This is a genomic window from Iodidimonas nitroreducens, from assembly GCA_000710935.1.
In the GTDB taxonomy this organism is placed as follows: Bacteria; Pseudomonadota; Alphaproteobacteria; order Sphingomonadales; family Rhodothalassiaceae; genus Iodidimonas; species Iodidimonas nitroreducens.
This window is the reverse complement of record BAYV01000019.1, coordinates 1-49,229: the sequence shown is the minus strand read 5'-3', so window position 1 is coordinate 49,229 and position 49,229 is coordinate 1. Positions and strand designations below refer to the sequence as shown.

The window sequence follows — 49,229 nt, the reverse complement described above, 5'->3', positions numbered from 1 at the left end:
CGGGCGGGGGGGAACATCCATAAAGCGATCAGGCCTTTAGTGCTGATGAAAAAAGGATCAGGAGGCGGATGCGCTGCCAGACTGCGCTTTAGCCATTAAATGCCAGCCATCATGGCCCAAGCGCTCCAGCGGGCTGAATTCGGTTTTATAGGCCATTTTCGGGCTGTTGGCGATCCAGTAACCCAGATAAACATTGCGCAATCCGCGATCATGGGCGCGGGCGATATGATCTAAAATCACATAGGTGCCCAAGGATCGCCGGGTCATTTCAGGATCGAAAAAGCTATAGACCATCGATAGACCATCCGACAACACATCGGTCAGCGCCACAGCGATCAAGCGGCCGCGTTTTTCATCAAGGCTCTGGGCATCATCAATCGGGGGCAGGCGATATTCCACCAGCATGGTGTTGACCGGGCTGTTTTCCACCATATCGGCATATTCCTGCATCGACATGCCTGCCATGCCGCCATCTGCATGACGGGTTTCGAGATAGGCGCGCAAAAGGCCATATTGCTCGGCTCTTATCACCGGCGGGCGTTCTTCGCTGCGGATATCACCATTGCGGCTGCTGATTTTACGCATCCGCCGCGATGGCCGAAAGGCGCTGGCCACCACCCGCACGGAAACACAGGCGCTGCAGCGATCACAGGCCGGGCGATAAGCCACGGATTGGCTGCGCCGAAACCCCACGCGCGACAGCGCTTCATTGAGGGCCGAGGCATCATCGCCCCGCAATTCGGTAAAAACCTTTCGTTCCTCGCGACCGTCCAGATAGGGGCAGGGCGAGGGCGCAGTGACATAAAATCGCGGGAACTGCAAAGATTGATCTGTCACGTCAGGCTTTCCATCAGGAGTGGCTCCGTCTTTCAAAGACCATAATACCAAGCGGCTATGCCTGTGAAGACAATCCATAAGATGAAGACGAGCGGCGTGCCTGCCTTGACGAAATCAATGAACCGATAATGTCCCGGTGCCATCACCAGCAGATTGGTTTGATAGCCAAAAGGCGTGGCAAAAGAGCATTTCGCAGCAAAAATCAGAGCAATGACGAAAATTTCGGGTTCAATTCCGATACGGTGGGCAATGGAGATGGCAATGGGTGTGAACAGAACCGCCGTGGCATTATTGGATAGAACATTGGTAAGCAGAGCCACCAGCAGGAAAAAGCTGGAGAGGAACACCAGCGGCGATGCATCGCCCAGCATATTGAGAACCGAATCGGCAATATAGCTGGCACCGCCGGTGATCGACATGGCATGGCCCATGGCAATGGCGGCAGCAATGATCATGACGACTTTCTGATCAATGGCCCGGAAGGCCTGGCGGATATTAAGGCAATTGGTGACGATCATGGCCAAAGCCCCGCCCAGAGCCGCCACGGTGATGGGAAGAATGCCAAAAGCCGACAAGGCGATGGTCATCGCAAAAATAAAGATGGCATAGGCGCTTTTTTGTTCGGCAGGAAAATCGGATGCCGACCATTCCAAAAGCAAAAGATCACGATTGCCGCGCAGGGCATGAATATCATCGCGCCGCCCCAGCAAAAGCAGCACATCGCCCGGCTCCAGAACCAATTGCGCTGTGTGGGTTCGGATCATCCGGGAACGTCTTTGCAGGCCCAGAACAATGCAATTGGTAAGGGAGCGAAAGCCAACCTGTTCAAGGCTTCTACCCTGAAGCCGGGAGGCCGGGGCGATCATGACTTCGGCCATCATGCTTTCGCCCGATGGCAGGGGGCTTGTGTCTTGCTCATCATGGCCACCACCCACCCCGCCTTTCATCCAGGCGCCGCTCAAAAGCTCGGGCGAGCGCAGCATCATATCGGTGAGATGGGCACGAGTGGCAGCGGCCACCAGCATATCGCCGGGCTGAAGCGACAGATCATCAAAAGGTGGCAGCAGCATTTCATCGCCCCGCCTGATGCACCTGATGGTCATATCCGTCAGTTCGGGAAACAGGCCCGATGTGGCGGTTAGGCCATTGAGGGCGCTGGTGGCGGTGATTTCAAGCTGGATCAGGAATTGTTTTGCCCCCCCGGTGAATTGCGAGGCCATGGTCGCCCTGTCGCTCAAAAGGCGGGGCGCCAGAAAAACCAGATATAAAAATCCGGCGATCCCTAAAATGAGACCGGGCACGAAGATCGAAAAAAATCCCAGCGATTCTCCCGTGATCCGGCTATAGCTGCCCGCCACCAGCAGATTGGCGCTCGAACCAATCAAGGTGAGATTCCCCCCCAAAATGGCGGCATAAGACAGCGGGATCATGACCCGGCTTGGGTTCATGCTCATTTTGCCGGCCAAAGAATTGAGGATGGGAATGAAAATGGCCACGATTGGCGTATTGTTCAAAAAGCCGGAAAACAGCAACACAATGCCCAAAACGCTGAACAGGATAAGCTTTGGGGAATTGGTGGCCGGGCCAACCAGCCGCCGCATGGGTTCATCCAAAGCCCCGGATACCACCAAAGCCTGCCCCATCACCAGAAGGCTGAGGATCGCGATCAGCGCAGGATCGGCAAAGCCGGCAACCAGCGACCGCACTGTGGAGAGGCTTTCCCCCGTTTGGGGATCAAGAACGGGGAAAATCTGAAAGGTTAAAAGCAGCGCCACGATAATCGCCAAAGAGGTGATCTCCATAGCGATGCGATCCAGCGCATAAAGCACCATGCCAAAGGCAATGATGCCAAAGGTGATCCACATTTCAATGCTTGGACTGGCTGCAATCATAAAGAAAGCTGGCTCCCCACCAGAATGTCGGATGCGTTGCAAAGGGGGCGAACTATAACCCGCCCAACATCTTGTGACAGCCTGTTATTTTTAGTGCATCAGATAAGCTGTGCTCGTTCAGCCCTTATCGGCGGGCATTGGGGAGAACCACCGGCGCTTCGCGCAGCACCAGAATCGAGATTCTGCGGTTTTCCGCCCGCATGATCTGATTGGGATAAAGGGGTTCGGATGAGGATTTGCCGATCACTTCGGAAAAGCGATCAGAGCTCACCCCGGTTTCGGCCAGCACACGGCGCGCGGAATTGGCGCGATCCGCGGATAATTCCCAATTGGTATAATCGCTGCCCGCCCCAAAGGATCCCCCATCGGTATGACCTAAAATGGCAATGCGATTGGGCAAAGTGGCGGTAATCCCGCCAATTTCGCGAATCAGCCTTTTGGCATAGTTGTAAAGATTGGCGGTTGCAGGCTCGAACATCGAGCGGCCATCCTTGTCGGTGATCTGGATGCGCACGCCTTCGGGGGTTTGCTCGATCAGGATCTGATCCTTGTGCTGGGCGAGCTCCGGCGAGTCCTGAATGGCCTGACGCAGGGTTTCTTCCAGCGCATTCATGGCCTCGTTGGTTTCGTCCTTCAATTTGTCTTCAAAATCGGCCTGCGGATTTTCGGCATTATCGGCGGCTTTGCTATCGCGATTCTGATCGGGTTTGGAGGTGGGCGGCGGGCCGCTGATCGGGGTGATCGATCCGCTGGCATTGGCAAGACCGGATGCGGCAATCGAGGCCCCGGCCAGCGGCTTTCCAGCCCCCGATTTGCCGCTGACACTGGCCGATGAAGGGGTGAAATAATCGGCCAGGCCTTCAAGGGTTTCCTTGTCAGACACATTGAGCAACCACAAAAGCATGAAAAAGGCCATCATCGCGGTGACGAAATCGGCATAGGCGACTTTCCAGGCACCCCCATGATGGCCGCCGCCGCCGCCTTTTTTCACCTTTTTGATGATGATGGGTCGTGCCTCGTCGTTCTTTGCCACCGCCTGCTCCGCTGCTTGGGTTTGGTGGCCATCAGAATGGCGGTTTGGCCTTAATTTTTCCTTATGATTTTGGGGGTTTTGGGGATCGTGGCACCAGGATCAACGTGGCTGCGATGGCATCCGCCCTGGGATTGCTGGCGATGGAGATCGATTGGCCTTTGAGCCATAAAGGCATCATATCATGATAATGCTTTGAGAAAACAATCCCCGACTGCCCGGTGGGAATGATATAGCGCGACCGCTCAAGATCCGACAGATCATAAACCACCCGGTAGCTCGCCCCATGGCCATAAGTGAAGGGATCATCGGCGGCAAAGCGCGGGCCCGCCACATTCACCGTATCGGTGCCGCCACCGGCAGGGGCGCGCTTTTCAAAAAAGGGCGCAAGAAAGGGCACCTGTGAAAAGGGGCGATGGTCCTGCACCACCTGATGAAGATCACCCCAGCGCCAATCGCGCCAGCTTTTTATAGGGCGATCCAAACGCTGGGCCAGATCCTTCAGGGCTTCATCAAGGGCCATGGTCACGGTTTCAGCGCAGCTTTCAAGTGCGGTGGTGCCCACATCATCGCACCAGCGTGCTCCATTGGCTGCATCATCGGGGGCATCCCCCAGAACGGCGCGGAGAAAACCTGCCTTGGGCGACCAATATCGGGGAAATCTGCTGCCCAGTTCATCGGCAATGATCTGTTTGACCAGGGCCCGGTGCCAAGCGGTAAAGATCAACGGTTCCGGGCGATCCGCCGCCATTTCCAAATTCCATTGGCCAAGGGCATCCAGAAGATCGCGATGGGTAGCACCCGTGGCGTGATCAAGCATCAGGGGCAGCAGATCGGCGGCCAAACTGCTGCGGATATCCATCTGAATGCGGCTCATGCTATCCAGATCATGGGGGCCGGTTTCGGCAATCAGGGCGCGGATGCGATCCCCGCGATAGGGCATGGCCCATTCGGATGTCAGATAATGCGGATAATCGGGCGGGGTGATCTTTTCATTGGCGGTGGCGATCACGCCGTCTTCGGGATCATATTTTTTCGGCAATTCGCTATAGGGCAGGGTGCCCTGCCAATCATAATCCGCCAGCCAGCCCGGTGCGGGCAGCAGCCCCTGCGTGCGGTTTTCGGGCAGGCGCACCGGCACTCGGCCCGGGGCGAAATAACCGATATGGCCATCCACATCGGCATAAACAATATTCTGCATCGGGGCGATATAATATTGCAGGGCATTCAGAAAATCGGGGAAATCCTGCGCTTGGGTCAGGTCCAGCCCCATGCTGGCGGTGGTATCGTTTTCATCCAGCGCCGTCCAGGCCAGGGCGATCACGGCATCTTTGGGCAGCCGCTCGGCAAGATCGCTGCGGGCATCGGAAATCACCGGGCCATGGCGGGTTTCGCGCACGATGATGGAGACCGGATCGGCATCTTTCACAAGGATCACTTCGTCTCTGGTGATGAAAGACTGCGGCCCCGATGGGGTGAGATAGCGGCTGCCATCCCCCACAAGCTTTTCGATATAAAGATCCTGCACATCGGGATTGACATTGGTGAAGCCCCAGGCCATGCGGTTATTGCGGCCCAGCACGATGAAGGGCAGTCCGGGCATGGTGGCACCGATGATATCTTCATCGCCGATCTTGAGATGCGCCAGATACCACAAGGATGGGGTGGTCAAGGCCAGATGCGGATCATTGGCCAAAAGGGGCTTGCCGCTTTTGCTCAATGCACCCGAAATCACCCAGTTATTCGAGCCTAAACCGCGGGGTTTGCCGATGTCTTGTGGTGCGCTCATGGCGGCGCTGATTTCCAGCCCCTCATAAAGCTGGCTTATATCGGGTAATTCATGAGCCGCTTCACCGGGATAAGGCGGGAAAAATTCGGTCAGTTGCTCGGAATCGAGCAAAGCGGCCAGATCCAGCCGCGCCAGTTCCATCCAGAAATTGCCGCCCAGATCCAAAGCCATCACTTTGAGCCAGCCCAAGCTGTCGATCGGCGTCCAGCTTTCGGGGCGGGTGCCGGTGAGCATGAATTCGGGCGGCAGCGCCCCTCGATGCTGCGCGATAAAGCTGTTGATGCCATTGGCATAGGCTTTCAGCCCTGATCGGGTTTCCGGGCTTTGATGGCGCCAGGCTTTGCGGGCGCGATCTTTTAATGAAAGTGTGCGCAGGAATTGATCGGTGGGAAGGGCCGATGAGCCGCCGATTTCCGCCAGCCGCCCGGCATAAATCCGCTGATGCATGGCCAATTGCCACAGGCGATCCTGGGCATGAAGAAAGCCAATGGCAAAAAAGGCATCCTCCATGCTATCGGCGGTGATATGGGGCACGCCATGCTGATCGCGGGCAATGCTGACCTTGCCCTCCAACCCATCGAGATAAAGGGTGCCGGAAGTTTGCGGCAGGGCGCTGCGCAGATAACTCCAGCCAAATAAGGCGATCAAAAGAATCACAAGCCCCAAAAGCCCGCTCGTTCTGGCGATCAGCTTGCGCATACCCGGTCTCCTTTTGAGGGGCTTTACAAAAAGCATGAAAGCCCGCTAGCGTTTGATGTCTGTCGATCCTGATCACCAACAGAGTAACGGCGATTTCATGACCCACAAGCTCACATTTCTGGGGTTGGGTGTGATGGGCTATCCCATGGCATCTCATCTGGCACGGAAGGGCTATCCGCTCACCGTTTATAACCGCACAGCATCGCGGGCCGAACATTGGCTGGCCGAGCAGAAGCGGGCGCACCCTGATGCCCTTTTATCCACGGCGGCCACCCCGGCTGAAGCCGTGCGGGATGCCGATATCGTTTTTGCCTGTGTGGGCAATGATGATGATGTGCGCGCCATTTGCACAGGCGATCAGGGCAGCTTTGCCGCCATGCGGGCAGGGGCTGTTTTCGTCGATCACACCACCGCCTCGGCTGCGGTGGCCAAAGAAATGCACCACGCGGCCAAAGGCTTTGGGCTGGGCTTTATCGATGCGCCGGTTTCAGGCGGTGAAGCGGGGGCTAAGGATGGCCGGCTGACGGTGATGTGCGGGGGTGATGCAGGCGATTTCGATAAAGCCATGCCCGTGATGGAGAGCTATGCCAAAATGGTGCGGCTTTTAGGGCCTGTGGGGGCCGGGCAAACCGCAAAAATGGTCAATCAGATCTGCATCGCCGGCACATTGCAGGGCTTGTCGGAAGCGCTTAATTTCTGCATGGAAGCCGGGCTTGATGCGGGGCAGGTGGTGGAGGTGATTTCCCAAGGGGCGGCCCAAAGCTGGCAGATGGAGCATCGGGCCGAAACCATGGTTGAGGGGCGATTTGATTTTGGCTTTGCGGTGGATTGGATGCGGAAGGATCTCGCCATCGTTCTGGCCGAAGCCCGGCGGATGGGGGTCTCTTTACCGCTCACGGCCCTCGTGGATCAGTTTTATGCCGATGTGCAGGCCCAGGGCGGGGGGCGCAATGATACATCAAGCCTGATCCGGCGCTTGCGTCGCTTTGAACAGTGAGATGCAGATCGAGCGCAAGCCGGATGCACGAAAATCGCAATTCTACTGATCAAGACTTGATCTTTTCAGCCGCATGGCTATAGTCCCCGCACTTCGAACGGGCGGCAGATTTTTGTCCGTCGCCCGCGTGGGCGCTTTTGCGCTTTGGCTTCATGTTGTTTTGATGCAAAAAAACAGCCTGTGTCAAAATGTAAAAGGGGCGATTGGCGCCCGGCCCATGGCGCATAGAAAGGACGCGGTTCGACATGAGCAAGCGTATTACTGCCAAGCATAAAATCGATCGCCGGATGGGCGAAAATATCTGGGGCCGTGCCAAAAGCCCGGTCAACAGCCGTCAATATGGCCCGGGTGAACATGGCCAGCGCCGCAAAGGCAAATTGTCGGATTTCGGGATTCAGCTGCGCGCCAAACAAAAGCTGAAAGGCTATTATGGCTCGATCACCGAAAAGCAGTTCAACCGTTATTATCAGGAAGCCTCGCGCAAAAAAGGCGATACCGGTGAACATCTGATCGGGATTTTGGAGCGTCGTTTGGATGCTGTGGTCTATCGCGCGAAATTCGTGCCCACGGTTTTTGCCGCTCGTCAGTTTGTCAGCCATGGCCATGTTCTGGTCAATGGCAAGCGCGCCAATGTGCCCAGCTATCTGGTCAAAGAAGGCGATGTGATCGAAGTGCGTGAAAAATCGCGCCAGATGCCCATGGTGCTCGAAACCGCCCAAAGCCCCGAGCGCGATGTGCCGGAATACATCACCGTGGAAGGCACCAAAGCCACCTTCACCCGCACCCCATCCCTTGATGAAGTGCCTTATCCTGTGAAGATGGAACCCAATCTGGTGGTCGAATTCTATTCACGCTGAGCCTTGGGTCTTTTGATCTTTGTAAAATGTCGCGGGGTCTTTTCCGCGGCGTTTTTTTGTGCTTTTAACAAGGCTCATAAAGGCGACAAGGGGGCGAGACGATGCGTGATCAGCCGGAAAGACAAGGGGATCGACCGGACCATCAGCGGCCTGATGCCGCAATGGACAGCGCCAGCGCCACATCCTCACCCGCTTTCAATATCCGCTCTGGCCGGCCAGAAGATACGCCGCAGGTGATTGGGCTGATTGGCCGCTGTTTCAGCGCCTATCCCGGTTGCGTGCTCGATCTGCCCGGCCTTGATGCCGATCTTCATCATATTTCCAGCCTTTATGAACAGCAGGGCGGTCATTTCTGGGTGGCTGAAACCTTGGTTGCCGCAAAACAAAGCCCGCATCCCCGCCAACAGATCATTGGCTGTGTGGGCTACACCCCGAAAGCGGATCAAGCGATCGAATTGAAGCGGCTTTATGTGGATACCTCCATGCGCCGCTTGGGGTTGGCCAGCGCTTTATTGGAATTGGTGATGGAAAAAGCGCGAGACTGCGGGGCATCGCGCATGGATTTATGGTCGGATACCCGCTTTATCGAGGCCCATGCCTTTTACCAACGCCATGGCTTTATCGGGCCGGGGGAAACGCGCGATCTTAATGATCCATCCAACACCACGGAATATCATTTTTACAAAAATTTAGCGCCTCACGCGAACACGCCTGAAAGGGCGGGATGATCGTCAAATTGCCATTGGCAAGTCATTAATAATTCATTAAAATTGGATCGATTTTGAAAGAAAAGGTTGGTCCATGATTGTTTTAATGATGCTTTCCGCTTTATTTTCTCTCGGAAATTCTGCCTTTAGTGATAAGTCCGGTCAGGACCTCACCCATCAGCAGATGATCGATCAATGTGCTTTTACCATGATTGCCGATACCTTGGGGGATGCTGATTTTTGGCATGATCTGCGACCCGTGATCAGCGGCGATCCGCAATTTGCCGATCATCTGCATCAAATCATGCCCGATTATAAGCTGGCTTATGTCCATGAACAGAGCAACGGCCTGTTGCTGATTGGTGGCGACCGCTTGAAGATGGATGGCCAAAGCGGCGATCAAGGCGCTGGATATTGGTCTGATACCGCCGCCGATACGCGCAAGGCCTGTGCCGAGGCTGGACTTGAATGTTCAGTTTCGCTCTTTTCCGAAGCGCCTTATGGCCTGGCCGCCAGCACCTTTATCGCCGAAGGGGCAGATGCCGTGCGCCGTGAAACTTTGGCCTTCATCGGGGCGGATCGCTGTGCCTATGCCATCCAGTTTTCCGGCCCCTTAGCGGCGATCACCGATCAGGATTGGAGCCAATTGCGGCTGTCCCTGCTCGATCTACGGGGGTTGGTTCAGGCCACCGAAACCACCGCTTCCCTGCCTTGAATATCGGCTGATCTGCTGTTTTTCAAATGGCTCATCACCCGTTCACTGAATTTTTGATCTCGGTGCATAAACGCGCTAGGCTCATTGTCTGGACCTGATCGGGATTGATGCCATGACAAGGATCTGTGCACTCTTCGGCCTGTGGTTTATTTGCTTTTCGGGCGCGGTTTTCGCGCAAACCGAAGCCGATACTCTGGGAAAATCCGGGATAGAAACGGGGTCGGCATCAGGACCTGAGAAAGCTGAAGAGTTTTTGGCAATGGGCACCGCCCTTTTGGCGCGCGGTGAGGATGGTGATTGGGCGAAAGCCCTGCCATGGTTGGAAAAAGCCGCCCAGAAAGGGGCCCCTGTCACTTTGCTCATCGCCGATCTTTATCATCAGGGTGTGGGGGTGGAGCAGAATCTGGAAAAGGCGGCCTTTTGGTTTCATATCAGTGCTGAAACCGGCAATGCTTTGGCGCAATATGAATTGGGGCGTCTTTATCTGGATGGCCGGGGGGTTGAAAAAGATGCGGTTCAGGCCGTTTTATATCTGCAATTGGCCCATGATGGATTGCGCGATCCCCAAAGATTGAAAGAAGCCGAGGCCGCCCTGACCCGGGCTAAATTGGGGGCCGGATGGGATGAATGGCAAAGGGTGAAGCGCCTTTTGAGCACATGGCAACCGAAATCGCTTTCTGAACTTTTGAACTGATCAATGCCTGTTTAATCAAGGATTGCACAGGCAAAAAAAGCGGCGCCGCTCAATTGAGCAGACGCCGCCACGAGAGAGCGATGATATCTCAGGCAAAATACCACCGCCAAAGCCGATCATCACATCAGGCATATGAAGACCAGCATTGTTCCTTCTTCAGATCAGAAGTTAAGCATAGATCATGCCAATTTTATCTTGATAATGATTCCAGAGACTTAGCAGTAATGATCATGGGGGCTGTTTCAAAATAAAACATAAACGAGGCGATGGGCTGCCCCGAATTGAGCCATTTTTGGGAAAGCGGCTGTTTTATTTTGGGATGAGTAATTTTAAAGGAGCATCGAGCGGTCAAGGGGAGCCTGATCAGGCGAGTTCGCACTCGGCCAAAGATTGAAGCTTCGGCAGATCCAATATATGAAGATGCTGCGCCGTTTCGAGGCGAATAATCTGGAGCGTTTTCAGTTTCGAGAAAATGCGGCTGACGGTTTCAATCGTCAGCCCCAGATAATCGGCGATATCCGCCCGGCTCATGGCCAGATGAATTTCCAAGGATGGATCATGGCAATGCCCCTGGCGATGGGCAAGACCGATGAGAAAGGACGCCACCCGTTCCTGTGCGGTTTTGCGGCCCAAAGAAAAAACCAGATCAAGCATCTGATCCATAGCCGATGCCCCCATGCGGCGCACCTGCCGATCCATGCCGGGAAAACGTTCGATCAGTTCCTCGATGGAGCGCCGATCAAAACGGCACAGGCGGGCGTCGTTCAAAGCATCGGCGGAAAAATGATACTGATCGGATAAAGTGAGGCCGATAAAATCGCCTTTGGTCAGAAACCCCAAAATCTGCCGCCGTCCATCGCTGGAAAGCCGCGATAAGGCGATATCGCCCTCAATCACATTATAAACGTCTTTCGTCTGATCGCCTTCCAAAATCAGGGAATGGCCGCGTTTGACCTGAAAACGGGTGGCCCGGGCGGCCAGATGTTTCAATTCATGATCATCAAGACCCGAGCATAAAAAGCTGTCGCGAGCCGGGCAGGCAAGGCACATGATCTTGTTTTCATGAATATCAGGCGTCATCTGCCGATCTGTCATTTGCTCATCCCTTTATGGCCTTCCGGTTGAGCTGAAAGGCAACAGGGTTCAGAAACACTTTGGGAGTATGATAGAAGGCAAAAAACCAAAAGAACAAGAACTGATTGGAAAAAAGGGGCAATGGGTTGGATCTGCCCATTCAGCTTTCATCTGCTGCTGTTCACAAGTGAACTCTCAGGCGGCTTGTTTGTCTTTTGCCTTCTGGAAGCGATAGGTGAGGGTTTCCCCATCCTTGGTATAAAGAGTGCCAACGATCAGATAGCCCGCATCATCGATCCAGAATTCATGGCTGAGGGTATTTTCATCCAGATTGGTTATTGTGTAATAGCGCGCGTCAACGGTCTGATCATCATTATCAAGCTGGATACGCCCTTTGGCTTCAAGCCGGGATGGCCGCATCAGCCCCGAGAGGGTATCAAGGAGCATGAAATCCTTAGTGCCCTCATCGATCCAGAAATCGGTTTTGGTAAAGCTGCTGGGCACAAGATCGCGCGGCGCTAAAACCGTTTCGCCATCTGTTTCAACCACATAATGATCATCCGCCGCCCTTAGATCCACCTCTTCATAAGAGCTGTTGCGCTGGGTTTCGCTGGTCATTTTGACCAGTTCGCCGGATTTCCATAATTCCTGCGAGCTATGATCGAGCTTGTAAACGGTGATGAACGCCATCTTGATCCGCACCCTCGCTTCAATATCAACAGCGATCTGATTTTCGCCGGTGAAATCATAGGAAACGCTGTGGGTGCCGATTTTCGAGCCTTTACGCTCGATGCTATAGGTGAGAGACGTTTGATCCGGAATTTTATCAACAGCATTGGCCGGGAGCAAAGGCACAAGAAAGGTTGCAGCCACCATGGCCGTTAAAAATTTACGAAACATTTTGGTCTTGTTCCGATACTGTTTGAGGCTGTTCATTGTGAGCGGATTCAAATACATCACAATCGATCTGTTTTCAGGCTTACCTTAACTGGTTTAAGAGCAAAAGGCCAGCCGGGAATCGCTGCTTCTTATAGGATAACCGCTCATAATCGGCCCAAAGCCTCATCCAGGTGGGCTTCATCTTGATCATCGATCCACAGATGCGGGGCGATTCTGATCCAGTCTCCCCGGTTGCTGACGAATATCTTCTCATCCTTCAGTCGCGCTGCGATGTCACTGGCTTTATGGGCGGATGAGCGGGCGGCCATCAGATGCGGGCTGCGCCATTGGTGCGGGGTGGTTTCAAAGCCATGGCGGTGGAGAATATCGGCCAGCCTGCTATTGATAGCCGCCAGCGATTGGGCGATCTCATCGATCTGCCAATCCAAAATCATCTCCAAAGCCCTTTCCGCCAAAGGCATCAATTGGAAATTGGATCGCTCCCCCATGTCAAAGCGCCGGGCACCGGGCTGATAATCGCTTTGATAGGCAACAAGCTGGCTGAAATCATCTGCTCCGGCGCGCACGATCCAGTTTTCTTCCAGGGGAATGCCTCTCTGCCAGCGTGGGCTGACATAAAGATAACCCAAAGAATAAGGGCCAAACAGCCATTTATAGCCCGCTGCCACAGCAAAATCGGGATCGATTTCGCTCAGTGAAATGGGCAGCGCCCCCAAGGATTGCGTAAGATCGAGAAACAGGGCCGCGCCATGGTGGCGTGCCGCATCGCGGATCCGGGGCAGATCGAGCATCGCACCCGTGGACCAATGCACATGGGGAATGGCCAGCAGAGCCGTGCGCGGGCCATGCTCATGCAAAAATTCGAGAATGGCTTCGGTCCAATCCTGCTCGGGCGGGCCGGGAACCATCAGCAATTCAGCCCCGCGATCTTTGGCCAAACGATCCCAGCCATAATAATTGGATGGAAATTCCTGCGCCAAAGTGATGATCATCTGCCCTTTCTGGATGGGCAGATTGCGGGCCGCCGTGGCCACCCCATAGCTGACCGAGGGCACGATGGCCACCGCAGTTGGTGCGCATTCCATCACCTGTGCCGCAAGGCTGCGCACCCGCTCGGATCGTTTAAAAAAATCGGCAGGGGATACGGACCAGGGCTTTGTGCGCTCGATCAGGCTTTGTTCCCCGATGGCGATGAAATCCGTTGGGGCCGGGGTCATATAGGCGGCATTCAGATAGCAATGATCCCGGGGGATTTGGAAGCGATGTCTTTGGCAGGGCAGCATGATTTCAGGATACTTTCGCTGATGGCATGGGCATAGATTGGGCTGTGCGCGGATTTTGCCGCCGATTTTCCAGCCGCGCCTGATCGAAATCCAGCAGATCATTGCCCATGATGATCAGGCGCAGATCGCGCACATAAGCTTCGCGGCGTTCGGAATAACGGATGAGGGTGGGGGCAAGGGCCAGACCATCGACCGCGCGGCCCTCTTGCCGCAGGCGGAAACGCGCGGCCCGCAAATCGCTATAGGCCGGATTGCGGTTGATATTAGCCGCATAGCCCCGCACGGAATCGATCAGAAACCCAAAGGCCTTGATGCGATGCTTTTTGCCATCCTCACGGCTTTGGGGAACAATGCCTTCATCCTCATCATTCCATGTCCATTGGCCATAAAGGGCATTACCTTCCCGGGCAAAGCGTGATGTGCCCCAGCCGCTTTCGATGGCCGCCTGCGCCAGTGCCAGTGATGGCGGCACGATATCCACCCTTTGATAAAGCGCGGCCAGATTTGGCACTGTTGGCTTGAAATCCTTGCCCATGCCATAGCGGCGGGCCAATTGCCGCAGCCAGCGCCGGCTGAGCGGGGTGATGGCGGTCTGGGCCGCGCTTTCGGCTTCCAAGCGTTGCAGAATGCGTTCCAAACGCTGGCGATCTTGCATGATCAGTTCATTAACGCGCAAAATCAGCGGTAAAAGCGTGGCCATGAAGGCGCGTTTTCGCTCTGTGCTGTCATTGATGTTTTGAAGGCCCTGGGGCAGGGCCGAAAAAAAGATGCGGGGCACCGGTTGGCCATCATGGCGCACCGCGCTCAGCCGAAAGCCAAGCCGTGTATAGAGCTGATCAAGGCTTTGGGGCGGCGGCTGATGACGCAGATAGCGCACCCGCTCCGCAAACAGCGCGCTTTCACGCGCCTTATAGGTTTGATAGATCGCTCCACCGAAAACCAGGACCAAAAGGGCTGCAAGGGACGTGATGGCAATGATCTTTTTCATGGGGCACTCTTTTGATTTTAGTGTCTGGTGATTTAAGTGTCTGGCTGGAACGGAAACGATCTAAAGATCCTGTGCTGATCGGATAGAATGGCGGATTTTCGCAGGAACAGAAGAAAAATCTGAACATAGAGTGACATGGCTGTGGACAGCGCATCAAGATCTGGTCACAAAAGAGCCGAAAATATGTTTTTCCAAAGATGGGGCTGTGCAAAATCACATGATGGATGAAAGCAAGCGGTCCGTTGATCGGGCGCATATTCTGGTTTTGGGCAATGAAAAGGGCGGATCGGGGAAATCCACCACCGCCATGCATATCCTGATGGCTTTGGCGGATCGCGGTTTGCGGGTTGCGGCCATTGATCTTGATAGCCGCCAGCGCAGCCTGTCGCGTTATCTGGAAAATCGCAGCCAGTTCATCGCCCAAAAGGGCATTGATCTGCCCTTGCCCACGGTTTTGACCCTGCAACCATCAGATAAAGATTTAAAACAGGCTGCCCAGGAAGAAGACAAGGAAACCCTCAGCCGCGCTCTGGCCCAATTAAGTGTGGATTGCGATGTGGTGATCATCGATTGCCCGGGCAGCGATAGCCCCTTATCGCGGATGGCCCATGCCCTGGCCGATACCATCCTGACGCCGCTGAATGACAGCTTTGTTGATCTTGATCTGCTGGCCCGTGTTGATCGCGATCGCTATGAGGTGGAGGCCCCCAGCCTTTATGCCGAAATGGTGTGGGAGGCGCGCAAAAGGCGGGCGATGGCGGATCGCGGGCAGATCGATTGGATCGTTATGCGCAATCGTGTCGCAACCCTGCATGCCCGCAATAAACAAAGGGTCGAGACCGTTCTGGCGAAATTATCCCGGCGGGTGGGCTTTCGCTATATCCCCGGATTGAGCGAACGGGTGATCTATCGGGAATTGTTCCTCAAAGGGCTCACCCTTGTGGATATGAAGAAAACCGCAGGATTGGAAGTGGGCGCGTCCCTCACCATGAGTCAGGTTTCAGCGCGCAATGAATTGCGCCGGGTGGTTGAAGCCCTGAATATCCCTGCCTTGCGCAAAAAGACCGAGGCTGCGGAATAAACGCCGCAGCCCCCGAAATCTCAATAGCGGCGAAATCCTGATGATCGGCGCGGCTCTTATTTCAGGGCCGGTTTTTGACGGCTGAGCCGCCAGATCATGAACAGGGCTGGCAACAGAAAAAGCAGGGTGGCAGGCTGCGGAATTTGGGGGATTTGAGTTTGCGCGGTTGAGACGACATCCAGTTCGATGCGGAAATCCCAAAAGCCGCCTAAGCCGCTCATGCTCATCAACAGGAACTGGCGATAGGTGCCGCTTTGAAGGGCAAGATTGCCCAGATCATGAAGGGCAGGGCCGCCAAGCCAATTCACCATAGACCCTTGGGTTTTATCGCTCCCATCGAAATTTTGCAGATAAAGGCTGGCCGACCAATTAAAGACAAAGGCCGTGTTCAATTGTTCGATGATATAGCGAAAGCCGGTGAGCTGTGTTTCCGGGGCGATTTCAAAGGAAAAATCATTCACCTTTTTGCAATAAGGAAAAAGTCTGAAGCAGCCCACACCCTCAATGCTATTGGTGCCCACCCCCATCAGCAGGGGATTGGCGGGGTTTAAAAACCCGTCTCGTTCCTCATGATAGCTGATCGGTGCAGCCATGGCTTTGGTTGCCAAAAAAACAGTTAACCCTAAAATCAGCAAAGCTTTTAAAAATGTCATCGTCTGTCTCAATGATCCTAAAGGATGATGGCTCAGGCTTTTATAGCTGCCAATCCTAAAGCTAGCAAGATCAATGCCAAATGGAAAACATCAAGGATGATGCGGGGTTGTTCCGACGTTTGGGAGGCTTTGTAAAAGATCTGTCAGAAAAACTGACAGGCGCATCTCATTTTGAAACAGGTCCGCTACGCCAGAGCGATTTCGAGCGGAGTGGGACACGACGCGGCAAGGAAATCGCGGTCAAACAGATATTGAGAGCATTTTCCGATCAAAGTGGATCGGAAAATGCTCTAGGCTTTAGGCTTTCCGCCTTTTTTGGCCGCTTTGCTGAAGCCCGGCTTTTTGCCCCCTTTTTTGGGGCTGGCCTTAAAGCCGGGCCTGCCAGTCTGGCCCCTAGATCCTTTACCCCTAGATCCTTTATCCATGGATCGTTTAAAGCCGGGCGCATCATCGCGATTGGGCTCGCCAATCAATTCCAGCTTCAGGCCGCCGGTGATGGGCTGGGCTTCGATCAGGCGCACTTCAACAATATCGCCCAGCCGATACACCTGCCCATGGCGCTTTCCCACAAGCGCATGGTTTTGTTCTTCAAATTCATAATAATCGCTGCCCATGCTGGAAACCGGCACCAGCCCATCGCCGCCCGAAGGCATCAGGGTGACAAAAAGCCCAAAGCGCGCCACCCCGGAAATCCGCCCCTTAAAGCTGTGGCCGGTGCGACCAGCCAGAAAGGCAGCCAGATAGCGATCGGTGGAATCCCGTTCCGCTGCCATGGCCCGCCTTTCGGTGAGCGAAATGGCCTCGCCCAATGCGCCCATCTCTTCGAAATCCGCGTCGCTCAAGCCATCCGTGCCAAGCCCCAAAGCCTTAATCAGCCCACGATGCACCAAAAGATCGGCATAGCGGCGGATGGGCGAGGTAAAATGCGCATAGCGTGCCAAAGCCAGCCCGAAATGGCCTTTATTATCAGGGCTGTAATAGGCCTGGGTTTGGGATCGCAAGACCACCTGATTGATCAGCATGGCATGGGGGGTCTCGCGAAAGCGATCCAGCACCTTGTTGAACAGCGCCGGGCTCAGGGTTTGGGCGCGGGCAAGGTTGAAATCAAGGCTTTGGAGAAATTCCCGCAGGGCCTCGACCTTATCAAGGGCCGGTTCCTCATGCACCCGATACATGCAGGGCACATGCTTTGCTTCCAAAGTTTCCGCCGCACAGACATTGGCGCTGATCATCAGATCCTCGATCACCCGATGGGCGCGCAAAGGGGTTTTGGGGATGATCTCCACAATCTCGCCCGCATCATCGAGCAGGATTTTCTTTTCATCGGATTGAATATCAAGGGGCGCGCGGGCCATCCGCGCCTGATCAAGGGCATCATGGGCGGCATAAAGCGGCTTTAACACATCATCGAGCAAAGGGGACGCAACCGAGGTGGGGGCGCCATCGATGGCTGATTGCACATCTTCATAAGCGATATTGGCGACCGAGCGCATCAGCCCCCGCACAAAGCGATGGCGGCGCTTCACGCCATGGCGATCGATCCAGATATGAACCGCAAAACAGGCGCGATCCACCCCGGGCTTGAGGGAGCACAGATCGGTGGAGAGGCTTTCGGGCAGCATCGGCACCACCCGATCCGGGAAATAGGCTGAATTGCCGCGCAGGCGGGCATCATGATCAAGGGCACTGCCCGGGCGCACATAATGGGCGACATCGGCAATGGCGATGATGATATGCCAGCCGCCGGGATTTTCGGGATCGTCATCGGCCTCGGCAAAAACTGCATCATCATGATCGCGGGCATCGGATGGATCGATGGTGATGAGGGGGATGGCGCGCAAATCCTCGCGCGGATAGCCATCCCCTTCAAGGCTGACCGGCCGGGCCGCTTCGGCTTCGGCAAGGGCGGCATCGCTGAAAGCGGTGGGCAGCCCATATTGATGGATGGCGATCAGCGAAATATGCCGGGTTTCCGAGACATCGCCATGCTGTTCGATGATCCGTGCGGGCTTCAGCCCCAATGTTCGCCCACCCCTTTTGAGATCATGATGACGGGGCAAAAGCTCGGCCAGCACCAATTGGCCATCTTTTGCATTTTGGGCATCATCGGCGTCGATCAGCAGCTCTTCACGGTTTTTCTTGTCAACGGGGATCACCCGCCCGCCCTTGTCGCTGCCATGATACACCCCCAGAATCTGACGGGCCGCGCCCTCCAGAACCTTGATCACGGTGGCATGATAGCTCACCTCGTCATGGCCGGGTGAAAGCCTTGCCAAAGCCCGGTCGCCGCGCCCAAGGGCTGTTTGCGTGCCGCGATGGCCCTTGGTGGCCAGAATGATTTTGGGGGGTGGGGCCTCCTGGCGCCAATTGAGCGGACGCATCAACACATCGCCATAGGCATCGGTGCCGGATACTTCGAGGACCATGACCGAAGGCAGATGGCCCGCCGGACGCAGGGCTTTGCTGCTATCGCGGGCGATCACGCCATCCTCTTCCATTTCACGCAGGCGTTTTTTGAGGGCGATGCGATCTGATCCCTTAACGGAAAAGGCTCTGGCCAGTTCGCGCTTGGTGATCTTTTCGCCAGCCTCCTCAAGATATTTGAGGATCTCCGCCTTGGTCGGGATCGGATCGGGCGAGTCTATGGGGGTCTTGTTCACGCCTTATCCTTCGCATTAAGGCGCCCCCTTGATGAAAAGGGGGCGCTGAGATCAAGAAGAGGCACCGGACGCTTTTTTTGCCGCAGGTTTCTTCACAGCAGGCTTTTTCGCAGCAGGCTTCTTTGCGGGCGCCTTTTTGGCAGCCGGTTTTTTAGCCGCCGTCTTTGCCGGGGCTTTTTTCGCGGGCGCCTTCTTTGCTGGGGCCTTTTTGGCCGGAGATTGGCCGCTTTTGGCTATTTTCGCCGCCAGAATGTCGAGCGCCTGATCCATCTCAAGGGCCAGGGGATCGGTATCTTTGGGCAAGGTGGCATTGATTTTGTCATGGCTGACATAAGGGCCATAGCGGCCATCCATCACCCGCACCGGCTTGCCGGTTTCCGGGTGATCGCCCAAGGCCTTCATTTCAGCTTTGGCGGGGGCGCGGCCCTTCGCGCGTTCCGCCAAAGCGGCCACCGCCCGGTTCATGCCCACCGAAAACACTTCTTCGGTGGAACTGAGCTTTCCATAGGTTTTTTCATGCTGCACATAAGGGCCATAGCGCCCGATATTGGCAAAAACCGGCTTCCCGCTTTCCGGGTGCATCCCCACTTCGCGGGGCAAAGACAGCAATTTCAAGGCCATCGGCAGGTCGATATCATCGATGGCAATATCTTGCGGGATCGAGGCCCTTGGCGGTTTTTCGCCTTTTTCCAAAGCCTCGCCCTTTTGCAGATAAGGGCCAAAGCGCCCGGCCCTCAAGCTGATATCCGCACCGCTTTCGGGGTCTTGCCCCAGAATTTTCGGGCCATCGCTGGTGGCAAGGGCGGCGGCATCGCTGCCATTGTCGGAAAATTGCCTAGTATAGCGGCAATCGGGATAGTTCGAGCAGCCGATAAACGCCCCATAGCGCCCGGTTTTCAACGAAAGCCGCCCATTTTCACAGGCCGGGCATTGGCGCGGGTCGGCATTTTCTTCTTCGGATTTGAACAGAAAAGTGCCGAGGGTTTCGTTCAGTTTTTCAAGGATATTGGTATTGCGTTCGGCCAGCACCTCATCGGTGCGGGGTTTGAAGGCGCTCCAGAAATCGCGCAGAACCGCTTTCCATTGTGCTGTGCCGGCAGACACATCATCAAGCTGGCTTTCAAGCTTGGCGGTGAAATCATATTCCACATAGCGGGCGAAAAAACTTTCCAGAAAGGCGGTGACCAATCGGCCCTTGTCTTCGGGAATGAAGCGTTTCTTTTCGAGCCGCACATAATTGCGGGCGGATAAAACATCCAAAATCGAGGCATAGGTAGAGGGCCTGCCGATACCCAGTTCCTCGAGCTTTTTCACAAGGCTCGCTTCGGTGAAACGGGGGGGCGGCTCGGTGAAATGCTGGGCCGGATTGACAGCCAGAGTTTTCACATCCTCGCCGATCTGGACCGCAGGCAGATGCGCCTGGGCTTCATCTTCCTCGTCATCGCGGCCTTCCTGATAAAGGGCGAGATAGCCATCAAAGCGGATCACCGTGCCGGTGGCACGCAGCCCCACATCGCCCGAGCGCGAAGCCAGATCGATGGTTGATCGCTCCACATCGGCACTTTGCATCTGGCTGGCCACGGTGCGCTTCCAGATCAGATCATAGAGCCTGTATTCATCATCATTCAAAGCCGCGCGCAGCTTTTGCGGCAGCAAAGATGGATCGGTGGGGCGGATCGCCTCATGGGCTTCCTGAGCATTTTTCGCCTTGGATTTATAAAGGCGCGGGGTTCCCGGCAGATAGGCCTCGCCATAGCGGCTGGCGATGGTTTTGCGGGCGCTGGCGATGGCTTCTGCGGCGATGGATACGCCATCGGTCCGCATATAGGTGATGAGGCCGGTGGTTTCGCCATCCACCGTTTTGCCTTCATATAGGGTTTGCGCCAGCCGCATGGTCTGGCTGGCCCCAAAGCCCAGCTTGCGCGCCGCTTCCTGTTGCAGGGTAGATGTGGTGAAGGGCGGTTGCGGATGGCGCTTGCCGGGCTTTTTCTCGACATTGGCAATGTGGAAAGCGCGCTTTTCAATCTCGCCCACCGCCTGCTTGGCAGCGGCTTCATCCGCCAGATCAAAGCGATCGAGCTTTTTGCCATCAAGAGTAACAAGGCGGGTGCTGAAGCTGTTGCCCTCGGCTGATTGCATCTGGGCTTCGATGGTCCAATATTCGCGGCGGTTGAATTGTTCGATCTCAAGCTCGCGATTGCACACCAGCCGCAGCGCCACTGATTGGACACGCCCTGCGGATCGGGCACCGGGCAGCTTGCGCCACAAAACCGGAGACAGGGTAAAGCCCACCAGATAATCCAGCGCCCGCCGCGCCAGATAGGCATCCACCAGTTCCTGATCGATATCGCGAGGATTGCTGATCCCGGCTTCAACGGCGCGTTTGGTGATTTCATTGAACACCACGCGCTTGACGATCACATCCTTCAGCGCCCGTTTTTGCTTCAAAACTTCCAGAAGATGCCACGAAATCGCTTCACCCTCGCGGTCGGGGTCAGTCGCCAGATAAAGATGATCGGCGCCCTTAACGGCATCGGCAATCTCTTTCAGCCGCTTTTGCGATGCCCGCTCCACATCCCAGGACATCGCGAAATCCTCATCAGGACGCACCGAGCCATCTTTCGACGGCAAATCGCGGATATGCCCATAGGAGGCAAGCACCTTGAATGAGTTTCCAAGATACTTGTTGATCGTTTTTGCCTTGGCAGGCGACTCGACGATGACAACGTCCATACTGTGCTTTCTGTCGCTTTCAGCCTGATACTTCCTGTCAGGAGCTAAAGGCGAGCGGGTCCGCTGTCAATAAGGAGTGTCAAAACCGCTCCCCGTGAGGGCGACTTTCGATCCCGGCAGGCGTTCGATCAAACCGGCCAGTTCCAGTTCCAGCAAAATGGTCAAAACCATCGCCGCATCATAGCCTGTCATGCGGATCAGATCATCGATCCGCACCGGGGTCACCGATAAAAGCCCGCGCAATTCATGGCGCGCGGATTGCGGAATATCATCGCTTTGCGGCATTGGCTTTGAACCATAATCCATTCCTTCCGGCTCGCCTAAGGGGGGGCGTAATTGGGCCATGGCATCCAGAATATCGTCTGTGCACTCGATCAGGGCGGCCCCCGATTTGATCAGGGCATTGGTGCCCTTGCAGCGTGGATCGAGGGGGGAGCCGGGAATGGCGAAAACCTCGCGCCCTTGTTCCAAAGCCAGCCTTGCGGTGATCAGCGATCCCGATTTTTGCGTGGCTTCCACTACCAGAACCCCCAAGGAAAGCCCCGATATGATGCGATTGCGTTTGGGGAAATGGCGCGCCTGCGGCTGCACGCCCAAGGGTTCATCGCTCACCAGCAGCCCCTGTTCGGCAATGGCGCGCTGCAAAGCTTCATTTTCCCGGGGATAATAAATATCGATGCCCCCCGCCACTACGGCGATGGTGCCCCCCTTCAGCGCCCCCTGATGGGCGGCGGTATCGATCCCCCGGGCCAGGCCGGAAATAACGCAAATTCCCTGTTCTGCCAGTTCCCGGCCCAGCTTTTCCGCTTGTTGCCGGGCCACCATGCTGGCATTTCGCGCCCCCACAATGCCGATGGTTTGCCGCTCGAAAAGATGGGGGGCACCTTTGGTGATCAGAACCGGCGGGGCATCCTCGATGGCGGCGAGCAAAGGCGGATAGGCGCGATCCCCTAAAAAAAGCGGCTTTGCGCCATAATCGGCGATCCGCTTTAGTTCATCAAGACACTGGCGGGGCTGGGGAATTTTCAGCGGAGCCTTGCGCCCGCCCGCCCGCGCCAGATCGGGGATCGCCTCAATCGCCGCGATGGCCGAACCAAAGCGGGCGATCAGCCGACGAAAAGTGGTGGGGCCCACGGTATCGGTGCGAATCAGCCGCATCCGCGCCAGCTTTTCTTCGCGCGAAAGCAAGGGGGCCTGTGGCCCTTGGCCCTGCAGAAAATCATTCTGTGTCTTCATCGCGCCATCGTCACCAAAGCATGCGATCAGGTCAATCAAAAGGCGATGAAGGGGGAATAAAATCGTGCGAGAGGGGCGCTATTTTTCGTTTTTGGGGCGGCCGATGCGCGGTTCCGTGCCGTTTAATATGCGCCCGATATTGGCGGAATGTTTGAAAAAGATGGCAATGGCCAAAGCGCCGCAGAAAATGGTGATCTGGGGTGTGGCAAAGGCCCAGGCAAAAAGCGGCGTTAAAGCCGCCGATAAAAGCCCGGCCAAAGACGACATCCGAAACACTGCCAATAAGATCAGCCAGCTTGCCGCCCACAAAAGCCCCACCGGCCAGGCCATGGCCAACAGCAGGCCGCCAAAGCTTGCCACCCCCTTGCCGCCCTTGAAGCCCAGAAAAACCGGATAAAGATGTCCCAGAAAAGCCGCCGCTCCGGCCAATGGCGCCGCTTCGGGGCTGATCGCCTGAGCGATTAAAAACGCCGCTGCGGCCTTCCCGCCATCAAGCAAAAGCGTGGCAAGGGCGATGGGCTTGTTCCCGGTGCGCAAAACATTGGTGGCCCCGATATTGCCCGAACCGATCTTGCGGATATCGCCCAGGCCCGCTGCTTTTGAAAGCAACAGCCCGAAAGGCACCGATCCCAGCAGATAGCCCAAAAGCACCACGCCGATGGCCGCGATTGAAAGCTCTGTCATGGGGTTCCTTCCACAAAAACATCATGGCCGCCAACGATGGTGCGTAAAACCTTACCCTCGACCGGCTGGCCTTCAAAAGGGGTGTTTTGGGTATCGGATAAAAAATCGCCGGGATCGATGCGCCAGGGCTTATCAAGATCAAACAGCACCAGATCGGCTGGTGCGCCGGGGGCCAAGCGCCCGCCCGGCAGGCCTAAAAGCTTAGCCGGATGATAGCTCAGCATCGCCAGAACATGGATCAGCGGCAGATCATAGGCATGATAAAGCATCAGGCTTAAAGGCAGCAGGGTTTGATAGCCCACCATGCCGAAAGCGGCTTCAGCAAAGGGCAGGCGCTTGCTTTCCTGATCATGGGGATCATGGCCCGAACAGATGACATCGATCAGCCCGGCTTTAAGGCCCGCGACCATCGCCGCCCGATCATTTTCGGATCGCAAGGGGGGCGACATCTTGGCAAAGGTCCGATAATCGGTGACGGCCAGTTCATTGAGCAGGAAATATTGCGGAGACGTGCCGCAGCTCATCCGCCGCCCTTGCGCCCGATTGCGCTGGATGGCCTCAAGGCTTTCCGCCGTTGAAATCTGGAGATGATGAAGGCGGCCGCCGCTGATATCCACCAGCCGCGCGTCACGCTCGATCATCATCACTTCAGCCTCTACAGGAATGCCCTGCAAGCCGAGCCTCGTGGCGGTTTCGCCTTCATTCATCATGCCATTGGCCGCCAGCCCCGGATCTTCGGCATGATGCAGGATCATCCGGTCAAACAGGGCGCTATATTCCAAAAGCCGGCGCATGATCGCGCTATCCCCCAAAGCCCGGCGGCCATTGGAAAAGCCCACGGCCCCGGCATCAGCCATCAGCCCGATTTCCGCCATCGCCTCACCGCGCAAGCCTTGTGTGGCCGCGCCGATGGGCAAAATCCGCACGCCCTCGCCCTTTTTTGGATAGGGGCGGGCATTGGTGGCGATCATCGCCGCATCATCATGGGGGGGGGATTGATCGGGCATCAGAACCACCGTGGTGATGCCGCCCGCTGCCGCAGCAGCACTATCGGCGCGAAAACTGCACAGATCGATCAGCCCGGGGGCGAGCACATGGCCCTTGCAATCAATCGTTTCATAGCCATCGGGGGCTGTGGTGATCTCGGCGCCCAGGCTTTGGATCAGGCCATCATCCACCAAAAGCCCGCCTTGCACATCAAGGCCGCTTGCCGGATCGATCAGCCGGGCATTGAGATAGGCCGTTTGCATCAGGCCTTTCCTTCCTCTTGTCGCATATGGCGGGTCAGCACATCCATGCACCCCATCCGCACCGCCACCCCCATTTCCACCTGTTCTTCGATGGCGGAATGTTGCAGATCATCGGCGACCGAGGTGGCAATCTCCACCCCTCGGTTCATCGGTCCGGGATGCATCACCAGAACATCGGGAGAGGCTACGGCCAGCTTTTCGGGCGTCAGGCCATAAAAGCGGAAAAACTCCCGCTCGCTGGGAACGAAGGCGCCCTGCATCCGCTCTTTTTGCAGGCGCAGCATCATCACCACATCGCAATTTTTCAGGCCCTCATTCATATGGGTGTGAACCTCAACCCCCAATCGATCGCAGGCCCGGGGTAAAAGGGTGGGGGGGGCCACAACCCGCACCCGCGCCCCCATGGCATTGAGCAGATGGATATTGGATCGGGCAACACGGGAATGGGCCACGTCTCCGCAGATGGCGATAGTCAGATCATGCAGGCGGCCCTTGCGACGGCGGATGGTCAGGGCATCGAGCAGGGCCTGGGTGGGATGTTCATGGCGGCCATCGCCCGCATTGATCACCGCGCAATTCACCTTTTGCGACAGCAGCGAAACCGCGCCGGATTGGGCATGGCGCACCACCAGCACATCGGGCCGCATGGCATTCAGCGTTTGGGCGGTATCGAGAAGGGTTTCCCCTTTGGTGATGGATGAGGCCCCCACCGAAAAAGAGACCGTATCCATCCCCAGCCTTTTCCCCGCGATTTCAAAGGACATCAAAGTGCGGGTCGAGGATTCGAAAAACAGGTTGATCTGGGTCAGCCCCTTGAGCAGGGCCCCCTGCGCCTGACGCTGGCGCTGTGACACCGCATAGCTTTCCGCCACATCGAGCAGATGCTGGATCTGTTCGGGCTGAAGCCCTTCGATTCCCAATAAATGGCGATAGGGGAAAGGATCACCGCCGGGCGGATCAATCATCGCCCGAAGATAAGGCGGATGCGGAGGCTTGGATGCTTGGGTCATTAAAAACGAGGTTATAAAAGCGCCCTTTGCCCAGCGCAAGATAAAGAAGCGCCGCACGGGTGTTATCTTCACCCACATGAACGCCAGATAACCGCCGCCTTCAGAACCGGTTCAGTGCGGCCATGGCATTCTGGCCCTGCGATTGGATCAGTGAGACGAAACCCTGAAAGGAGACCGGATATGTTGAACCCATCCATTCTTGGTGTTGCTTTGGCGGCGGCTTTATCCTTGCCGATATTGGGGCCAATGTTGGGCATGGCCCAAACGGCGGCTGCGGAACCGGCTCAGCAAAATAAGGGCCATTATAATCATGCGGCTTCTGTTTCAACTGGTGTGCAGCTTGCAGGCCATCATCGCGATCAAGTGGGGCACAAGCGGGCCTATGGTCATCAGAAAAAAGCTTATAGCCACCAAAAGAAGGCTTATCGTCATCAAAAGAAAGCCTATCGCCACAAGAAAAAAGCCTATGGTCGCCATGATGATCGCCGCTTTCATGGGGTGAGCCCTTATCAGCGTGATCGCGCTCATGATCGCTATGATAATCGCCGCCATGATAATCGCCGTCATGAACGCCGCACGCTTTATCATGCACCGCGCATTGTTATTCCGGGCTTTTTCTATCGCTAAAGGCCTGGTCACCGGGGGCACGCCCCCGGTGACGGGCGAGGGCGGGCGTTCCATGAAATCGGGCGGTTTTGAATTTTGCTCATTCTTGGCGGTGTAAAAGTCTTGACGAAGACAGCGGAACTTTCCTATATGAGCGCGCCTTGGCTGGCCATGGATCAATCGGCTGCCATGGGGCCATGTAGGGTCAGCTCTATCGGCCAGGCATTTCCGGGGCGGAGTAGCTCAGTTGGTTAGAGCAGCGGAATCATAATCCGCGTGTCGGGGGTTCAAATCCCTCCTCCGCTACCAATTTTTCCCATTACAGATTTTTTGTGTCATCACGGGCTTTTTTGCCAGCTTGGCGGCCCAAAAATCAGGCTTGAGGCCAAAAAATCAGATCTGTGGCCTGAAGCCTATCAAAGAGGCTTTGATTCATCAAAAAAGTAGAGTATGTTTAAGCACATTCAAAGTTGCTGATGCGGCTTTGGATTTATCTGCGATATGCTGGCTGGCGTGTTTTGGCATATCAACAAGCAGGAAACAGGCGGTCGGGATGTCCCGGCTGGACACGTCGAACAACCTGCGACTGATCTGATTTTGGTTTCGCGCGATTACGACGCTACCGACTTCTGAGACATCGCGTGAAAAGGACACGACAATGGCTAAAGGTACGGTTAAGTGGTTCAATTCCACCAAAGGTTTCGGTTTCATTCAGCCTGAAACAGGCGGCAAGGACGTTTTCGTCCATATTTCTGCCGTTGAGCGCGCAGGTCTTTCCGGCCTGGATGATAATCAGCAGGTCACCTATGACCTTGAAGAAGATCGCCGCGGCCGCACATCTGCCGTGAATCTTCAGCTCGCCTGATTGAGCCGAATTTTTCATCTGAACCACTTAAGGGAGGCTGCGGCCTCCCTTATGCGTTTTGGGGCCTTGCCATATTTTCCCTTATGCTTTTGAAACGCACATAGTCTTCAAATTTTGACATCCCTGTGATGGAGCGGCTGATGCCCGATAAAATGGCGCGCTCCCCCGATCCCGCATCCCCCAATCCCCCCGATCTCTCCGATCCCCTGTCTTTAACAAGTGCGATTCTTTGATCATGAATGGCGACATTTCCGCTTTGGAAGAGGCAAACTCCAGAGATGAGGAATGCGCGTTTTGATAGAATAAATAACTATCGCTGCAATTTAATAAAAGCGTAAGAGTTTGTGCGCATTGTTTGTTTCTCTAGTGGGTTGTTTCCACGAGGGGGGCAGATAGCCCTGTTTCTAAGTAAATTATTTATTGGGAAGGAAAGACATGTCGAAACTTCTGGAATTCATGACGAAATTGGGGGAAGATTCCGCTTTTAGGGATAGCTATGTGGCTGATCCTGATGGGGTGATGAAAAATTTTGGTCTTACGGATGCAGAGTGTAAGATGATCCGCACAGCCGATGTGGAGGGGATCAAGAAAACATTGGGCGTGGAGCATGTCTATTTGAATGTTCATGTGCCTCCGCATGGAAATGATGAGATCAAATAAAAGCTGTCATCAGCAGGGGGGCGGTGCAGATTGAGATTTTTGATGTCTGGCTGTGTTGCGGCAATTTTATTGTCGTGCATATCCATGGCGTTGGCTGAGACGACTGACATCGATCAGATGTTGCGCGAAGCCAATGAACTGGTCAGCACCGATCCCAATCGGGGAGAGGCGATCCTGCAAAGGATTGCCTCTCTTTCCGATCGTCTTTCCAATCAACAGCGCTATCGGCTGCAAATCCTTCAGGCAAAATTATTGGTGATTCACGGGCAATATGGCAAAGCCCTGACATTGCTTGAGGATGTATCGGCGGAAGACCTGTCGGTCAATTCGCTGGCTCTGTCCAATTCCATTCAATCCACAATCTTCAATGCCTTGGGCGAATATGACCGCATGTTTGCCAAAATTCAGCAGAATTTGGCGCTTGTGCAGGGGATTACAGATATCAGCCTGAAAGCCGGCTTCATGCATCCGGCGATCGTCGCCTTTCGGGATGCTGGGGCCTATGAACAATCCTTAACGCAAGGCCTGCAGATGTTGAAATTGGCTCGGGAAAATGCGTTTTCACGATCAGAATGCTTTGCCCTTGTGGAACTGGGGATCACCGAACGCAGTGCAGGGAACAGGGATGCGGCGCTGGATTGGTTGAGGGATGCCGAAGCCTTTTGTTCGGACATTGGCAATAAGCTGATCGTTAATTCCGCCCGCGCCAATCTGGCAGCACTGGCCCTTGATGCAGGCGATGCGGATGAAGCCATCGCCATTGCCCTAGCGGCTTTGCCCGATGCCAAAGAGGTGGGTTATGCTTATCATATTACCGAACTGAAATCGGTTTTGGCGGAAGCTTATCTGCGCGCAGGTGATCTTGATAAGGGGCTGGAGGCGGGCGAAGAGGCTTTCAGCCTTGCCACAGAAAGCGCCATCAACCCGCTTGTGCGGCAAGCGAGCAAAACCCTTGCGGATATCCATGAACGTCGCGGCGATTTGCCCGCATCGCTTGCCATGCTCAAAATCCATCTGGAGACCAGCCAGCTTCTGGCCGATGATCGCGCGGCTATGGCCATGGCCTATTACCAGAATCTTTATGAGGTACAAGATAAGGAGCGGCGGCTTCAGATTCTGAATCAGGAAAATGATCTGTTCAAGCTTTCCCAGCAGCTACAGGAACAAAATGCTGACAATATGCGGCTTTTATTGCTGATGGGTTTTGTCGTTCTGATCGGGCTTTCGGGCTGGCTTTTTTATGTTATGCGGCAGCGTCAGCGTTTTCTTCTTTTATCGCAAACAGATGGGATGACCGGGATCGCCAATCGCGAGCATTTTTCCCGCTCGGCCGAGGGGCTGATGCGGGAGGCCGCCACATCACAGGCGGATTTGGGGCTGATTTTATTCGATCTCGATCATTTCAAAACGATCAATGACAGCTATGGCCATGCCGCGGGCGATTGGGTTTTGAAAAAGGTGGTTGCGGCCTGCCGCACGGTGATCCGCAGGCAGGATCTTTTTGGCCGTCTGGGCGGTGAAGAATTTGGCATTTGCCTGCTTTCGGCCGATCTGGGCGATAGCCTTGCTGTGGCCGAAGCCTGCCGCCTTGCCATTCGTGCTATCGATACCAGCGAATTGGGCCATCATTTTACCATCACCGCAAGCTTTGGCATTGCGATCAGGCAGGATCGGGATGAAAGCTTCGATACAGTGCTCATCCGCGCTGATCAATGCCTTTATAGCGCCAAATCGGCGGGCCGCGATCAAACCCGCTATGAAGCCGATGCGGCCTGAGATTTTGCCTCACATACAGGCTGGCCCATCAATGCCATCATATCCAGGCGCGGAGATTTTATGACCAGAAAAACGGGCAGCCTTGTGGCTGTGGGAACCGGGATGATGCTGGGGGCGCAGATCAGCCCCATTGCCAAAACCGAAATCATGCGGGCGGAAAAGGTTTTCAGCCTGGTTGATGGCATTGCCGAAAAATGGCTGGAACAGCTCAGCCCGCATCTGGAAAGTCTGCAATCGAGCTATGCCGTGGGCCGCTTTCGCCCCGATAGCTATCGCGAAATGGTGGAGCGGGTGATGGCCGCAGTGCGGGCGGGGCAGCGGGTGTGCATTGCCGCCTATGGCCATCCCGGCATTTTTGCCTGCGTGCCCCATTGGGCGATCGAAGCCGCCCGGGCCGAAGGCTATGAAGCGCGGATGGAGCCGGGCATATCAGCCGATGCCTGCCTTTATGCCGATCTGGGCCTTGATCCCGGCAGCCTGGGCAGCCAGTGTTATGAGGCAACGCATTATCTGCTGTATCGCCAGCATCTCAATCCCTATGCCCTGCTGATTTTATGGCAGGTGGGGCTGACCGGCGAAACCAGCCTCACCCGCTTTGAAAGCGATCCTGTGCGACTGAACCTGCTGGTTGAAAAGCTGATAGCCGATGGCTATGGGCCTGATCATGAGGTGATCATTTATGAAGCCGCAACCCTTGCCCTGATGCCGGTGCGGGCGGATCGGCTGGCTTTATCCGCCTTGCCCGATGCGGCCCTCTCGCCCGTTTCCACATTGGTGATCCCCCCCTTGCCCAATGCCCCCAAAGATGCGGCCATGCGGGAAAAGCTCGATGCCCTGATGGCTTAAGGGGCGGTTTCAGGCCGAGGGCGGACGCAGAATATCGCGCCGGATTCGGATCGCCTTGGTGGCCAATGAAATTTCGACCAAAAGCAGGATCAGCCCGATGGTCAGGGTGCTCATCGCCAGAATGAACAAAACCGCCACCGGTTGGGCGAAATCCTTGTTCATCAGATCGGCAATGAACAGCACCATCACCACCAGACACACAAACAAAGCCGATATGGTGCACAGGCTGATGGCGCCTTGCACCACCTGCATGCGTTTATCCAATGTGCGTAATTCAAGATGGGTGCGCTGCTTTTGATCGGCCAGCATGGTTTCATAGCCGGCTTCAAGGGCCCGGGCGCGATCAACCACCCGCGCCAGCCTTTGGGTCATCACATTGAGGATGGCCCCGATCCCGGCCAGCAAAAAAACAGGGGCAACCGCCAGTTGGATGATATGGGCAATGCCGATGATATCCTGTGCCACGTTCATGATCGAGATACTTTCCTAAAGCTGTGAAGGCCAAAAGCTGTGAAGGGAAGGTGGGCGATCCCTGCGCAGGATCGCCCGGCCCTTGTCGTATAAAGCTTATTGGCACTATGCTGCACAGACCGCATTTGCAAAAGGGGGCAAAGCCCGTGAAAAAAATTCTGATCATCGCCATCTGGCTTTTCCACACAAGCCACGCCATCGCCAGCGACGAGGCAAAATCGCCCGCCATCATTCCACCGCCGGTGCAGTTTGTTACCGAACATAGCGGCCGGTTCAATGGTCAGCGGATCGATTATCGGGTGATCGCCGGGGACACCTATATCCGCGATGATGAGGGGAAGCCAACAGCGGCTTTTTTCAATGTGGCCTATGTGAAGAAAGCCGAGGCCAATCAAAAACCCCGCCCGATCACCTTTTTATTCAATGGCGGGCCGGGTTCGGCCTCCCTTTGGCTGCATATGGGGGCTTTCGGGCCAAAGCGTGTGGTGGTGCCCAGCGATGCGAAGGATGATGGCGCGCCGCCTTATCCCATGGTCGATAATCCCGATACGATTTTGGATGTTTCGGATATGGTGTTCATCGATCCCGTGGGCACCGGCTATAGCCGTGCTTTGGGCGAGAAGAAAAACGCCGATTTCTATGGAGTGACCCAGGATGCGGAGTCCATCGCCGCCTTCATCCATCAATGGGTGACTGAGAACGGGCGCTGGAATTCGCCCATTTATATTGCCGGTGAAAGCTATGGCACCCTGCGCATGGGGCCGTTGCTCGATGCCCTTGGCGGGCGGCGCTATCAGATGGGCGTGAATGGGGTGATGCTGATTTCGGCGGTGCTGCATTATCAGAACAGCCGCTTCAATCAGGGCAATATCATGTCTTATGTCAGCTTTTTGCCCAGCTATGCGGCCACCGCATGGTATCATGAACAATTGCCGGAAAAGCCAGCAAATCTGGAAGCCTTTTTGGATGAGGTGCGCGATTTCGCGCGCACGGATTATGCCACCGCCCTGATTGCCGGCACGCGGCTGCCCGATGCCGAACGCCAGCGGATCATCGAACGCCTGCATCGCTATACCGGGCTTTCAAAAACATGGCTGGATCAGGCCAATATGCGCATTCATGTGCGGCGCTTTTTCAAGGAATTAAAGCGCGATGATCGCGATGTGGTGGGCAGGCTCGATAGCCGCTATCTGGCCACCGAACCCGATGCGGTGGGTGAATTTTATGAAACCGATCCAGCGGCCGCGGGGATCAGCCATGCCTATGTGGCGGCGATCAATAGCTACTTTCATGATGATCTCAATATCCTTATGGATCGGCCTTATTTTGCCTCCAGCCCCGATGCCTTTCGCAAATGGGATTGGTCACCGGATGGCGATGCCCCCAATGGCGGGCGCTTTATCAATGTGGTGCCCCAGCTTGGCAGTGCCATGCGTTATAACAAGGATCTGCGGATATTGGTGACATCGGGCTATTTCGATTTCGCCACACCCTTTTTCGGGGCGGAAAATGCCCTGTCGGAAATGGGCCTTGTGCCAGATCGCATCCACTACACCTATTATGAAGCCGGGCACATGATGTATCTGCATGAACCCTCGCGGCAAAAATTCATGCGCGATATTCATGGCTTTATCACCGGATCGGATGCCAAAACCCCATCCGGGGGCGGGAACTGAAATATGGGCCGTAATGTTTCAGCACACTGGAATAGTTCAGGACATGGGCCTTATGCCCATTGAATTCTGGCGCTTTTTGCGGCGATTGGTGGTGATTTTGATCGGGCTGAACATCCTGTTTGGCTCGCTTTATCCCATCAGCAATGGCCTGGATTTGAATATTTCTGATAAGCTTCAGCATTTTGCGGCCTATTTTTTGCTGGCTTTGGCTTTGGGGATGTCATCGCGGCCTCTCAGCAGGCGGCTGCTTTATTTCATTCTGGCTGCCCTTTTTGGTGCCGGGATCGAAATCATCCAGCCCTTGGTGGGCCGCGATATGGCCTTTGCGGATTTTCAGGTCAATCTGTTGGGGGTCGGATTCGGGGGCATTTTAGGCATCATAATTCGGCCATATTTCCTGTTTTATCTGAAGACGCGCAAAGCGTGATGAAGGTTTTTTGCCTAAGCTTGAAAGGATTGGCGCTATGAAAAAAAGAACATTTGGATTTTCTGCCCTTGCGGGGCTTCTTGTGATGGGCGGCATGGCAGGCATGGCGCAAGCAAAAGATCATGGCCGCCATCATTCCGGTGGTCATGTTTTGGGCTTGTTTGAAAAGCTTGATAGCGATCAAAGCGGCACGGTTGATCGTTTCGAGCTTGAAGCCTATCAGGCCAGCCGCTTTGATGCCGCTGATCTTGATGATGATGGGGCGGTCAGCCTTGAAGAATTTCAAGCGCATCTGGCGGCTTTGCGGGCAGAGCGCCGGGCCCGACGCGAAGCGAAAATTTTCGACCGTCAAGATGGCGATGATGATGGGCTGTTGATCGCATCCGAACTTTCAGCCCGCAGCTCGGGGATGTTTGATCGTCTTGATGCCGATGGCGATGGCATCATCACCCTTGATGAAGTGAAGGCCTTTGATGACGATGACGACGAGCGCAGTGATCGCGGGGAAGAGCGCGGCCGGGATGATGATCGCGGGCGCCGGAATGATCGTGATGACAAAAATGACGATGATGATCGTAACGACGACGATAGAAACTAAAGCGACCTATTCAGTCATCAATACAAAAAGGACGGCTCCTGATGGGGCCGTCTTTTTATGCCCTCAGTCGCCGCCGGGGGATTGCCGGGCACCAAAGCCCAAGGGGGCTGCTTGCGGCGTGCTTTCAATCTCTGGCTTGGGTGTTGGCAGCAAAGATGTGATATCGAGTTCACGCCCTTTGTGGATGAATTGGCTCAATGAGGCATCTTTGAAAGCGCCGAGCCGAATGGAATAAATCGGTGCGGCTTCTAAAACCCGCTGCACATAATTGCGGGTTTCGCCATAGGGGATCATTTCAATCCAATCGATGGGATCGGCAGTGATTCTGCGCGGGTCGCCATAATCTTTGATCCAGCGATCCACCGGCCCTGAACCTGCATTATAGGCGGCCAGCGCCAGCATGGGGGCCCCATCATAACGCCTGAGCAACTGATTGAAATATCTGTGGCCCAATTCCAGATTGAAGGCAGGATCATTCAACAAACGCTCCCGCGAATAGGGGCGCTGTAATTGTCGGGCCAAACGATTGGCCGTGGCGGGCATCAACTGCATCAGGCCCAGGGCCCCCACATGGCTGACCGCTTTGGGGTCGAATTGGCTTTCCTGACGGGCGATGGATAAAATCAGGCTTTGGCTTTGGCCTAATCCCTTGGTCATATCGATCAGGGGATAGCCATGTTCGATGATCAGATCGCCATCACGAACAGATGTTTTCGCGGCAATCACCCCGATTTGCGGACGGTCGAAATCAATGGCTAGGCTGGCCGCCATCCGCGCCTGATCGGGGGTGGGGGCATTTTCCACCAATTGGCGCACGAAATGAGCCAGGGATCGTTCTTCCCCCATTCTGGCCAGAAAGCGGGCGGCCTTCACCAGATCCTGGGCTTCAAAAGCCTGCCTTGTGGCCTCATCGATGATCTTGGTCTGGCGATCGAGCATCAGCATATCGCCGCCTAAATGATCAAGGGCAAGCTGGCCATAAAAAACCGTGGGATAGCGGGCGGCTTCCTCATACCAGCGGCGGGCAAGGGCGGGATCATTCAAATCTTCAGCCGCGCGCGCCGTCCAATAGGCGCCACGGGCAAGGCTCACCGGAAAATTCACCACGCTGAGCATGGCTTGGAAATGCGCCAGAGCCTGCGCCGGGCGGGATTGAAAGCGCAGGGCAATCCATCCCGCCAGCCATTCGGCTTCGGCAATCTGGGCACGGGTATTGCGCGGCAATTCGGTGGTCAGATCGGAGGCCGGATCGGTATTTATTTCCTCCGGCTCCGCCTCGTGTTCATCAGGGCGCAAACCATCGAGCATGGCATGGTCGGCGGCCAGGCGATAAGCCGCATCGATTCGGCCTTCGCGCAGGGCTTTGCGGGCCTGATAATGCCGTTCCCGCCACCAGCGTTCGGGGCGAAGAATATCCCGGCCATTGACGGCGGTTTCCAAAAGCAGGCTTTCAGCGCTGTCATTCTTACCCTTGATGCGCCGCCAATAGGCCCGATCATAAACCAGCCCGGCATTGGATTGCAGATCATCGGGAACAGCCGCCACCGCGCGATCCACATTATGGGCAAAAGCCATCAGCGCATTGCGGGCTTTGGCCAGTGCCTGATAATCCTTGGGCAGGGACTGCACCATCCGCATGGCCTGCTGCCGGGCCCTTTGCCACAGCAGATAATCAACCCGGGCCATATGGTCTTCGGTCGTCAGAAAATCCCCATAGCGATCCATGATCCGCCGTTCCTGCGGACTGGAAAGCCCGGCGCTGCGCCAGCCCGCGCGCAGATGATCAATGGCTTTATCCTGCTGGCCATCGCGCATCAGGGCTTGCGCATAATGCAGATGTCCATCCCCCGTTTGGGGCGGATTTTTGGCAAACCATTGAAGGATGGCAGCATCTTTGGTTTCAGATGTGATCGCGGCCTCGATGGATCGGGTTATCGTCGCCGACAGGGGCCAATGGGGGTGTTGTGCATGAAAAGCGCGTAATTGCTCGAAATGTCCGCTGCCCCCTTTGGTGAAAGCGATCCATTTGATCACATCGCGTTCCACCGCGCTTGTCCGATCCGGCAGGGCCTGCAAAGCGGCCTGCAATTGCCCCCGGGCGGCTTCATCAAGGGCGGTGCGATAGGCTTTCCCCTCGTCGCTGCGCAGAAAATCGCTGGGCAGCTCGGGTTTCAGGCGCGGAATGGGGGTGCTGGTTTTGGCATAAGATGGGGCGACCAGCCTTAGAGTGCCGCCCCCTAAGCCGCTCATAAAGACGATTGACGCCAAAAGGGCGATCATGAGAAAGACGGGCAATGGCGACCTTGTCATTTGAGGCATGGCAGATGATTTTACAGTCCGAATGATTGACGGGCTTTTAAAAAAAGGTCATGTGGCTGCGTTTACCATTCCACTAAAGCTTACGCGCGGCGCATCATAAGGTCCAGTCTGATCTGATTTCGATCAGATGAACGATCACGTCCGATCAGGGCTTTGCTAGCCTGTTCCTTTGCGTTGATCCAAAAGGACGGGGAATGATTAAAGAGTGCGGGCGCGCCAGAAATTTTGGGGCTGCCTTGTTTCAGGGAGACGAATTGAATGTTCACCGGGTCGATGACAGCGCTGATAACGCCCTTTAAAAATGAGGCGGTTGATCTTGATGCCTTCAAATCCCTGTGTGAATGGCAGATCGGGCAGGGCACTTTGGGGCTTGTGCCCTGTGGCACCACCGGCGAAGCACCCACGCTTAGCCCTGATGAGCAGCGCGCCGTGATCACGGCGGCAGTCGAGATCGCCAATGGCCGGGTGCCGGTGGTGGCCGGTGTGGGGGCAAATTCAACCGCGCTCACCATCGAACGCGCGCAGATGGCGCAAAAAGCCGGAGCCGATGCCCTGCTCGTGGTCGTTCCCTATTATAATAAACCCAGCCAGCAAGGGATGATCCTGCACTATAGGGCGGTGCATGATGCCTGTGATCTGCCGATCATCATTTATAATATTCCGGGCCGGTCGGCGGCGGATATGTCGGTTGAAACCATGGCTGAACTGGCGCATTTGCCGCGCATAGCCGGGGTGAAGGATGCGACCAGCGATCTGGCCCGGGTGGCCCGTTTGCGCCTGCTTGTGGAACCAGGTTTTGCCCAGCTTTCGGGTGAGGATGCAACGGCTGTGGGCTTTAATGCCATGGGCGGGGTCGGCTGTATTTCGGTCACATCCAATATCGCCCCCGCTCTGTGCGCCCGGCTGCAGGCGGCCACCTTCAATAAGGATTATGAGCAAGCCCTGGAAGTGCAGGATCAGTTGATCGATCTGCATCGGGCGATGTTTTGCGAAACCAGCCCGGCTCCGGTGAAATATGCGGCGCATCTTTTGGGGCTGTGTGCTCCCGATCTGCGCCTGCCTTTGGCGCCTTTGTCGGATCAGGGGAAAAAGACCGTGCAATCAGCCATGGAAAAGGCCGGTTTGCGCTGATCAATCAGGATAGGGGCTTTTGTAACGGGGCTTTTCAGCCTACAGCATGGTAATGGTAAAACAAGATCTCAATGGCCGCATGGTCTCGGAAAATCGCAAGGCCCGCTATAATTATGCGGTCGAAGATACCTATGAAGCCGGTATTGCCTTGAAGGGGACCGAAGTGAAGGCCCTGCGCAAGGGCACGGCCAATATCGCTGAATCCTATGCCGAGGAAAAAAATGGCGAGATATGGCTGATCAATGCCCATATCGATGAATTTTCCCACGGGAATATCCATAATCACGAGCCGCGCAGGCCGCGAAAATTGCTGTTGCACCGAAAAGAAATCAACAAGATCGCCGGGGCCATCCAAAGAGCGGGGATGACCCTTGTTCCCCTGAAGATTTATTTCAATGATCGGGGGCGGGCGAAAATTCTGCTGGGTTTGGCGCGGGGTAAAAAAGCCCATGACAAGCGCGAGGATATCAAGCAGCGTGATTGGGATCGCCAGAAACAAAGGCTTTTAAAGGATTATGGCTGATTTTTCAGCCCCCACCGCCATGATCGCTCAAATTTAGCGATCCCGATCCAAAAGCTGCTGGGCCAGTTCATCGGCGGTTTCCAAAAGCTTCAGGCTGGCCTTATAGCCGATTTCGGCCGATTTCAATTCCACGATCTCATTGATCAGCGACACATTGGGCATTTGGGTGAAGCCATTGGCATCGGCGCTGGAAAGATCAGGCTGAAAGGCGCTGAAGGATGCCGGATCAATGGGCTGGGTCTGGGTGATCACCCCGCCGCCATTGGGGGCGCTTGTGGTCAGAACGCGCTGGGGCCGAAAGACCGTTTCCGCTGTTCCTGCTGATTGAACATTGACGATATTCTGCGCGGCATTATTGATCCGCTGCTGATTGGCGAGAAGCCCGCTGAGGGCGGTGGTGGCAATCTTCATCCGCTTCATCCTTGCAATCTTATTTCAGTCTAATCACCTATCCATCAAAAATCTGTAAAGATTGGGTCCAATGATAATGTGTCTGACCTACCAAAAGATAGGATGGGATGGTCAGATGCTTGTGCCGCAGCAAGATGCAGTTTAGTTTTAACAAAATGGCAATGCGCATATGCGGGAGACGGTTACGTCTAAAAGGATCACACAAAAATTGGTCTGTGCTCTGATTACCCATGATGATGGTGATCAGTGGCAAGGTTTATTGCAATCTGCTGGTATTAAAAGCTTTGTCATCGATCCTTTGACATTTGAGCCTTCCCGTCTTGCGGAAATCCTGTCGGATAAACGGTCGCATGCCCTTGGTGGGCCAGTGGTTTTTATCGATCTCGAAATTTTTGATCAATCCGATGTTTCGATGCCAGAGATTTTGGCAGGCTGTGCCGATCACTGCCGGGCTTTGGGGGGGGTGATCATTGGCCTTGCCCAAAGCCATGATGGGAAGATATCTGATGCCTTGATGCAGGCGGCATGTGATGCGCCCATAGATGATATTCTGGCTAGCGAAATTCGGCCATCCATGATTGAATCCCGCATAAGATTCGCCCTTATGCGGCGCAATTCTCGACATATTCCCACGCGGTTGGCACTTCATGATGAAACGCCTTCGATTGACGCGGGATCGTCTTTTGATCTGCGCCTCATAGAGGATGCCGCCGATACAAATGATCTGGGGATCAAGGCTTTGGGGGGGGGGCATGCCTTTCGCCAGGCCATTGCCAAAGCCGTGAGCCAGGCCACGGATGAACGCAGCCTGTGCCTTGTGATCTTTGATCTTGATCGGTTCAAGCGGGTGATCAGCCAATATGGCAGCGATCAAAGCCATGCTTTGTTACAAGCCTGTTTGCTGCGTGTGCGGCAATCTCTGGCCAATATCATGGTTCATGATGATTCTCATAGCTCGGCCAAGGGCAAGGCCATCCCGGCGGCTATCCCGGTACCTATCCTTGGGCAATTGAGCGATAAGGAATTCGCCGTTCTCCTGCCCGGCGATGTGGATAAATCGATCAATTTACAAAAGGTGGAAGCCATTTTGCGGCAGATTTCCGTGCCAATCAAAATTGCTGAACGCTCGGTTTATCTATCGGCCAGTGCCGGTGTGGCGATGGCGCCAAAGGATGCTGATCAGGCGGGGGATCTGCTGAGCGCGGCCCATTCAGCGGTGCGCATGGCCAAGCGCATCGCTGGCAATTCGGTTGTTTTCTGCACGCCGCAACTGGCCGCGAATGAAGCCCGCACGATGGAAACTGAAAACCGCCTGCGTGAAGCCATCGCCGGGAATGAACTGGAAATGTATTTTCAGCCACAGGCGAGCGTGCGCACCGGCGATGTTGTGGGGGTGGAAGCGCTGGTGCGCTGGCATCATCCCGATCTGGGGCTGATGAGCCCGGAAAGCTTCATCGCCATTGCCGAAGAGGCAGGGATTACCGCTGAACTGGGCTGCTGGGCCATTCAATCGGCCATTGCTGAAATCTGCAGGATGGAGCGCCATGGCCTGCCGCCTTTGCAGCTTTCGGTGAATGTTTCGGCGGATATGTTCACGGGTCTATCGGGGCGTGATCTGGTGGCGCATGTGCGTCAGGCTTTGGTGAGGGAAGGCATGGCCCCACAGCGCCTGACCCTTGAAATCACCGAGCGATCCATCATCGACGAAAATGGCAATGGCCCGCAGGTGATCGATGCGCTCAAGGCTTTGGGGGTAAAGCTGGCGCTGGATGATTTCGGGACCGGCTATTCCTCTCTCAGCTATTTGAAGGCGCTGCCCATCGATGAACTGAAAATCGATAAAACCTTTATCATGGGAAATGCAAAAGAAGATCGCGCCTTTTTACGGGCGATCATCATGATGGCCAAAACCCTGAATATGAGCGTTCTGGCCGAAGGGGTGGAAACCCGCGATCAACTGGTGCGGCTTTATGAAGAAGGCTGCGATCTGTATCAGGGCTATTTATGCTCCCCCCCTGTGCCGGCCCACGCTTTGGCGGATGTGATCAAAACCCGCTTTCCCGGCACATCCAATCCGCAGGGCTGATTGTAATCGTATCATGATTAAGAAAGGCCATTCGCGATGAAAATCGATATTATCTCTGATGTTGTTTGCCCTTGGTGCCTGATCGGCAAGCGCAGGCTGGAAAAGGCCCTGTCGATGCGGCCCGATTATGCGGTTGAAATCACATGGCGGGCCTATCAGCTTCATCCTGATCTGCCCCCTGAAGGTATGGATAAAGCAACGCTGCTGGCTCAGAAATTCGGCTCGAAAGACCGGGCGCATGAGATTTTCGGGCATATCGCCAAAGAAGGCCGAAGCGAAGGGCTGGATTTTGCCTTTGATAAGATCACCCGCGCCCCCAATACGCTGGATGCCCATTGTCTGATCAGATGGGCGGGATCGGCGGGCTGTCAGGATGGGGTGGTCGAGGATTTGTTCGCCGCTTATTTCTTTTTGGGCAAGGATGTTTCAAATCATGATGAATTGATTGCCATCGCCCGGAAAAATGGGATGGATGCCGATCTGGTGGCCGGGCTTTTGGAAAGCGGACGCGATCAAAGCGCGGTGGCACGCGAATGCAATCAGGCGCGTGAGATGGGAATTACCGGCGTGCCCAGCTTTATTTTTGATGGCAAAATAGCGGTGAATGGCGCACATCAGCCCGAGCAACTTTGCGCCATGATGGATCAGATTACAGGCAACATCATGGCAGGGGCGCACTGATCAGTGCCAAATCAATCGATGAAGGATGCTCACATTATGGGCCAGCCGCGCGTGGATCAGTCCCAAGGGGGCCAGCCTCAAATAGGCCAACCAAGGGTCTATCGCTATTATGATTTTGCGATGGCGGCCTTTGTGGCGATTCTCATATGCTCCAATCTGATCGGGGCGGCGAAAATTGCCGATATTGGCGGCTTTGAATTTGGCGCGGGGGTGCTGTTTTTCCCCCTGTCTTATGTATTGGGCGATGTGCTCACCGAAGTTTATGGCTATGCCCGCACCCGCCGGGTGGTGTGGGCAGGCTTTGCCGCGATTATTTTCATGGCGGGCATGAGCTGGGTGGTGGTGGCGCTGCCGCCCGCCCAGGGCTGGCTGGGGCAGGGGTCTTATGAACAGATTTTCGGGCAAACGCCGCGCATTGTTTTTGCCTCGATCACAGCTTTCTGGCTGGGTGAATTTGCCAATGCCTTTGTGATGGCGCGGATGAAAATCATCACCAAAGGCAAGCATCTCTGGTCGCGCACCATTGGCTCTACGGTGGTGGGCCAAGGGATCGACAGCCTGATTTTCTATCCCATCGCTTTTTTGGGGATATGGCCGACCGATCTGGTTTTGACCATCATGCTTTCCAATTTCGCTTTGAAGCTGGGTTGGGAAATCCTGCTCACCCCCGTAACCTATAAAATCGTGGGCTGGTTGAAGCGTGCCGAGCATGAAGATTTCTATGATGACGACACGAATTTTACGCCCTTTTCCCTTGATCGCTGAACGGGGCCCGAACTCTTTTCGTCATCCCGGGCTTTTTTTCTTTCGTCATTTCGGCCTCTGAGCCGGATCCATCTTCAGGACAGTACGATCCATACCGGCACATGATCGCTGGCTTTTTCCCTGCCCCGTTCCATGCGGTCGATGCCTGCATCGGAAAGCCTATCGGCGGCGGCGGGGGAAAGCAGGCAATGATCGATCCGGATGCCATGATCTTTTTCCCATGATCCGCGCTGATAATCCCAAAAGGTGAAGCAATCCGTGCCGGGATGATGAAGGCGGATGGCATCTGTCCAGCCCTGATGCACGATGCGGTTATAAGCGGCGCGTGTTTGCGGCAGAAAAAGCGCATCCCCCTCCCAGGCGCGGGGATCGTAGCAATCGGAATTTTCAGGGATGACATTATAATCCCCGGCCAGCACCACGGGCTGTTCGCTTGCTATAAGCCCGGCCGCATGGCAGCGCAGATGCTCCATGAAATCCAGCTTGTAATCATATTTAGGGCCGGGGGCCGGATTGCCATTGGGCAGATAGATCGAGGCAACCAGCACCCCATCATGGCGGCCTTCGATATAGCGGGCCTGGGGGTCGTCTTCCATGCCGGGTAGGCCACGCCGAACATCATGCAGGGGCGCGCGCGACAATAAAGCCACCCCATTGAACCCTTTTTGCCCATGGAGTTCCAGATGCCAGCCCCGATCCTCAAACTCCAGTCTCGGGAAATTTTCGTCGAGGGATTTCAGTTCCTGCAGGCACACCACATCGGCCTTGCACCCCTCCAGCCATTCCAGAAGCCGGGGCAGGCGCGCCTTTACCCCATTAATATTGAAGCTTGCAATTTTCATGCTGATTGAGTCCTATTCGATGGGATCGGCATTGTAGCTGGCTTCATCCAGCTCATTTTCCGATTTCGCCACCAGAACCGCAATCGTGGCATCACCGGTGACATTGGTGAGGGTGCGCATCATATCCATCAGCCGATCAATGGGGAAAAAAAGGATGATGGCCCCCAAAGGCAGCCCCACCGATCCCAAAACCACGGGCATTAAAATCAATCCGGCGCTGGGGATGCTGGCCGCCCCGATCGAGGCCAAAGTGCCAGTGATGATGATTGTGGCATATTGCGCCCCGGTGAGATCGATACCGATGGCCTGGGCCGTGAACATCGCCGCAATGCCCATATAAATGGCGGTTCCATCCATGTTCATGGTGGCCCCCAAAGGCAGCACGAAGCTGGTGATTTTTTTGGAAACGCCCAGATTGTCTTCAACATTGCTCATGGTGACGGGCAGGGTGCCTGCGCTGGTGGCCGTGGAAAAAGCCACCGCCTGTGCATCGATGATGCCGCGAAAAAATTTCAGCGGGGCCAATCGCGCCACCAATGTGAGCAGGCCACCATAAACCAGAATGATCTGGGTGAGACAGGCGAGATAGAGCGCCACCACGATCCAGATCAGGGAAAATAGCTCATTCACCGGCAAAGCCCCGATCACCCAGATAATCAGGGCAAAAATGCCGAATGGCGCCAGGGCCATGATGATATGCACCAGCTTAAACACCACTTCGGTTGCTGAATCGAAGAACTGACGCACAATGGCGCCTTTTTTTCCCGCCAGATTGATGGATAGCCCGATCAAAAGGGCAAAAACGATGATCTGCAATACATTGCCCTCGGCCATCGAGGCGATGGGATTGGCAGGCACCAGACCCACCAGCAGATCACGGATGCTCATGGCGGCATCGGGATCGGGGGCACCTGCCCCACCGGATGCGGCATCGGGCAGTGAGATTCCCACACCCGGTGAGATCAGCCCCCCTATCAAAAGCCCGATAAACACCGCAAAGGCGGTGGTGAGCATATAAAATCCGAAGGTCTTGATCCCCATCCGGCCCAGCTTTTGGCTATCGGCCAAAGAGGTGACGCCGGAAATAATGGTGGTGAAAATGATCGGGACCATCAACATTTTGATAGCATTGACGAAAACAAGGCCCAAGGGCTGCATGGCGATGGCAATGTCTTTGAGGCCCGCAGCTTTTAAAAGGCTGCCGATCAGAATCGCAAGGCTGAAAGCGATCATGATCTGCTTCCATAATTTCATCTGTTTCCAGCTTTGCCACATGATCTTGTTTTCGCCTTTCTTTTGTCTGCCAGGCCGAGATCGAAAAAAGAGCCATCATCCGCACAACGCAGGATTTAGCTTTCCTTTAACTGAAATTATGAGTGTAATGCACCCTTCATCCCGCGCATCACAAACGATAACGCCATGAAACGCAAGATTTACTCTTTGAAAATGAAGGCATCTGCGCTGGCTTTGGGCGGATTGATCCTGATGGGGGCGTTTGGTGAAACGCTTCATGCCCAAACATTGGGCGATGGGATTGCCGCCTTTTCTTTGCAGGATTATGAGCAGGCCCATGCGATTTTCCTGCCATTGGCGGAAAATGGCGACGCCGAAGCGGCCTTTCGTTTGGGCCGGATGCTGGAAAGCGGCTATGGCACGGCCCCCGATCAGGAGGCAGCGAAAGGCTGGTATGAAAAGGCGGCGAACGCTGGCCATGAACTGGCCCGCCAAAAGCTGAGTGATCTTGAAGGGCTTCAGGGGCAAGAGGCTAATCTGAAGATTTTGGAAATGGAGGCGGCGAAAGGATCGCCGCGTGCCATGATCGCGCTGGCACGGCTTTATGCGGCCGGAAACGCTGTGCCTTTGGATAAGAAAAAAGCACATGAATTACTTGTGGAAATGTGCAGTATCACCACATCAAAGGCTATGATTGATTATGGTCGAGAGTCTTTGACCCGGATGGACTATGAGGGCGATGCGTGTAGATAAACGCTTGGAATGCGGTTGGTGTATGATGCTATCCTAAAGGATAGGTTGTATTATCTGTATGGGGGCATGATATGCAAGTCATTAGAAAAGTTAATCTTTTTATAAAAACAGAAAGAAGCCGCTAAAAGACTTTTCTTTCCCGTTAAAGCCAAATAGTTTATGAAACCAGATCATCACGGGCCGCTGATGGGGATCGGCTCTCGGCGAAGAATTTCAAATTATGACGGAGAGAAATGTGGTTCGTGGACCAAACCCCATTGATGTGCATGTCGGCTCAAGGGTGCGATTGCGCAGAACGCTTTTGGGTATGAGCCAGGAAAAACTGGCTCAGGCACTGGATCTGACATTTCAGCAGGTGCAGAAATACGAGCGTGGCTTGAACCGGATCGGCTCAAGCAATTTATACAAGATCAGTCAGGTTCTTGGTGTTTCTATTTCCTTCTTCTTTGAAGATATGAGCGAAGATCTGTCGGAAAGACTGATTCCCCCCAGCCCGAATGATAGCTTTGATATGCGCCAGATCGGTAAGCGGGAAACCATTCAATTGGTGCAAGGATTTTATGCGATCAAAGATGAAGATATGCGCAATCAGATCTTTCAACTGATGAAACGCTTGGGCGGTGATACATGAATTCATCGTTTTTTGAAGGCTGATCCTAAGGGTCGACATCCTGAAGCCAATCACCTTAATTCATTGTAGTTCTTGCAATTATAAGGCTTGGGATTGGAGCTTGCCATTGCCCGTTTGGGGAATGGAGTTGGACATTTTTGCATGTTCTTTTGCAGCTGTTGATAGTGTTGCAAAGAAGATTTCATGCCTGATCCTAAATCCAACTCCAAACTCAATCTTCAGCCTGATACATTGTCTTTATATTTGCTGAGATTGCGTGCTGCCTTTGAAAAGCTCGATGAGGCTCAGCTTGAACGGCTTGTGAACCTGGCCGAGCAGGCGGGGCTTTTGCTTGAAATGCGCGATCATGGGTCTTTTGCCGGGGAAACCGCCAAAAGCCTTTTGGCACGGATGCAGTATGATCATCATGACAGGGCCAGAGTGTAATCCCCCCGAAGCGCCCCGGGGTGCGAAAAATGCGCTGCGAGGGGATGAGGGGCCTGATCTTCAAGATGATCATGGAGGCGATTGAAGACGGTTTGCAATCAAGGCTTCAAGGGCATCGAGATGCTTGGCAAGGCGGTTATGTCCGACTTCAGTCAGGCGATAGAGGCTGAGGGGCTTGCGATTGCTGAATGATTTATCCACATCAATCAGCTTCTCCTGCTCAAGCCGCCGTAAATGGGCGCCAAGATTGCCATCGCTTTCCTCTAGAAGCGCTTTGAAACGTGCAAAAGAAAGTGTGGGTTCGCGAGACAGCAGCACGCAGATCGCCAGTCTGCTGCGATGTTCCAGCAGCCGGTCAAGATTTGCGAATTGGCGACTAAGGTCATCTTCGGCCAAGGGCTCATTTGGCATGGCTTATATCCTGCGGGTGAGGGCGCGCCGATCAAGCGCAGTGCCGATCAAGATGCCAAGAGCACTTGAACTGGCAAGCACGGTTTTCGACCATTCGATGTCGAAATAAAAGGTGCCGAGCCCGCCAAGCGCCAGCCCAACTCCGAACCAGAGCATGATATTGAGCCCATTGAGCCCGATCAGGACCAGACAGGCCGCCATGAGAATGATCTGATAATGAGCGGCGATTTCAGGGTCGAGACCAGAATGATCGGCCATCAGAGAGAAGATCAGTGTGGCAATGAGAAAGGTTGCTGCCTGATAAAAGAACTTGCGGCGTTGCGCCCGATCCAGTGGCGAGGATGTCGCCCCCGTCGCCTGCCGCTGAGCACGAACCTTTCTTTCCTGAAACAGCAACATGATCACGATGGCAGTCCCACCCGCCAGAGCGAAAATGTCCGTGATCTGCTCGCTAAGAATGCCGGCCCGATCCAGATCAGAGAGGACGGCCAGAAGAACAAGAAATATCGCGATAGAGACCGCTGCCCAAAAAGGCAGGGCATCGCACAGCATCTTGCGCTGCCGATTGATGGCGGTGCGGACATAGGCAAGATCATCGCTCAGTTTTTCGGATGTGGTCATGAGAGGTCTCCTCGCTGTCGTGATTATATTTTAGTACTTTATTTTTTAGAGTACTAAAATATAAAAGTCAAACCCTGAATCCTGCTATCATCCGTGCGATGAAGAAACATCTATTGATTGTGTTTTGTAGATTATCATTGCGAAAAAACGTGTGTTGTTTGCATTGGTGTGGTGAAGTTTATATTTATGAAATTTTGTATTTTAATATTCAAATTCAGTATTTTAATAAAAATATGATGGCCATTAAAATCTCTTAATAGCTGTATTTATTTCAAAAAAATCTATTATAACGATAATGTGATTATCCTAAAGCGAGAAAAAGTGGATCAAATATTCTCCCACGAAAAACAATATATGGGAGTGTTTGATGATCAGAACGAAAACGATCGCTACTCTGTTGGCTGCTGCCTTGACGACAGGTGCAGCCATGGCTCAACAAGAGCAGAAAGCGCCGCAATTCGGTATTCCTGTGGCCTTGCAGGAAAAGGTAAAAGACAACTATATCTTTGTTTTCAAGGATGAAGTTCCCGCCAATCGGGTGGAGGGTTTGGCCCGATCCATGGCGGCGCGTGCCGGTGTGAAGGTTGGTTATATCTATAAGCATTCCATCAAGGGCTTTTCGGCCCAGATGCCGGCTTCTATGGCGGAACGCATGTCGGCGGATCCATCGGTGGATTATTATGATCATGATGGCGTTGCCTTTGTGTCTGCGCAGATCGAGGGTGTTTCGTCTGATGAAGTGGAAAGCCGCATGCAATCCACGCCTTGGGGGATCACCCGTGTCGGGGGGCCAGCCGATGGCACCAATCTGGGAAAATATGCCTTTGTCATCGATACCGGGATCGATCTTGATCACCCTGATCTGAATGTTGCCACATCGCTCAATCGCAGCTTTGTGCCCGGCAGCAGTTCAGCCAATGATCAAAATGGCCATGGTACCCATGTGGCCGGAACCATCGCCGCCATCAATAATGGTTTTGGTGTGGTTGGCGTGGCGGCGGGGGCCACTGTGGTTTCCGTTCGGGTGCTGAATGCGCAGGGGTCCGGGTCTTTTTCTGATATCATCGCCGGCGTTGATTATGTGGCGCAGGTGGGCTTGGCAGGCGAAGTGGCCAATCTCAGCCTGGGTGGTCCCACGAGTGCCCCTCTTGATAATGCGATTCGCAATGCGGCGGCCCGGGGCATTTTCTTTGTTTTGGCTGCGGGGAATGAATCGCAAAATGCCAATAATGTCTCACCGGCGCGCACCAATGGGACCAATATCTACACCATTTCCGCCCATGATAGTCAGGATCGCTTCGCCAGCTTCTCAAATTTTGGCAATCCACCGGTGGATTGTGCCGATCCGGGTGTCAGTATCCGCTCCACATGGCTGAATGGCGGCTTCAATACCATTTCGGGTACCTCCATGGCGGCCCCCCATGCCGCCGGGATTTTCCTGATCAATAATGGTCAGGCGTCGAGTGGCGGCCTTGTCACCGGCGATCCGGATGGCAATCCCGATCCGATCTGCGTTTTGTAAAACCTGTCAGGTCTTGAAAAATCCGGCCCGCTCCCCACCAAAGGGGGCGGGTTTTTTATATCCAAATAACGTATTTTTCTAATTATGTGAAATATTCGGCCTTTTATTAAAGCTTATCATCACATAAAAGATCGTCCGGCCTTGCTATGGCTAGGGCCTTCTTCATGTTTTGGGCATAATTTCAGGAGCCGGTAAGCCAGATGGATAATGAATTTGTGCTGCAGATGCGCTGCGCCGATCAGCCCGGCATTTTGGCGCGGATTACCGGTTTTTTATATGAGCGTTCGGGCGATGTGCGGGATGCGGCGCAATTTGGTGATGCCAGCACCGGGCTGTTTTTCGTGCGCATCCACTTCCGTCTCACCAATGGCGGATCGGTGGCCGACCTGCGCAAGGATTTTGGCGATTTTGCCCGCTCTTTCGGTCTGGATTGGTCGATCCGCCGGTGGGAGCGACGCCTGCCGGTGATGATTGCCGTTTCCAAAGCCGGGCATTGCCTGAATGATCTGCTCCATCGCTGGAAAATAGGCGCTTTGCCGATCAGGATCATGGGGGTGATTTCCAATCATGAAACCATGCGGCCTTTGGTGGAATGGCACGATCTGCCCTTTCATTATTTGCCGGTCGATCCCGATCATCGGGCCAAACAGGAAGCGGCCATGCTGCGCCTGTTTGAAGACAGCGGGTCCGAGCTTTTAGTGCTGGCGCGCTATATGCAGGTTTTATCGAGCGATCTGTGCGCCGCACTCAATGGCCGCTGCATCAATATCCACCATTCTTTTTTGCCCAGTTTCAAAGGCGCGCGCCCTTATCATCGGGCCCATGATCTGGGGGTGAAGCTTATCGGTGCCACGGCGCATTATGTGACCCCCGATCTGGATGAGGGGCCGATCATCGAACAGGATGTGCGCAGGGTAACCCATGCCCATTCGCCGGATGATCTGGTGGCCATTGGGCGCGAAACCGAAGCCAGCGTCCTCGCCCGTGCGGTGAAATGGCATGCCGAGCGGCGGATCATGCTCAATGGCCGCAAAACCGTGGTGTTTAATTAACGGCGATACCGCATCGGCGCGGCCCCCAAATCGTCACCCTGGACCCCTCTTTCGTCACCCCGGCCCTTTTATTCTTCGTCATCCCGGGCCCCGAGCCGGCAACTGTGTTATTGGTTCATGGATGGAAT

The 49,229-nt window shown here is 54.8% G+C and carries 46 protein-coding genes and 1 tRNA gene; 25 read left to right on the top strand and 22 right to left on the bottom strand.

Features of this window, described 5'->3' with window-relative positions; all coding sequences use genetic code 11:
• Positions 1-57 precede the first annotated feature (57 nt).
• From AQ1_RS08925 to AQ1_RS08910, 4 genes are all read right to left on the bottom strand, one after another.
• Complete coding sequence (locus AQ1_RS08925) at positions 58-837, bottom strand: arginyltransferase (RefSeq protein WP_042086418.1); 780 nt, start codon at positions 835-837, stop codon at positions 58-60.
• A 32-nt stretch (positions 838-869) separates the two neighbouring features.
• Positions 870-2,729 (bottom strand): SLC13 family permease, encoded by a 1,860-nt coding sequence (locus tag AQ1_RS08920; RefSeq protein ID WP_042086417.1) that lies wholly within the window; start codon positions 2,727-2,729, stop codon positions 870-872.
• Positions 2,730-2,853: 124 nt separating this feature from the next.
• The gene (locus AQ1_RS08915) at positions 2,854-3,762 is read right to left on the bottom strand and encodes a flagellar motor protein MotB (RefSeq protein ID WP_042086416.1); all 909 of its coding nucleotides are present in this window, start codon (positions 3,760-3,762) and stop codon (positions 2,854-2,856) included.
• Between the two features lie 61 nt (positions 3,763-3,823).
• Complete coding sequence (locus tag AQ1_RS08910; protein ID WP_042086414.1) at positions 3,824-6,247, bottom strand: penicillin acylase family protein; 2,424 nt, start codon at positions 6,245-6,247, stop codon at positions 3,824-3,826.
• A 55-nt stretch (positions 6,248-6,302) separates the two neighbouring features.
• On the opposite strand from AQ1_RS08910, the gene AQ1_RS08905 reads away from it, so the two are divergent.
• From AQ1_RS08905 to AQ1_RS14555, 5 genes are all read left to right on the top strand, one after another.
• Entirely contained in the window at positions 6,303-7,244 is a 942-nt protein-coding gene (locus AQ1_RS08905) for an NAD(P)-dependent oxidoreductase (RefSeq protein WP_313982067.1), read from the top strand.
• Positions 7,245-7,489: 245 nt separating this feature from the next.
• Positions 7,490-8,101, top strand: coding sequence for a 30S ribosomal protein S4 (gene rpsD / locus AQ1_RS08900; protein ID WP_042086413.1), 612 nt, complete (start codon positions 7,490-7,492; stop codon positions 8,099-8,101).
• 101 nt (positions 8,102-8,202) lie between these two features.
• Positions 8,203-8,829: a GNAT family N-acetyltransferase gene (locus AQ1_RS08895; RefSeq protein WP_052371150.1), complete on the top strand. Its 627-nt coding sequence runs from the start codon at positions 8,203-8,205 to the stop codon at positions 8,827-8,829.
• A 73-nt stretch (positions 8,830-8,902) separates the two neighbouring features.
• Positions 8,903-9,523 (top strand): hypothetical protein, encoded by a 621-nt coding sequence (locus AQ1_RS08890; protein ID WP_042086412.1) that lies wholly within the window; start codon positions 8,903-8,905, stop codon positions 9,521-9,523.
• 112 nt (positions 9,524-9,635) lie between these two features.
• Positions 9,636-10,217, top strand: coding sequence for a tetratricopeptide repeat protein (locus AQ1_RS14555; protein ID WP_052371149.1), 582 nt, complete (start codon positions 9,636-9,638; stop codon positions 10,215-10,217).
• Positions 10,218-10,580: 363 nt separating this feature from the next.
• On the opposite strand, the gene AQ1_RS08880 is transcribed toward AQ1_RS14555, so the two are convergent.
• The 4 genes from AQ1_RS08880 to AQ1_RS08865 form a co-directional block, all read right to left on the bottom strand.
• Positions 10,581-11,312, bottom strand: coding sequence for a Crp/Fnr family transcriptional regulator (locus tag AQ1_RS08880; protein WP_042086411.1), 732 nt, complete (start codon positions 11,310-11,312; stop codon positions 10,581-10,583).
• Positions 11,313-11,486: 174 nt separating this feature from the next.
• Complete coding sequence (locus tag AQ1_RS08875; protein ID WP_042086409.1) at positions 11,487-12,191, bottom strand: DUF6134 family protein; 705 nt, start codon at positions 12,189-12,191, stop codon at positions 11,487-11,489.
• A 143-nt stretch (positions 12,192-12,334) separates the two neighbouring features.
• A complete protein-coding gene (locus AQ1_RS08870; RefSeq protein ID WP_161760524.1) occupies positions 12,335-13,408 on the bottom strand; it encodes an aminotransferase class V-fold PLP-dependent enzyme in 1,074 nt (357 codons plus the stop codon).
• A 70-nt stretch (positions 13,409-13,478) separates the two neighbouring features.
• A complete protein-coding gene (locus AQ1_RS08865; RefSeq protein WP_052371148.1) occupies positions 13,479-14,462 on the bottom strand; it encodes a glucosaminidase domain-containing protein in 984 nt (327 codons plus the stop codon).
• A 217-nt stretch (positions 14,463-14,679) separates the two neighbouring features.
• Here AQ1_RS08865 and AQ1_RS08860 point away from each other — a divergent pair, with 217 nt between their 5' ends.
• Positions 14,680-15,543, top strand: a complete 864-nt coding sequence (locus AQ1_RS08860) for a division plane positioning ATPase MipZ (RefSeq protein WP_042086429.1) — start codon at positions 14,680-14,682, stop codon at positions 15,541-15,543.
• A gap of 56 nt (positions 15,544-15,599) precedes the next feature.
• Here the strand turns inward: AQ1_RS08860 and AQ1_RS08855 are convergent, their stop codons facing one another.
• The 7 genes from AQ1_RS08855 to AQ1_RS08825 all read right to left on the bottom strand — a co-directional run bounded on the left by AQ1_RS08855 (position 15,600) and on the right by AQ1_RS08825 (position 25,724).
• Positions 15,600-16,196 (bottom strand): hypothetical protein, encoded by a 597-nt coding sequence (locus AQ1_RS08855; protein WP_042086406.1) that lies wholly within the window; start codon positions 16,194-16,196, stop codon positions 15,600-15,602.
• 290 nt (positions 16,197-16,486) lie between these two features.
• Positions 16,487-18,856, bottom strand: coding sequence for a ribonuclease R (rnr, locus tag AQ1_RS08850; protein WP_042086405.1), 2,370 nt, complete (start codon positions 18,854-18,856; stop codon positions 16,487-16,489).
• A 51-nt stretch (positions 18,857-18,907) separates the two neighbouring features.
• A complete protein-coding gene (topA, locus tag AQ1_RS08845; RefSeq protein WP_042086403.1) occupies positions 18,908-21,589 on the bottom strand; it encodes a type I DNA topoisomerase in 2,682 nt (893 codons plus the stop codon).
• 66 nt (positions 21,590-21,655) lie between these two features.
• Positions 21,656-22,825 (bottom strand): DNA-processing protein DprA, encoded by a 1,170-nt coding sequence (dprA, locus tag AQ1_RS08840; RefSeq protein ID WP_081837222.1) that lies wholly within the window; start codon positions 22,823-22,825, stop codon positions 21,656-21,658.
• 78 nt (positions 22,826-22,903) lie between these two features.
• Positions 22,904-23,509 carry a glycerol-3-phosphate 1-O-acyltransferase PlsY gene (gene plsY, locus AQ1_RS08835; RefSeq protein WP_042086402.1) on the bottom strand — a complete coding sequence of 202 codons (606 nt, stop codon included), beginning with the start codon at positions 23,507-23,509 and terminating at the stop codon, positions 22,904-22,906.
• Positions 23,506-24,759, bottom strand: coding sequence for a dihydroorotase (gene pyrC / locus AQ1_RS08830; protein ID WP_042086400.1), 1,254 nt, complete (start codon positions 24,757-24,759; stop codon positions 23,506-23,508). The genes plsY and pyrC overlap by 4 nt, the downstream gene beginning before the upstream one ends.
• Positions 24,759-25,724, bottom strand: coding sequence for an aspartate carbamoyltransferase catalytic subunit (locus AQ1_RS08825; RefSeq protein WP_042086399.1), 966 nt, complete (start codon positions 25,722-25,724; stop codon positions 24,759-24,761). The genes pyrC and AQ1_RS08825 overlap by 1 nt, the downstream gene beginning before the upstream one ends.
• Positions 25,725-25,949: 225 nt before the next feature.
• On the opposite strand from AQ1_RS08825, the gene AQ1_RS08820 reads away from it, so the two are divergent.
• The 6 genes from AQ1_RS08820 to AQ1_RS08795 all read left to right on the top strand — a co-directional run bounded on the left by AQ1_RS08820 (position 25,950) and on the right by AQ1_RS08795 (position 30,522).
• Positions 25,950-26,396, top strand: coding sequence for a hypothetical protein (locus AQ1_RS08820; protein WP_042086398.1), 447 nt, complete (start codon positions 25,950-25,952; stop codon positions 26,394-26,396).
• A gap of 211 nt (positions 26,397-26,607) precedes the next feature.
• A tRNA-Met gene (locus AQ1_RS08815) sits at positions 26,608-26,684 on the top strand.
• Between the two features lie 349 nt (positions 26,685-27,033).
• Positions 27,034-27,240 carry a cold-shock protein gene (locus AQ1_RS08810; RefSeq protein ID WP_042086396.1) on the top strand — a complete coding sequence of 69 codons (207 nt, stop codon included), beginning with the start codon at positions 27,034-27,036 and terminating at the stop codon, positions 27,238-27,240.
• A gap of 435 nt (positions 27,241-27,675) precedes the next feature.
• Entirely contained in the window at positions 27,676-27,900 is a 225-nt protein-coding gene (locus AQ1_RS08805) for a hypothetical protein (protein ID WP_042086394.1), read from the top strand.
• A gap of 42 nt (positions 27,901-27,942) precedes the next feature.
• A complete protein-coding gene (locus tag AQ1_RS14550) occupies positions 27,943-29,676 on the top strand; it encodes a GGDEF domain-containing protein (protein ID WP_081837216.1) in 1,734 nt (577 codons plus the stop codon).
• 60 nt (positions 29,677-29,736) lie between these two features.
• Entirely contained in the window at positions 29,737-30,522 is a 786-nt protein-coding gene (locus AQ1_RS08795; RefSeq protein ID WP_042086392.1) for an SAM-dependent methyltransferase, read from the top strand.
• A 9-nt stretch (positions 30,523-30,531) separates the two neighbouring features.
• On the opposite strand, the gene AQ1_RS08790 is transcribed toward AQ1_RS08795, so the two are convergent.
• Entirely contained in the window at positions 30,532-30,993 is a 462-nt protein-coding gene (locus tag AQ1_RS08790; protein WP_042086390.1) for a DUF2721 domain-containing protein, read from the bottom strand.
• A 146-nt stretch (positions 30,994-31,139) separates the two neighbouring features.
• On the opposite strand from AQ1_RS08790, the gene AQ1_RS08785 reads away from it, so the two are divergent.
• From AQ1_RS08785 to AQ1_RS14545, 3 genes are read left to right on the top strand one after another with little or no spacing between them, the layout of a single operon-like run.
• Positions 31,140-32,669, top strand: coding sequence for a S10 family peptidase (locus AQ1_RS08785; RefSeq protein ID WP_042086426.1), 1,530 nt, complete (start codon positions 31,140-31,142; stop codon positions 32,667-32,669).
• Between the two features lie 52 nt (positions 32,670-32,721).
• Positions 32,722-33,096, top strand: coding sequence for a VanZ family protein (locus AQ1_RS08780; protein WP_150007355.1), 375 nt, complete (start codon positions 32,722-32,724; stop codon positions 33,094-33,096).
• Between the two features lie 37 nt (positions 33,097-33,133).
• Positions 33,134-33,694 (top strand): EF-hand domain-containing protein, encoded by a 561-nt coding sequence (locus AQ1_RS14545; protein WP_052371145.1) that lies wholly within the window; start codon positions 33,134-33,136, stop codon positions 33,692-33,694.
• A gap of 63 nt (positions 33,695-33,757) precedes the next feature.
• Here AQ1_RS14545 and AQ1_RS08770 read toward each other — a convergent pair whose 3' ends face one another.
• A complete protein-coding gene (locus AQ1_RS08770; protein ID WP_161760522.1) occupies positions 33,758-35,989 on the bottom strand; it encodes a lytic transglycosylase domain-containing protein in 2,232 nt (743 codons plus the stop codon).
• A gap of 282 nt (positions 35,990-36,271) precedes the next feature.
• On the opposite strand from AQ1_RS08770, the gene dapA reads away from it, so the two are divergent.
• Together dapA and smpB are read left to right on the top strand one after the other, a co-directional pair.
• Positions 36,272-37,144: a 4-hydroxy-tetrahydrodipicolinate synthase gene (gene dapA / locus AQ1_RS08765; RefSeq protein WP_042086386.1), complete on the top strand. Its 873-nt coding sequence runs from the start codon at positions 36,272-36,274 to the stop codon at positions 37,142-37,144.
• A 52-nt stretch (positions 37,145-37,196) separates the two neighbouring features.
• Positions 37,197-37,667, top strand: coding sequence for an SsrA-binding protein SmpB (smpB, locus tag AQ1_RS08760; RefSeq protein ID WP_042086384.1), 471 nt, complete (start codon positions 37,197-37,199; stop codon positions 37,665-37,667).
• Positions 37,668-37,700: 33 nt separating this feature from the next.
• On the opposite strand, the gene AQ1_RS14540 is transcribed toward smpB, so the two are convergent.
• On the bottom strand, positions 37,701-38,078 hold the full coding sequence (locus AQ1_RS14540) for a flagellar basal body rod protein FlgC (protein WP_161760520.1): 378 nt from the start codon (positions 38,076-38,078) through the stop codon (positions 37,701-37,703).
• A gap of 208 nt (positions 38,079-38,286) precedes the next feature.
• Here AQ1_RS14540 and AQ1_RS14535 point away from each other — a divergent pair, with 208 nt between their 5' ends.
• Genes AQ1_RS14535 through AQ1_RS08740 form a run of 3 tightly spaced genes read left to right on the top strand, consistent with a single transcriptional unit; the run spans position 38,287 to position 41,610 of the window.
• A complete protein-coding gene (locus AQ1_RS14535) occupies positions 38,287-40,164 on the top strand; it encodes an EAL domain-containing protein (RefSeq protein ID WP_052371142.1) in 1,878 nt (625 codons plus the stop codon).
• 36 nt (positions 40,165-40,200) lie between these two features.
• Positions 40,201-40,845, top strand: coding sequence for a DsbA family oxidoreductase (locus AQ1_RS08745; protein WP_042086381.1), 645 nt, complete (start codon positions 40,201-40,203; stop codon positions 40,843-40,845).
• Positions 40,846-40,881: 36 nt separating this feature from the next.
• On the top strand, positions 40,882-41,610 hold the full coding sequence (locus tag AQ1_RS08740; protein WP_152550411.1) for a queuosine precursor transporter: 729 nt from the start codon (positions 40,882-40,884) through the stop codon (positions 41,608-41,610).
• Positions 41,611-41,684: 74 nt separating this feature from the next.
• Here the strand turns inward: AQ1_RS08740 and AQ1_RS08735 are convergent, their stop codons facing one another.
• A complete protein-coding gene (locus tag AQ1_RS08735) occupies positions 41,685-42,452 on the bottom strand; it encodes an exodeoxyribonuclease III (RefSeq protein ID WP_042086377.1) in 768 nt (255 codons plus the stop codon).
• Between the two features lie 12 nt (positions 42,453-42,464).
• Positions 42,465-43,706, bottom strand: a complete 1,242-nt coding sequence (locus AQ1_RS08730; protein WP_081837212.1) for a dicarboxylate/amino acid:cation symporter — start codon at positions 43,704-43,706, stop codon at positions 42,465-42,467.
• A gap of 165 nt (positions 43,707-43,871) precedes the next feature.
• Here AQ1_RS08730 and AQ1_RS14530 point away from each other — a divergent pair, with 165 nt between their 5' ends.
• The 3 genes from AQ1_RS14530 to AQ1_RS08715 all read left to right on the top strand — a co-directional run bounded on the left by AQ1_RS14530 (position 43,872) and on the right by AQ1_RS08715 (position 45,495).
• Complete coding sequence (locus AQ1_RS14530; RefSeq protein WP_081837211.1) at positions 43,872-44,438, top strand: tetratricopeptide repeat protein; 567 nt, start codon at positions 43,872-43,874, stop codon at positions 44,436-44,438.
• A gap of 220 nt (positions 44,439-44,658) precedes the next feature.
• Positions 44,659-45,069: a helix-turn-helix domain-containing protein gene (locus AQ1_RS08720; protein WP_042086373.1), complete on the top strand. Its 411-nt coding sequence runs from the start codon at positions 44,659-44,661 to the stop codon at positions 45,067-45,069.
• Between the two features lie 183 nt (positions 45,070-45,252).
• Positions 45,253-45,495, top strand: a complete 243-nt coding sequence (locus AQ1_RS08715) for a hypothetical protein (RefSeq protein ID WP_042086371.1) — start codon at positions 45,253-45,255, stop codon at positions 45,493-45,495.
• A gap of 69 nt (positions 45,496-45,564) precedes the next feature.
• Here AQ1_RS08715 and AQ1_RS08710 read toward each other — a convergent pair whose 3' ends face one another.
• Positions 45,565-45,906 carry a transcriptional regulator gene (locus AQ1_RS08710; RefSeq protein ID WP_042086370.1) on the bottom strand — a complete coding sequence of 114 codons (342 nt, stop codon included), beginning with the start codon at positions 45,904-45,906 and terminating at the stop codon, positions 45,565-45,567.
• Positions 45,907-45,909: 3 nt separating this feature from the next.
• Entirely contained in the window at positions 45,910-46,527 is a 618-nt protein-coding gene (locus AQ1_RS08705; RefSeq protein ID WP_042086369.1) for a hypothetical protein, read from the bottom strand.
• Positions 46,528-46,894: 367 nt separating this feature from the next.
• Between AQ1_RS08705 and AQ1_RS08700 the strand changes: the two genes are divergently transcribed.
• Together AQ1_RS08700 and purU are read left to right on the top strand one after the other, a co-directional pair.
• Complete coding sequence (locus AQ1_RS08700) at positions 46,895-48,049, top strand: S8 family serine peptidase (protein ID WP_081837220.1); 1,155 nt, start codon at positions 46,895-46,897, stop codon at positions 48,047-48,049.
• A gap of 200 nt (positions 48,050-48,249) precedes the next feature.
• Positions 48,250-49,101, top strand: coding sequence for a formyltetrahydrofolate deformylase (gene purU, locus AQ1_RS08695; protein WP_042086367.1), 852 nt, complete (start codon positions 48,250-48,252; stop codon positions 49,099-49,101).
• Positions 49,102-49,229: the final 128 nt, after the last annotated feature.

Bases quoted from the DNA above. Each gene is read 5' to 3' on its own strand.
- AQ1_RS08920 (WP_042086417.1), bottom strand. From the start codon at position 2,729: ATGATTGCAGCCAGTCCAAGCATTGAAATGTGGATCACCTTTGGCATC.
- AQ1_RS08910 (WP_042086414.1), bottom strand. From the start codon at position 6,247: ATGCGCAAGCTGATCGCCAGAACGAGCGGGCTTTTGGGGCTTGTGATT.
- AQ1_RS08905 (WP_313982067.1), top strand. From the start codon at position 6,303: ATGTCTGTCGATCCTGATCACCAACAGAGTAACGGCGATTTCATGACC.
- rpsD (WP_042086413.1), top strand. From the start codon at position 7,490: ATGAGCAAGCGTATTACTGCCAAGCATAAAATCGATCGCCGGATGGGC.
- AQ1_RS08895 (WP_052371150.1), top strand. From the start codon at position 8,203: ATGCGTGATCAGCCGGAAAGACAAGGGGATCGACCGGACCATCAGCGG.
- AQ1_RS08890 (WP_042086412.1), top strand. From the start codon at position 8,903: ATGATTGTTTTAATGATGCTTTCCGCTTTATTTTCTCTCGGAAATTCT.
- AQ1_RS14555 (WP_052371149.1), top strand. From the start codon at position 9,636: ATGACAAGGATCTGTGCACTCTTCGGCCTGTGGTTTATTTGCTTTTCG.
- AQ1_RS08880 (WP_042086411.1), bottom strand. From the start codon at position 11,312: ATGACAGATCGGCAGATGACGCCTGATATTCATGAAAACAAGATCATG.
- AQ1_RS08875 (WP_042086409.1), bottom strand. From the start codon at position 12,191: ATGTTTCGTAAATTTTTAACGGCCATGGTGGCTGCAACCTTTCTTGTG.
- AQ1_RS08870 (WP_161760524.1), bottom strand. From the start codon at position 13,408: ATGACCCCGGCCCCAACGGATTTCATCGCCATCGGGGAACAAAGCCTG.
- AQ1_RS08865 (WP_052371148.1), bottom strand. From the start codon at position 14,462: ATGAAAAAGATCATTGCCATCACGTCCCTTGCAGCCCTTTTGGTCCTG.
- AQ1_RS08860 (WP_042086429.1), top strand. From the start codon at position 14,680: ATGATGGATGAAAGCAAGCGGTCCGTTGATCGGGCGCATATTCTGGTT.
- AQ1_RS08855 (WP_042086406.1), bottom strand. From the start codon at position 16,196: ATGACATTTTTAAAAGCTTTGCTGATTTTAGGGTTAACTGTTTTTTTG.
- topA (WP_042086403.1), bottom strand. From the start codon at position 21,589: ATGGACGTTGTCATCGTCGAGTCGCCTGCCAAGGCAAAAACGATCAAC.
- dprA (WP_081837222.1), bottom strand. From the start codon at position 22,825: ATGAAGACACAGAATGATTTTCTGCAGGGCCAAGGGCCACAGGCCCCC.
- plsY (WP_042086402.1), bottom strand. From the start codon at position 23,509: ATGACAGAGCTTTCAATCGCGGCCATCGGCGTGGTGCTTTTGGGCTAT.
- pyrC (WP_042086400.1), bottom strand. From the start codon at position 24,759: ATGCAAACGGCCTATCTCAATGCCCGGCTGATCGATCCGGCAAGCGGC.
- AQ1_RS08825 (WP_042086399.1), bottom strand. From the start codon at position 25,724: ATGATTGATCCGCCCGGCGGTGATCCTTTCCCCTATCGCCATTTATTG.
- AQ1_RS08820 (WP_042086398.1), top strand. From the start codon at position 25,950: ATGTTGAACCCATCCATTCTTGGTGTTGCTTTGGCGGCGGCTTTATCC.
- AQ1_RS08810 (WP_042086396.1), top strand. From the start codon at position 27,034: ATGGCTAAAGGTACGGTTAAGTGGTTCAATTCCACCAAAGGTTTCGGT.
- AQ1_RS08805 (WP_042086394.1), top strand. From the start codon at position 27,676: ATGTCGAAACTTCTGGAATTCATGACGAAATTGGGGGAAGATTCCGCT.
- AQ1_RS14550 (WP_081837216.1), top strand. From the start codon at position 27,943: ATGTCTGGCTGTGTTGCGGCAATTTTATTGTCGTGCATATCCATGGCG.
- AQ1_RS08795 (WP_042086392.1), top strand. From the start codon at position 29,737: ATGACCAGAAAAACGGGCAGCCTTGTGGCTGTGGGAACCGGGATGATG.
- AQ1_RS08790 (WP_042086390.1), bottom strand. From the start codon at position 30,993: ATGAACGTGGCACAGGATATCATCGGCATTGCCCATATCATCCAACTG.
- AQ1_RS08780 (WP_150007355.1), top strand. From the start codon at position 32,722: ATGCCCATTGAATTCTGGCGCTTTTTGCGGCGATTGGTGGTGATTTTG.
- AQ1_RS14545 (WP_052371145.1), top strand. From the start codon at position 33,134: ATGAAAAAAAGAACATTTGGATTTTCTGCCCTTGCGGGGCTTCTTGTG.
- dapA (WP_042086386.1), top strand. From the start codon at position 36,272: ATGTTCACCGGGTCGATGACAGCGCTGATAACGCCCTTTAAAAATGAG.
- smpB (WP_042086384.1), top strand. From the start codon at position 37,197: ATGGTAAAACAAGATCTCAATGGCCGCATGGTCTCGGAAAATCGCAAG.
- AQ1_RS14540 (WP_161760520.1), bottom strand. From the start codon at position 38,078: ATGAAGATTGCCACCACCGCCCTCAGCGGGCTTCTCGCCAATCAGCAG.
- AQ1_RS08745 (WP_042086381.1), top strand. From the start codon at position 40,201: ATGAAAATCGATATTATCTCTGATGTTGTTTGCCCTTGGTGCCTGATC.
- AQ1_RS08740 (WP_152550411.1), top strand. From the start codon at position 40,882: ATGGGCCAGCCGCGCGTGGATCAGTCCCAAGGGGGCCAGCCTCAAATA.
- AQ1_RS08735 (WP_042086377.1), bottom strand. From the start codon at position 42,452: ATGAAAATTGCAAGCTTCAATATTAATGGGGTAAAGGCGCGCCTGCCC.
- AQ1_RS08730 (WP_081837212.1), bottom strand. From the start codon at position 43,706: ATGAAATTATGGAAGCAGATCATGATCGCTTTCAGCCTTGCGATTCTG.
- AQ1_RS14530 (WP_081837211.1), top strand. From the start codon at position 43,872: ATGAAACGCAAGATTTACTCTTTGAAAATGAAGGCATCTGCGCTGGCT.
- AQ1_RS08720 (WP_042086373.1), top strand. From the start codon at position 44,659: ATGACGGAGAGAAATGTGGTTCGTGGACCAAACCCCATTGATGTGCAT.
- AQ1_RS08715 (WP_042086371.1), top strand. From the start codon at position 45,253: ATGCCTGATCCTAAATCCAACTCCAAACTCAATCTTCAGCCTGATACA.
- AQ1_RS08710 (WP_042086370.1), bottom strand. From the start codon at position 45,906: ATGCCAAATGAGCCCTTGGCCGAAGATGACCTTAGTCGCCAATTCGCA.
- AQ1_RS08705 (WP_042086369.1), bottom strand. From the start codon at position 46,527: ATGACCACATCCGAAAAACTGAGCGATGATCTTGCCTATGTCCGCACC.
- AQ1_RS08700 (WP_081837220.1), top strand. From the start codon at position 46,895: ATGATCAGAACGAAAACGATCGCTACTCTGTTGGCTGCTGCCTTGACG.
- purU (WP_042086367.1), top strand. From the start codon at position 48,250: ATGGATAATGAATTTGTGCTGCAGATGCGCTGCGCCGATCAGCCCGGC.